At 62.1% G+C, this 57,671-nt stretch carries 50 protein-coding genes (1 of these 50 running past the window's edge); 31 read left to right on the top strand and 19 right to left on the bottom strand.

Features of this window, described 5'->3' with window-relative positions; genetic code table 11:
• From infC to AB0P14_RS00235, 4 genes are all read left to right on the top strand, one after another.
• Positions 1-879, top strand: partial view of a translation initiation factor IF-3 gene (infC, locus tag AB0P14_RS00250; RefSeq protein ID WP_363836425.1) — the 3' portion only. The gene continues 279 nt to the left of window position 1, outside the view; 879 of the gene's 1,158 nt are visible here — the last part of the coding sequence; its start codon lies off the left edge, out of view; its stop codon occupies positions 877-879.
• 103 nt (positions 880-982) lie between these two features.
• A complete protein-coding gene (gene rpmI / locus AB0P14_RS00245; protein ID WP_038467906.1) occupies positions 983-1,177 on the top strand; it encodes a 50S ribosomal protein L35 in 195 nt (64 codons plus the stop codon).
• A gap of 108 nt (positions 1,178-1,285) precedes the next feature.
• Entirely contained in the window at positions 1,286-1,669 is a 384-nt protein-coding gene (gene rplT / locus AB0P14_RS00240; protein ID WP_363836423.1) for a 50S ribosomal protein L20, read from the top strand.
• An 82-nt stretch (positions 1,670-1,751) separates the two neighbouring features.
• Positions 1,752-2,663, top strand: a complete 912-nt coding sequence (locus AB0P14_RS00235) for an RNA methyltransferase (protein WP_363836421.1) — start codon at positions 1,752-1,754, stop codon at positions 2,661-2,663.
• Positions 2,664-2,980: 317 nt separating this feature from the next.
• On the opposite strand, the gene AB0P14_RS00230 is transcribed toward AB0P14_RS00235, so the two are convergent.
• A complete protein-coding gene (locus tag AB0P14_RS00230) occupies positions 2,981-4,195 on the bottom strand; it encodes an MFS transporter (protein ID WP_363836419.1) in 1,215 nt (404 codons plus the stop codon).
• A gap of 123 nt (positions 4,196-4,318) precedes the next feature.
• Here AB0P14_RS00230 and AB0P14_RS00225 point away from each other — a divergent pair, with 123 nt between their 5' ends.
• The 3 genes from AB0P14_RS00225 (at position 4,319) to AB0P14_RS00215 (ending at position 5,745) form a co-directional block, all read left to right on the top strand.
• Positions 4,319-4,744: a (deoxy)nucleoside triphosphate pyrophosphohydrolase gene (locus tag AB0P14_RS00225; protein WP_363836417.1), complete on the top strand. Its 426-nt coding sequence runs from the start codon at positions 4,319-4,321 to the stop codon at positions 4,742-4,744.
• 72 nt (positions 4,745-4,816) lie between these two features.
• A complete protein-coding gene (locus tag AB0P14_RS00220) occupies positions 4,817-5,008 on the top strand; it encodes a DUF5302 domain-containing protein (protein ID WP_363836416.1) in 192 nt (63 codons plus the stop codon).
• Between the two features lie 158 nt (positions 5,009-5,166).
• Positions 5,167-5,745 (top strand): DUF4870 domain-containing protein, encoded by a 579-nt coding sequence (locus AB0P14_RS00215; RefSeq protein ID WP_363836414.1) that lies wholly within the window; start codon positions 5,167-5,169, stop codon positions 5,743-5,745.
• A 72-nt stretch (positions 5,746-5,817) separates the two neighbouring features.
• Here AB0P14_RS00215 and AB0P14_RS00210 read toward each other — a convergent pair whose 3' ends face one another.
• On the bottom strand, positions 5,818-7,059 hold the full coding sequence (locus AB0P14_RS00210) for an Rv2578c family radical SAM protein (protein WP_363836413.1): 1,242 nt from the start codon (positions 7,057-7,059) through the stop codon (positions 5,818-5,820).
• Positions 7,060-7,267: 208 nt separating this feature from the next.
• Between AB0P14_RS00210 and AB0P14_RS00205 the strand changes: the two genes are divergently transcribed.
• Positions 7,268-8,767, top strand: a complete 1,500-nt coding sequence (locus AB0P14_RS00205) for a long-chain fatty acid--CoA ligase (protein ID WP_363836411.1) — start codon at positions 7,268-7,270, stop codon at positions 8,765-8,767.
• A 146-nt stretch (positions 8,768-8,913) separates the two neighbouring features.
• Here the strand turns inward: AB0P14_RS00205 and AB0P14_RS00200 are convergent, their stop codons facing one another.
• The 4 genes from AB0P14_RS00200 to AB0P14_RS00185 are packed head-to-tail and all read right to left on the bottom strand — an operon-like array spanning position 8,914 to position 11,271.
• Positions 8,914-9,552 (bottom strand): SIMPL domain-containing protein, encoded by a 639-nt coding sequence (locus AB0P14_RS00200; RefSeq protein WP_363836409.1) that lies wholly within the window; start codon positions 9,550-9,552, stop codon positions 8,914-8,916.
• A gap of 2 nt (positions 9,553-9,554) precedes the next feature.
• Positions 9,555-10,097, bottom strand: a complete 543-nt coding sequence (locus AB0P14_RS00195) for a hypothetical protein (protein WP_363836407.1) — start codon at positions 10,095-10,097, stop codon at positions 9,555-9,557.
• Positions 10,094-10,663, bottom strand: a complete 570-nt coding sequence (locus AB0P14_RS00190; protein ID WP_363836406.1) for a hypothetical protein — start codon at positions 10,661-10,663, stop codon at positions 10,094-10,096. The genes AB0P14_RS00195 and AB0P14_RS00190 overlap by 4 nt, the downstream gene beginning before the upstream one ends.
• Positions 10,660-11,271, bottom strand: coding sequence for a hypothetical protein (locus tag AB0P14_RS00185; protein ID WP_363836404.1), 612 nt, complete (start codon positions 11,269-11,271; stop codon positions 10,660-10,662). The genes AB0P14_RS00190 and AB0P14_RS00185 overlap by 4 nt, the downstream gene beginning before the upstream one ends.
• Before the next feature lie 183 nt (positions 11,272-11,454).
• Between AB0P14_RS00185 and pheS the strand changes: the two genes are divergently transcribed.
• The 6 genes from pheS (at position 11,455) to AB0P14_RS00155 (ending at position 18,500) form a co-directional block, all read left to right on the top strand.
• Positions 11,455-12,519, top strand: coding sequence for a phenylalanine--tRNA ligase subunit alpha (pheS, locus tag AB0P14_RS00180; protein ID WP_363838076.1), 1,065 nt, complete (start codon positions 11,455-11,457; stop codon positions 12,517-12,519).
• 4 nt (positions 12,520-12,523) lie between these two features.
• On the top strand, positions 12,524-15,067 hold the full coding sequence (pheT, locus tag AB0P14_RS00175; RefSeq protein WP_363836403.1) for a phenylalanine--tRNA ligase subunit beta: 2,544 nt from the start codon (positions 12,524-12,526) through the stop codon (positions 15,065-15,067).
• Positions 15,068-15,452: 385 nt separating this feature from the next.
• Positions 15,453-16,016, top strand: a complete 564-nt coding sequence (locus tag AB0P14_RS00170; RefSeq protein ID WP_363836401.1) for a CGNR zinc finger domain-containing protein — start codon at positions 15,453-15,455, stop codon at positions 16,014-16,016.
• A gap of 9 nt (positions 16,017-16,025) precedes the next feature.
• Positions 16,026-16,994: an alpha/beta fold hydrolase gene (locus AB0P14_RS00165; protein WP_363836400.1), complete on the top strand. Its 969-nt coding sequence runs from the start codon at positions 16,026-16,028 to the stop codon at positions 16,992-16,994.
• A gap of 130 nt (positions 16,995-17,124) precedes the next feature.
• Positions 17,125-17,481, top strand: coding sequence for a GntR family transcriptional regulator (locus AB0P14_RS00160; RefSeq protein WP_363836398.1), 357 nt, complete (start codon positions 17,125-17,127; stop codon positions 17,479-17,481).
• Positions 17,478-18,500, top strand: a complete 1,023-nt coding sequence (locus AB0P14_RS00155) for a DUF1648 domain-containing protein (protein WP_363836396.1) — start codon at positions 17,478-17,480, stop codon at positions 18,498-18,500. Before AB0P14_RS00160 ends, AB0P14_RS00155 begins: the two co-directional genes overlap by 4 nt.
• Before the next feature lie 60 nt (positions 18,501-18,560).
• Here the strand turns inward: AB0P14_RS00155 and AB0P14_RS00150 are convergent, their stop codons facing one another.
• Positions 18,561-19,043 (bottom strand): hypothetical protein, encoded by a 483-nt coding sequence (locus AB0P14_RS00150; protein WP_363836395.1) that lies wholly within the window; start codon positions 19,041-19,043, stop codon positions 18,561-18,563.
• Between the two features lie 126 nt (positions 19,044-19,169).
• Entirely contained in the window at positions 19,170-20,054 is an 885-nt protein-coding gene (gene ppk2, locus AB0P14_RS00145; RefSeq protein ID WP_363836393.1) for a polyphosphate kinase 2, read from the bottom strand.
• 55 nt (positions 20,055-20,109) lie between these two features.
• Here ppk2 and AB0P14_RS00140 point away from each other — a divergent pair, with 55 nt between their 5' ends.
• Positions 20,110-20,817 (top strand): 4'-phosphopantetheinyl transferase superfamily protein, encoded by a 708-nt coding sequence (locus AB0P14_RS00140; RefSeq protein WP_363836392.1) that lies wholly within the window; start codon positions 20,110-20,112, stop codon positions 20,815-20,817.
• On the opposite strand, the gene AB0P14_RS00135 is transcribed toward AB0P14_RS00140, so the two are convergent.
• From AB0P14_RS00135 to AB0P14_RS00120, 4 genes are all read right to left on the bottom strand, one after another.
• A complete protein-coding gene (locus AB0P14_RS00135) occupies positions 20,814-22,229 on the bottom strand; it encodes a M1 family metallopeptidase (protein ID WP_363836390.1) in 1,416 nt (471 codons plus the stop codon). The two genes, AB0P14_RS00140 and AB0P14_RS00135, sit on opposite strands and share 4 nt — an antisense overlap.
• Positions 22,222-26,106 carry a Pls/PosA family non-ribosomal peptide synthetase gene (locus tag AB0P14_RS00130; RefSeq protein ID WP_363838074.1) on the bottom strand — a complete coding sequence of 1,295 codons (3,885 nt, stop codon included), beginning with the start codon at positions 26,104-26,106 and terminating at the stop codon, positions 22,222-22,224. The genes AB0P14_RS00135 and AB0P14_RS00130 overlap by 8 nt, the downstream gene beginning before the upstream one ends.
• A 184-nt stretch (positions 26,107-26,290) precedes the next feature.
• Positions 26,291-26,989: a hypothetical protein gene (locus tag AB0P14_RS00125; RefSeq protein WP_363836388.1), complete on the bottom strand. Its 699-nt coding sequence runs from the start codon at positions 26,987-26,989 to the stop codon at positions 26,291-26,293.
• A 36-nt stretch (positions 26,990-27,025) separates the two neighbouring features.
• Complete coding sequence (locus AB0P14_RS00120) at positions 27,026-27,256, bottom strand: hypothetical protein (RefSeq protein ID WP_363836387.1); 231 nt, start codon at positions 27,254-27,256, stop codon at positions 27,026-27,028.
• A gap of 87 nt (positions 27,257-27,343) precedes the next feature.
• Between AB0P14_RS00120 and soxR the strand changes: the two genes are divergently transcribed.
• The gene (gene soxR, locus AB0P14_RS00115) at positions 27,344-27,829 is read left to right on the top strand and encodes a redox-sensitive transcriptional activator SoxR (RefSeq protein WP_363836385.1); all 486 of its coding nucleotides are present in this window, start codon (positions 27,344-27,346) and stop codon (positions 27,827-27,829) included.
• 682 nt (positions 27,830-28,511) lie between these two features.
• Positions 28,512-34,568 carry a pullulanase-type alpha-1,6-glucosidase gene (pulA, locus tag AB0P14_RS00110; RefSeq protein WP_363836383.1) on the top strand — a complete coding sequence of 2,019 codons (6,057 nt, stop codon included), beginning with the start codon at positions 28,512-28,514 and terminating at the stop codon, positions 34,566-34,568.
• Between the two features lie 134 nt (positions 34,569-34,702).
• Here pulA and AB0P14_RS00105 read toward each other — a convergent pair whose 3' ends face one another.
• On the bottom strand, positions 34,703-35,677 hold the full coding sequence (locus AB0P14_RS00105; RefSeq protein WP_363836382.1) for a quinone oxidoreductase: 975 nt from the start codon (positions 35,675-35,677) through the stop codon (positions 34,703-34,705).
• A 137-nt stretch (positions 35,678-35,814) separates the two neighbouring features.
• On the opposite strand from AB0P14_RS00105, the gene argC reads away from it, so the two are divergent.
• The 9 genes from argC to AB0P14_RS00060 all read left to right on the top strand — a co-directional run bounded on the left by argC (position 35,815) and on the right by AB0P14_RS00060 (position 45,520).
• Positions 35,815-36,861, top strand: a complete 1,047-nt coding sequence (gene argC, locus AB0P14_RS00100) for an N-acetyl-gamma-glutamyl-phosphate reductase (protein ID WP_363836380.1) — start codon at positions 35,815-35,817, stop codon at positions 36,859-36,861.
• A complete protein-coding gene (gene argJ / locus AB0P14_RS00095; protein WP_363836378.1) occupies positions 36,858-38,027 on the top strand; it encodes a bifunctional glutamate N-acetyltransferase/amino-acid acetyltransferase ArgJ in 1,170 nt (389 codons plus the stop codon). Before argC ends, argJ begins: the two co-directional genes overlap by 4 nt.
• Before the next feature lie 186 nt (positions 38,028-38,213).
• Positions 38,214-39,110: an acetylglutamate kinase gene (gene argB, locus AB0P14_RS00090; RefSeq protein WP_363836376.1), complete on the top strand. Its 897-nt coding sequence runs from the start codon at positions 38,214-38,216 to the stop codon at positions 39,108-39,110.
• Entirely contained in the window at positions 39,111-40,397 is a 1,287-nt protein-coding gene (locus AB0P14_RS00085) for an acetylornithine transaminase (RefSeq protein ID WP_363836374.1), read from the top strand. It abuts the gene before it with no gap.
• Positions 40,397-41,389 carry an ornithine carbamoyltransferase gene (gene argF / locus AB0P14_RS00080; protein ID WP_363836372.1) on the top strand — a complete coding sequence of 331 codons (993 nt, stop codon included), beginning with the start codon at positions 40,397-40,399 and terminating at the stop codon, positions 41,387-41,389. The genes AB0P14_RS00085 and argF overlap by 1 nt, the downstream gene beginning before the upstream one ends.
• 2 nt (positions 41,390-41,391) lie before the next feature.
• Positions 41,392-41,925 carry an arginine repressor gene (locus AB0P14_RS00075; protein ID WP_363836371.1) on the top strand — a complete coding sequence of 178 codons (534 nt, stop codon included), beginning with the start codon at positions 41,392-41,394 and terminating at the stop codon, positions 41,923-41,925.
• A 143-nt stretch (positions 41,926-42,068) separates the two neighbouring features.
• Complete coding sequence (locus AB0P14_RS00070) at positions 42,069-43,274, top strand: argininosuccinate synthase (protein WP_363836369.1); 1,206 nt, start codon at positions 42,069-42,071, stop codon at positions 43,272-43,274.
• A 2-nt stretch (positions 43,275-43,276) separates the two neighbouring features.
• Complete coding sequence (gene argH, locus AB0P14_RS00065; protein ID WP_363836368.1) at positions 43,277-44,701, top strand: argininosuccinate lyase; 1,425 nt, start codon at positions 43,277-43,279, stop codon at positions 44,699-44,701.
• An 84-nt stretch (positions 44,702-44,785) separates the two neighbouring features.
• Complete coding sequence (locus AB0P14_RS00060; RefSeq protein ID WP_363836366.1) at positions 44,786-45,520, top strand: maleylpyruvate isomerase family mycothiol-dependent enzyme; 735 nt, start codon at positions 44,786-44,788, stop codon at positions 45,518-45,520.
• Positions 45,521-45,758: 238 nt separating this feature from the next.
• Here the strand turns inward: AB0P14_RS00060 and AB0P14_RS00055 are convergent, their stop codons facing one another.
• Positions 45,759-45,971, bottom strand: a complete 213-nt coding sequence (locus AB0P14_RS00055) for a GrpB family protein (protein WP_363836365.1) — start codon at positions 45,969-45,971, stop codon at positions 45,759-45,761.
• Positions 45,964-46,137: a hypothetical protein gene (locus AB0P14_RS00050; protein ID WP_363836364.1), complete on the bottom strand. Its 174-nt coding sequence runs from the start codon at positions 46,135-46,137 to the stop codon at positions 45,964-45,966. Before AB0P14_RS00050 ends, AB0P14_RS00055 begins: the two co-directional genes overlap by 8 nt.
• Positions 46,138-46,308: 171 nt before the next feature.
• Here AB0P14_RS00050 and AB0P14_RS00045 point away from each other — a divergent pair, with 171 nt between their 5' ends.
• Positions 46,309-48,900, top strand: coding sequence for an HNH endonuclease (locus AB0P14_RS00045; RefSeq protein ID WP_363836362.1), 2,592 nt, complete (start codon positions 46,309-46,311; stop codon positions 48,898-48,900).
• A gap of 77 nt (positions 48,901-48,977) precedes the next feature.
• Here the strand turns inward: AB0P14_RS00045 and AB0P14_RS00040 are convergent, their stop codons facing one another.
• The 3 genes from AB0P14_RS00040 to AB0P14_RS00030 all read right to left on the bottom strand — a co-directional run bounded on the left by AB0P14_RS00040 (position 48,978) and on the right by AB0P14_RS00030 (position 51,490).
• A complete protein-coding gene (locus AB0P14_RS00040) occupies positions 48,978-49,187 on the bottom strand; it encodes a hypothetical protein (protein ID WP_363836361.1) in 210 nt (69 codons plus the stop codon).
• A 283-nt stretch (positions 49,188-49,470) separates the two neighbouring features.
• The gene (locus AB0P14_RS00035; protein ID WP_363836360.1) at positions 49,471-50,403 is read right to left on the bottom strand and encodes an AlkA N-terminal domain-containing protein; all 933 of its coding nucleotides are present in this window, start codon (positions 50,401-50,403) and stop codon (positions 49,471-49,473) included.
• 82 nt (positions 50,404-50,485) lie between these two features.
• Positions 50,486-51,490, bottom strand: coding sequence for an NADPH:quinone reductase (locus tag AB0P14_RS00030; RefSeq protein WP_363836358.1), 1,005 nt, complete (start codon positions 51,488-51,490; stop codon positions 50,486-50,488).
• Positions 51,491-51,576: 86 nt separating this feature from the next.
• On the opposite strand from AB0P14_RS00030, the gene AB0P14_RS00025 reads away from it, so the two are divergent.
• Positions 51,577-52,242, top strand: coding sequence for a DNA-3-methyladenine glycosylase (locus AB0P14_RS00025; RefSeq protein ID WP_363836357.1), 666 nt, complete (start codon positions 51,577-51,579; stop codon positions 52,240-52,242).
• On the opposite strand, the gene AB0P14_RS00020 is transcribed toward AB0P14_RS00025, so the two are convergent.
• A complete protein-coding gene (locus tag AB0P14_RS00020; protein WP_363836355.1) occupies positions 52,181-52,840 on the bottom strand; it encodes a GNAT family protein in 660 nt (219 codons plus the stop codon). The two genes, AB0P14_RS00025 and AB0P14_RS00020, sit on opposite strands and share 62 nt — an antisense overlap.
• A gap of 126 nt (positions 52,841-52,966) precedes the next feature.
• On the opposite strand from AB0P14_RS00020, the gene AB0P14_RS00015 reads away from it, so the two are divergent.
• From AB0P14_RS00015 to tyrS, 3 genes are all read left to right on the top strand, one after another.
• Entirely contained in the window at positions 52,967-53,491 is a 525-nt protein-coding gene (locus AB0P14_RS00015) for an adenine phosphoribosyltransferase (RefSeq protein WP_363838071.1), read from the top strand.
• 119 nt (positions 53,492-53,610) lie between these two features.
• Positions 53,611-55,851 (top strand): UvrD-helicase domain-containing protein, encoded by a 2,241-nt coding sequence (locus AB0P14_RS00010; RefSeq protein ID WP_363836354.1) that lies wholly within the window; start codon positions 53,611-53,613, stop codon positions 55,849-55,851.
• A gap of 105 nt (positions 55,852-55,956) precedes the next feature.
• Positions 55,957-57,267 carry a tyrosine--tRNA ligase gene (gene tyrS / locus AB0P14_RS00005; RefSeq protein ID WP_363836352.1) on the top strand — a complete coding sequence of 437 codons (1,311 nt, stop codon included), beginning with the start codon at positions 55,957-55,959 and terminating at the stop codon, positions 57,265-57,267.
• Positions 57,268-57,671: the final 404 nt, after the last annotated feature.

Genomic DNA, 57,671 nt, shown 5'->3' with positions numbered 1-57,671 from the left:
ACCGTTTTGAAGGAAATCCGTTTCCGACTCAAAATCGATAAGCACGACTACGAGACCAAGCGCGGTCACGCACTGCGCTTCCTCGGCACCGGTGACAAGGTCAAGGCCATGATCCAGTTCCGCGGTCGTGAGCAGCAGCGTCCAGAGATGGGCATCCGTCTCCTGCAGAAGTTTGCAGAAGATGTTGCTGAAGTTGGCATCATCGAGTCCAGCCCTCGCATTGACGGGCGCAACATGGTCATGGTCATCGGTCCGTTGAAGAACAAGGCCGAAGCCAAGGCAGAGGTACGCCGCAACCAGCAGCGCGCCGAGGCGAAAGCGCACAACGAGGCAGTGGCCAATGGCACCGCTCGCGTTGACGTAGACCGTGACAACAAGGCCCCCATGACCCAGTCACTGGCTGATCTGTTGCCAGATGGTTTGCACCTTAACGAGGACCTGCCGGCTCCCGGCGCTAAAGCTGTTCAGGAAGTTGCCGCCCCGGTTGCGGAGGAAGTCGTTGAGACTGCCGCTGTAACCGAAGCCCCGGCGCCCGAAGCAGCCCCCGCGAAGGAAGCTCCGGCAGAAAAGCCGGCTCCCGCCGTCGTACCTGCCAAGGCTGCTGCCACTAAGGCTCCTGCAGCCAAGGCACCTGCTGCTAAGGCCGCTCCGGTGAAGGCCGTTGCAAAGGCTCCCGCAGCCAAGCCGGCCGCAGCACCCAAGCCGGCAGTTGCTCCCAAGCCCGTGGCTGCAAAGCCCATCCCCATGCCGAAGCCCATGGCCAAGCCCGTAGCAGCCAAGCCTGCCGCCAAGCCCGCCAAGGCAGCAGCAAAACCGACCGCCAAGCCCGCATCTGCAAAGAGCGAACCGGCAGTCGAAACCCCCAGCTCAGCTGAATAAGGTTCACACCTTTCAGCGGTGAATACACCCACACAGTGACCCAACCAGTCGCTGCAAGAGAACCACAGGCAGCGCCGGTGGATACGTAAGGAGATAGGTCCTCATGCCTAAAATGAAGACACATAGTGGTGCGAAGAAGCGATTCAAGCTGACCGGTTCCGGTAAGCTGCGTCGCCAGCAGGCTAACCGCCGCCACTACCTGGAGCACAAGCCCTCCAGCTTGAAGCGTCGTCTGAAGGGTGACCTGTTGGTCGCCAAGGCAGATGTGCGCAACATCAAGAAGATGCTCGGCATCTAATTTCGTAAGTCAATCGGTGTCATTCCCAGTTCAGGGTCTAACACCATTTCATCAAAGCCTTCCCTGGCATGATTGGCTTGGGATCTTTAAACTTGAAGGAGTACGCACGTGGCACGTGTGAAGAGGGCTGTAAACGCCCACAAAAAGCGTCGGGTTGTTCTTGAGCGCGCAAAGGGTTACCGCGGACAGCGTTCACGTCTGTACCGTAAGGCCAAAGAGCAGCTGCTGCACTCGTTTGTGTACAGCTACGGCGACCGCCGCAAGCGCAAGGGTGACTTCCGTCGCCTGTGGATCCAGCGTATCAACGCTGCATCACGCGCCAACGGCCTGACCTACAACCGCTTGATCCAGGGCCTGAAGGCTGCGCAGATCGAGGTTGACCGTCGCATGCTGGCCGATCTGGCCGTCAACGACGCCGGTGCTTTCACCGCACTGGTTGGCCTGGCCAAGGCTGCACTGCCTGCTGACACCTCAGCACCGGTTGCAAAGTAGTTTTTCGTTTTATTGTTTGACCGTTTCACCTTGGAGCCGTTGAGTTCTAAGTTCCTGTGGAGTGACTGCTAAAGTCCTAAGCATGAACGAAACCGGGCGCCCTCCAGCAGATGCAATGACCAATCCTCGAGCAGATCGAGTGAGGGATGTTGCCAAGCTGGTTGGGCGCTCGGGCCGTTTAAAGCGTCGCCAATTCTTGGCTGAAGGTCCCCAGGCTGTTCGTGAAGCGCTGCGTGCCCACCGCGACTGCCTGGACGCTGGCGGGACGCCGGTGGTGGAGGCGCTGTACGCCACCGTTGAATGCCTGAAGAAGTTTCCGGAGCTGCTGGAAACGGCCTCGGCCCCCGGCTCCCGCCTGCAAGTTCGAATCGCCAGTGACATGGTCCTCTCCGCCATGACAGATACTGTCTCGCCGCAGGGCGTGGTGGCTGTGTGCAATTTTGTGGACGTTCCCCTTGAGGCAGTCTTGGCTACCAAGCCGAAACTGATCGCCATGCTGTGCCGTGTGCAAGACCCGGGCAATGCTGGAACAGTTCTCCGTGCAGCCGATGCTGCTGGCGCAGACGCGGTGATCTTCTCCCAATCGAGCGTAGATATTTACAACCCCAAGGCGGTCCGTTCCACGGCCGGCTCACTGTTCCACTTGCCTGTCGTGCTTGGCGCCGACGTGGCTCAGGTTGTCGCCGCTGCCAAGGAAGCAGGTGTGGGCATCCTCGCCGCCGACGGCTACGGCCAACTGAATCTAGACCTGCTGCAGGACGAGAGCGCCGCACGCGCCTTTGACCAAGAGATCCCGGATTCTAGTTATGACTTGGCAGATCCCACCATGTGGCTCTTCGGCAATGAGGCTCAGGGCCTGGCTGGGGAAGAGAAAGCTTTGGCTGATTACCGTGTAGCCGTACCCGTCTATGGTGCTGCTGAATCCCTCAACCTCGGAACTGCAGCAACTGTCTGCCTGTACGCCAGTGCAAGGGCACAACGCCGAAGCCACTAGGGGACTTGAGTCTCGGCGGATTGGGTGCTTGTTCTACGCATCGGAGGCTCACGGCTTCCTGATGTCGGCTGTCTTCAACGGCTGAAAGCCCTGAGGCCCGCCGAAACCTGTCCTAGGTGCTTCACTGTGCCTCGAGTGCGCAGTTGTCGGACGTTTCGGGGCCAAAAACGTCCCAAAGTGCGCCGGACAGCGAGCACTAGCACCCAGGCACCATCGCAACGAAAAAAGATCCTCCCCGCGCCACCCATTCAGGGATTGTGCGGGGAGGATCTTTTGCAGGGCCGTCGAGTTCTACTGTTCCGAAATCGTCGGGGCGTTCAAGCCTTCAGGCCCTTATTGTCCTTCTTATCAAGCAGTCCGCTGAGCAGGGCAATGCCCAGCCCCAACACTGCCAGAACGGCTCCGACCAGTGCCGGAGCGGTGAAGCCCCAGCCCCACGTGATGACGAGCCCACCCACGAACGCACCGAGGGCGTTGGCCATGTTCAGCGCCGAGTGGTTCAGGGATGAGGCCAATGTTGGTGCCCCTGGGGAGACGTCCAAGAGCCGCGTCTGCAATGAAGGAATCAGCATGGCCCCTGAAGCGCCAATGACAAAGATCATCAGCAGCGCCATCCACTGAATGTGAACCGAGGCTGCGTACAACACCAACATGGCAGCGATGAAGGACATGACGGCGTAGATGCTGCCCATGACCGACCAGTCGGCGAGCCGTCCGCCAATGTAGTTTCCTACCACCATGCCCACTCCGTAGAGGCCAACGATCACGGGCAGGAATCCTGAATCGAAGCCGGCAACGTCAGTCATGGTGTTGGCAACGTAGGTGTAGACGGCAAAGAAGCCGCCGAAGCCAACCACGCCCACCAACAGGGTCAGCCAGACCTGGCCGCGACGCAAGGCGCCGAGTTCCTTGCGGAGGCTTGCTCCAGGCTGAGCCTTTTGGGCTGGAATGAAGATCCCGATGAATACCATGGTGATGACGCCGATGATGCCCACCAGTACGAACATCCAGCGCCACCCGAACTGCTGACCCACAAAGGTAGCGAGCGGAACACCGAGCACGTTGGCAATGGACAAGCCCATCATGACCATCGAAATGGCACGCCCGCGCTTGCTAGGGGCTACCAAGGAAGCTGCCAGGACTGCGGCTACGCCAAAGAAGGCGCCGTGGGGCAATCCCGCAATGAAACGTGTGACCAACAAGGTGTTGTAGTCCACGGCGAAGATCGAGAGCAAGTTGCCCACAGTAAACAGTGCCATCAAGCCCAGTGCCAACGTCTTGCGCGGCATTTTCGCGCCAATGGCGACCAGTAAGGGTGCGCCCACCACCACACCTAGGGCATAGGCGGAGATGACATGGCCCGCCGTCGGTACGCTGACACCCACGCCCTCGGCCACATTGGGCAGCAAGCCCATCATGGCGAACTCGGTGGTGCCGATGCCAAAGCCACCAATGGCCAAAGCGAAGATTGCCCAGGCAACGGCGTTGGGAGAGAGCGGGGTGGTAACGGGCCGGTTTTTAAGCAGGGGCATTGAAACGAACTTTCACAAGGCGGGGTTCCGGTTCCGCCAAGGGCGGCAGGTGCCGGCGCCACAGTGCGCAACGGCTCGACATGAAGATGTCCCTACCAGTCTAGTTCGACCTAGACTTACCTGGTGACGACAATGAAACAAATCGTAGGCGCAGCACTCGTTGACTCGCTTGGAAACCCGCAAAACCTTTTAGCTGCTCGACGCACGGCACCACCTGAGTTTGCCGGCATGTGGGAGTTCCCTGGCGGGAAGATAGAACCCGGAGAAGGTCCAGAAGAGGCACTGCATCGAGAAGTTCGTGAAGAGTTGGGTATCACTGTGTGCCTGGGTACCGAATTAGAAGGCACGACGCCGGATGGCTGGCCTCTGAACCGTGGCGCCGCCATGCGCGTGTGGTTGGCTGAAGCAACGGAGGGAACCCCGGAACCGCTGGAGGATCACGATTTGCTGCTGTGGGTTGACCTCGCCGGTCCGGAAATCTTGGAATTGCCCTGGATTCCTGCCGACCTGCCGATTGTGCACGCCCTGATCGCTTTCACCCAACATTGAACCCCCTCCCGGGTGTGGAAAAGTATTGTCCTGTGCGAGACTGGGTGCTGAAGACCCCAAGGAGGTTGTGCCATGACGAGTGATAACCACGACGAACAAGCACCCGCAGGCGCCAGCGAGGAAACGAAAGAAAAGTTTCGGCAGGCCCTGGAGAACAAGAAGAACCAGCAGCACGGCAGCGTTTCCGCCGCAGGTGGGCCCAAGATCAACGCTTCCCACGGAGCAGCAGCACACAAGCGTGAATTCCGCCGCAAGTCCGGATAACCCCCGGAATCGGATTCGCAAGTGCACAAGGTGGCAGGAACCTCCCAGGTCCTGCCGCCTTTGCTGCTTTAAGGCCATTGCCCGTGTGTCATTTGTGGGCGGGCCGCGCGGAAAGCGACTAGGTTGGTAAGCAAGAATCCAAACTGAGGAGAGATCACGTGAGCCAGAACAATTCCCCGACACCGCCGGTCGAGCCGACACCGCCGGGCTACAACGCACCCGAGACGCCTGGATCGGCCCCCTACCAGCAGCCCGGCTACGGTCAGCAGGCCAACTATGGTCAGCAAGCTCCGGCCCAGCAGCAGCCCTACCAGCAAGCGCCTCAGGCTCCGCAGCAGTACCAGCAGGCGCCCGACCCACAAGCTCCGGCCCAGCAGCAGTACCAGCAGGCGCCTCAGGCTCCGCAGTACCAGCAGGGTGCTGTTGACCCCGCAGGTACCGTGGTTCTGAACTATTGGCTCTCGGTGTTCTTCAACTGGATTCCGGCACTGATCTTCTTCCTCACGGAAAAGGGCAAGAACAGCTTCGCGGATGACTTCCACCGCCAGAACTTGAACTTCTCGATCCTGCGTGTCATCGCGATCGTGTTGACGTTCATTCCCTACTTGGGCTTCATCTTTGGCATTGCCGGAGTGGCGCTGTTCGTCATCCACATCATTGCCGCGCTGAACGCTCCTACTGCCTTCCGTAACGGGCAGCTGTACAAGTTCCCGTTCAACGTTCAGTTCATCAAGTAAGACGGCTCAATAACTATAAGTAGTAGCCGGACACGGCAGCGGTAGCGCACCCACTGGTCTCGGCTCGAAAGCCTAGAACAGAGTAGGTGCAAGCTCGGCAGAGGCGGGGGTCCCACTCGGGGTCCCCGCTTTTGTTCCGGCCTCGGTAGCTGTGGCCGCAGGGATGCCGCGGAATCGGCTGCCTGCTAACGGCTTTAGCCGGTCGGTGTGGTCTTTGTTTTCCCTGTTGTCGTTGTGGACGCTGGGCATGCTGCCAGCCGGATACTGGGCCTCCTCCTGCCGGGGATCATGAATGAAGCCTTGCTTCCCGAAACCGTGCCGGGCTTTTGCTTCATTGACCCGTGCCGCCAACCATTGCCGGTACTCCTTAGAGGCATAAGACCCAGAACCGTAGAGCCGCTGGTACCGGCCAACCAAGGACGGGTATTCGCGGGCCAGCCACTGCAGGAACCATTCCCGCGTGCCCGGACGCAGATACAAGGCCCCGGCACTCACCCCTGTTGCTCCCGCCTGGGCCAAAGCGGCAAAGAGCGTATCCAGAGCTTCCTCCGAGTCGGTGAGCCACGGCAGAATCGGCATGGCCATGACACCGCACGGCAGGCCAGCGTCGCGCAGCTTGCTGATCAGGGACAACCTAGCCTTGGGGGAGGGCGTGCCCGGCTCCAAAGTCTGGGCCAGGTCCTCATCCAACAAGGCCAGCGAGATTCCCATGCCCACACTAACGTCGCGACCAGCCGCACGGAGCAACGGAATGTCCCGTGCCAGCAGTGTCCCCTTGGTCAGGATAGAAAAGGGAGTCCCGGAATCTGCCAAAGCGCTGATGATGCCGGGCATAAGTTGGTAGCGACCTTCGGCACGTTGGTATGGATCGGTGTTGGTGCCCAGTGCAACGTGGTGATGTTGCCACGACGGCTTGAACAATTCCTTGCGTAGAACCTGAGCAACATTGACCTTCACCACAACCTGAGAATCAAAATCTACGCCTGGATCGAAGTCTAGGTAGGTGTGGCTCTTGCGGGCAAAGCAATACACGCAGGCGTGCGAACAACCGCGATACGGGTTCACTGTCCATTCAAAGGGCATGGTGGAGCTGGGTGGCACCTTGTTGAGTGCCGATTTGGACAACACCTCATGAAAGGTGATGCCAGAAAAATCGGGAGTCTGGACAGTTTTAACTAATCCAGCTAAGGGTAAAAGGGGTACTTGCAATCCGGGCGAACCCGTTTCTGTTGCACCCTCCGGTGCCGTGTCTGACTCGCCTACCCCTTGTTCGGGGAAGAGGGGCTGGTTGAGTTCCTGCTGTGTCCACCGCATATAGAAATTAGAACATATATTCTACTTCACCTCAAGGGTGTCGATCCGTGGAGATTTCATCACTACTCGCCAGTAATATATGAGCCAGATCACATTCTGAGGCGATAGGGTGGAACTAGGAGCGAGGATGCTTCTGCTGTCTGTTTCCGGTCCGGTCCACTGATGTGGTCTCCACCGCGGAAAGGCAGTTTCATCACGAAGGAGTACCATGACGAATCTGGCTTCGATGGTCCCCGCCTCCGCTGCAAGGAATCCGGGTGGGGTTGTCATCAAACTCGATGACATTGAAATTTCTTATGGCGCCCTCGAGGTGCTCAGCGCCAAGGTCGCGGCGCTACTGGCTGAACGGGGTGTCAAAGCGGGGGACAGGGTGGTGCTCATATCCCCTAACCTGCCGCAGATGCCACCGATCTACTACGGCATCTTGCGATATGGGGCCATTGTGGTCCCACTGAATCCACTCCTGAAAGCCCGCGAAGTGGCCTATCACCTACAGGATTCCGGTGCCACACTGGCCTTCGCGTGGGAAGGCGTCATGGCTGAGGTCGTTGCCGGAGCCAGCGAAACCGGGACTGACATCATTCCCATCGACGCGAACTTCATGGCCCTTGTGAGCCCTCTTGAGCCACGCCATGAAGTAGCTGAGGCTGCCAAGGATGACACAGCCGTCATCCTGTATACCTCGGGCACCACAGGTAAGCCCAAGGGAGCTGAGCTCACGCACGAGAACTTGCGCAGTAACGCCGAAGTGTCGGTCGCTCTCTTCGGCAGTCGGGACGGAGACGTAATTTTCGGCGGGCTGCCCTTCTTCCACATCTTTGGTCAGACGTGCGCGCTGAACTCGGCGGTCATGGCCGGGGCTACCGTGACCTTGCTGCCCCGCTTCGATCCCGTCAAGGCGCTGGAGATTATCGCCCGGGATAAGGTCACCATCTTTGAAGGGGTCCCCAGCATGTACATTGCGCTGCTACGTGCTCCCGGCCGGGAAAACTATGATCTGAGCAGTCTGCGGCTTGCGGCCTCCGGCGGCTCGGCTCTGCCAGTGGAAATCCTGCATGAATTCGAATCAACCTTCAAGGCCACCTTGCTCGAAGGCTATGGCTTGTCTGAGACATCGCCGGTGGTGAGCTTCAACCAGACCGACGGCATCCGCAAACCAGGTTCCGTGGGCACTGCGGTGACCGGGGCGCAACTGAGGGTCATTGATGAGTCGGGGGACGACGTCGAACCTGGCGCGGTGGGGGAAATCGCCGTGGCGGGCCCCTTCGTCATGAAGGGGTATTGGAACAATCCCGAGGCGACGGCGGCAGCCATCCCGGATGGCTGGTTCCGCACGGGTGATCTGGGGCGGCGGGATGAAGACGGCGTGTTCTTCATTGTGGACAGGAAGAAGGACATGATCCTGCGCGGTGGCTACAACATCTACCCGCGCGAGATCGAGGAAGTGCTGTACGAGCACCCGGCCGTGGCCGAGGCTGCCGTTCTTGGCAAGCCCGACGACGTCCATGGTGAGGAAGTGTGTGCCGTGGTCGCGTTGAAAGACGGTGCTGCTGATGCCGAGAATCCGGAGGCGCTGGCCGCGGAGATTCAAGAGTTCGTCAAGGCTCGAGTGGCCGCTTACAAGTATCCGCGCAAGGTCATAATTGTTGATGCACTGCCTAAGGGGCCAACAGGGAAGATCCTCAAGCGAGAGATCAACGTTTCTTGAGCCGCAGCTTGTGGGTGCGTCTGCGGCAAGTCCGGTGAAAAGGGCTAGACGCTAGGCGCTCGCAGAGGAGCGGCCCCGGTGAACCTCACCGGGGCCGCTCCTCTGACTGCTTTGAGGCCTTTTCTAGGTGGTTATGCTGCTGAGCTTTAGTTCAGCAACCAAGTGATCTGGACGGCGATGGTGACATCGCTTTGCCCCGGCTCAATCGCCATGGAGCTATCCATCGACATGGCCGCCCGGGCCATCATGGGGCGCGGGCCGCCTGAGGGGATATTCCCTTCGTGCACTTTTTCCACGGCGCCAAGAGTGCGGCCAGCCAGCTGTGCGTACACCTCGGCGGCACGGCGTGCATCAGCCCACGCCGCGGCGCGGGCCTTGTCTTGGGCTGCGGAGGGATCGGACACGACGGGGGACATGCCGTTGAGTCGAACATTGTTGTTGCCGACGTCAACGACAGCAGCAACGATGTCCTGGGCGCCCTGATCGTAGCGCAGGGAAACCGAGAGGGTGCTGGAGACCGTGTATCCGGTAACGACCGTGCCCACTCCCTCTTGCCAGCGACTGTCCACGCGAACATCCAAGGTGGAGGAGCTGATCGCTGTGCGGTCCACGCCCAACGTCTGCAATTTGGCGTTGACAGCATTAAGGGCCTCCCCAGCTTGTGAGTAGGCGTCACGCACAGTGGGCTGTGATGCCTCAATACCGATGTTGATGGTGAAGAAATCCGGAGCGGTTTGGACTGCGCCGTGCCCCGTGACGGTGATGGAGTTGTTACTCTCGCTCATAGTTATTTCTCTTCCTGGTTCTGTAGGGTCTGGTGCTGCCCGGCTTGGTTCTGCCCGGCGGTAATGGCTGGTGACATAACAAACGCAAGACGCTGCAATTGGTTCCGCAAACGGGGAAGCCTGGCGATGGTGGGTAGTTCCCGGTATCCGCCTAGAGCCAGCCCCGCGTTGCGTTCAAAGAAGTTTCGGCTGCCCGGATCTCCAGTGCGCCAGAGTGAATATGCGGCGCACGCCGCATAGAGGGGGAGGAACGGTAGACCAAGGCACCACGCGTACTGGGTTGCGTGCCCGGATTCGTGGGCCAGCAGATCAGGGCGTGCATCGATGTGAGCTCGGTCTGTTCGGTAGAAGATCACATTGCCCACCGTGAACGCGCCAGCTATCGGCAGCTTGGGCTGGTAGTTGGTCCCAAAGATCAGCCCGTGCGGGCCCTTCTCAACACGGGTGCGCGACAGACCTGCCAGCAGCAACCCGGCCGCCGTCGAAAGGTTCATGGCATTGGCTACGGCACGGACGAGCTCGGGCCGAGTGAGTGGAGAACTCATGGCGTGATACTGGTTCCTTCCTTGGGAACGGGGGCGCTGCTGACAACCGTGAGCATGGCCAAAGCACTGGCGGTATCGGGTTTGGAATGGTCACAGGAGTCCATAGGCCATTGGACGTTTACTGCCTGCCCAGCGGCATTGATCAGCCAGATGCCCGGCAGAATCTCCCCATAGTCCAGACAGCTCATGGGGCCTCCGCGCTCGCTGGGGACCGCCAAAGCTGCCAGGAGGGGAGTATAGTCGCCCGATAAGTGGTCCTCCGTCACGTCGGTGGTGGCAGAATCGATAGAGCAGCGCACAACATCTACCGGAATGAACCCGTCTGGAACACGCCCCTTGAGTAAAGCGGCCGGAGTCGTGGCTGCCGGTTCCCAGCCTGTGGATGTGGAACAGTCGACGGCGTCCTGAAGTGTGGCGGGTTCAGGCAGATAGGTCTGCGGTGGTGGCGATGTCTGCTGCGATGACGAGCTGCAACCCGATACCAGCAGTGCCGCAACCATGACAGCCGCGGCACGGAGCGCTAAGCAAGCGGCCTCCTGTTTTGCATGGCGCTGGCGGGTGTTCATGAGCCAGTTTGCTGATGCTCAATAACGCGGCCAACGCTCAGCTGCTCCAGGGCCTTGCCCGTATCCGGCTTGCCGCGGGTTTTGCCGCAGGCGTCCAGCGGCCACGCAACTTGAATGGCGCGGCCCTGCGCATCGACCATCCACAGCGGCGGGATGATCTCCATGTCCGCGGTACACGGGCCGCTTCCGCCTTTATCGCTGGGCTTAGCCAGCGCGGCGAGTAAATCGGAGTAGTCGCCCTCCAAAGGCTCTTCTTGGAGCACCTGGGTGAAATCACGGGTGGGATCCTTGACAACTATGGAGCAGCGGATGACCTGGACCGGCACAAATCCCTCGGGGACGGAACCGGCCAGCACCACCTCCTCGGATGGTGCACCCGAGGCGTCCGACGCCGGCGGGCTGGCCGGTTCTGGCAGCCACCCGAGGGTGGACCCCGGGCAGTCCACGTTCTCCTGGATCACGGCCGCCTCAGGCGTGTACGTTCCGGACCCGCCGGGAAACAGCCCGCAGCCACACAGAGTGAGCGTCAGCAACAACCCCAGCGCAAGGCTGGCTGACGGCGCATGGCGGAAGGCCGGCGTCGTGCTTCTGCGGCTAAGGGTTCCCATGGCCGCTAGCGTAGCAAGGGGGAGCGTACTTCGGGGCGTAAGTTGAGTAAAGACTTAGGGTTCAAAAACCGCGGGCCCCGTCAACTAGAATGGTTCAGGCGGGAGGAGCTACCCCGCCGCTTACTCGCACACGAGCTTAGGTAAAAACTGTAGATGTCTGAGATGCCCCACACGACGGCAGAAATGCCCGAACCAACCATTGAACCCGCAGCAGTCCCGGACCCGCTGGACGAAGCCGCCATTGGCGCAGCCGTCCAGAACGCGCTCGCAGCCATTGCCGCCGCAGCAACCCTGGATGAGCTGAAGACTGCGCGGCTGGCGCACACCGGTGAAAAATCGCCGCTGAGCCTTGCCAACCGTGAAATCGGCGGGCTCGCCAAGGAATTTAAGGCTGCCGCCGGAAAGCTCATGGGCGGCTCACGCGGCCGCGTTGCCAAAGCGCTCGCAGCCCGCACCGAAGTCCTGGAAGCCGAAGATGCCGCGCGTATTCTCGTGGAAGAGACCGTGGATGTTACGGCCGCCCCGCGCCGCCGTCGCGCCGGTGCCCGCCACCCGTTGTCCACCCTGCAAGACCGCGTAAGCGATATCTTCGTGGGCATGGGCTGGGAAATCGCCGAAGGCCCGGAGCTGGAATCGGAGTGGTTCAACTTTGATGCACTGAACTTTGCCCCGGATCACCCGGCACGCGAAATGCAGGACACGTTCTTCGTGGAACCGCCCGAAGCTCACCTGCTGCTACGCACCCACACCTCACCGGTGCAGGTCCGTTCCTTGCTGGAGCGCGAACTTCCCGTCTACGTTCTGTGCCCGGGCAAGGTTTTCCGCACCGATGAGCTGGACGCCACGCACACCCCGGTGTTCCACCAGTTCGAAGGCCTGGCCATCGATAAGGGTCTGTCCATGGCGGACCTCCGCGGCACACTGGAGCACTTTGCTCGTCAGATGTTTGGCGAGGAAGCCAGTATCCGGCTGCGCCCGAACTTCTTCCCGTTCACCGAACCGTCGGCCGAGCTGGACATCTGGCACCCCGGTGCCAAGGGTGGCCCGCGCTGGATCGAGTGGGGTGGCTGCGGCATGGTCAACCCGAACGTGCTCCGTGCTGCCGGCATTGACCCGGAAGAGTATTCCGGATTTGCCTTCGGCATGGGCATTGAACGCACTCTCATGTTCCGCAATGAAGTGGGCGACATGCACGACATGATCGAGGGCGACGTACGATTCAGCGAACACTTTGGGATGGAGATCTAAGTAAGTGCGTATTCCACTGACTTGGCTGCGCGAATACGCGCAGGTACCGGCTGGCGCAACAGCCGAAGACGTAATGACCGACCTCGTCAAGGTCGGTTTTGAAGAAGAAGATGTGCACCGTCCCCTCGATGAGATCAGCGGCCCCATTGTGGTGGGCCAGGTCCTGACGAAGGAGCCGGAGGCTCAGACGAACGGCAAAACCATCAACTGGTGCACCGTCCGCGTGGTGCCCGAAGGTAGCACCCAGGCGCTGGACATTGACGGCATTGACCCCTCCGGCGTGCAGGGCATTGTCTGTGGTGCGCACAACTTCGAGGTGGGGGACAAGGTTGTTGTCACCCTGCCCGGAGCCGTGCTGCCCGGAGACTTCCGCATCACCCCGCGGAAGACTTACGGTCACGTTTCAGCTGGCATGATCGCCTCCGTGCGTGAGCTCGGCATAGGCGAGGATCACGACGGCATCCTGGTGCTCTCCACCCTGGGCCTTGACCCGGAACTGGGCACCGACGCCCTCGCCCTGCTGGGCTTGGACGATGAAGCCGCCGAAATTAACGTCACCCCGGACCGTGGCTACGCGTTCAGTATCCGCGGCGTTGCCCGCGAATACGCGCATGCCACGGACAGTGTGTTCACGGATCCGGCGTCGCTGGTTTCGGTGACCGCTTCCACGGGCGAAGGCCACCCCGTCGTCATTGCCGACGAGGCACCCATCTACGGCAAGCCCGGCTGCGACCGCTTTGTGGCCCGCACCGTCAGCGGAATTAACGCGGCTGCGCCAACTCCGCCGTGGATGTCATCGCGTTTGCGCCTGGCCGGGATTCGCTCCATTTCCCTGCCCGTGGATATCTCCAACTACGTCATGTTGGAACTGGGTCAGCCGCTGCACTTCTACGACGCTGACAAGCTCGACGGCGCCATCACGGTTCGCCGGGCCGCCGCTGGCGAAACGCTGAAGACCCTCGATGGCAAGGTGCGCAAGCTCGACGCCGAGGACCTCCTGATCACCGATGCCTCCGGCGCCATTGGCGTTGCAGGCGTCATGGGCGGGGCCTCCACCGAGGTCACTTCCGGCACCAGCACGGTGCTGATTGAGGCTGCGCATTTCGAGGAGATATCCATTGCTCGCTCGCGCCGCCGGCACAAGCTGCCCTCCGAAGCGTCAAAGCGCTTCGAGCGCGGCGTTGACCCCTTGGTGGCTGACATTGCTGCCCAGCGCGCCGTCAACTTGTTGGTTGAGCTGGCCGGTGGCACAGAAGAAGCCACCGCCACCGACGTCAACACCGTGGAGGCTTCCGCTCCCGTGTTCCTGCCGTCGGGTTACACCTCGGCCCGCATTGGCATCGAGTTCACCCAGTCCCAGATCATGGGATCGTTGTCTGATCTTGGCGCGGACGTGGAAAAGGTCGACGGCGGATATTCCGTCACAGCCCCTTCTTGGCGCCACGACCTGGTCACCAAGGATGACCTGACGGAGGAAGTGGCCCGCTTGGTGGGTTACGAGCTGATTCCGTCCACGCTTCCCACGGCACCTCCGGGTCGCGGCTATTCGCGCGCGCAGCAGCAACGCCGCCGCGTGGTGCAGGCCCTGGCCGATTCCGGTTTGACCGAGATCCTGGCCTACCCGTTCGTGTCCAAGGCGTCCAACGACACCTTCGGTGTGGCCGAAGCCGGATCTGCCCGTCCTGCAGTAAAGCTGGCCAACCCGCTCAGCGAGGAGTTCGGATTCCTGCGGACATCCGTACTGCCGGGCCTGATTGAGATTGCCAAGCGCAACCACTCGCGCGGTTTCCACGACCTGGCGCTGTTCGAATCCGGGCTGGTGTTCCTGCCGTCCGATTCCATGGGTACGGCATCGATCCCGCCGCTCGGTGTGAAACCATCGGAGGAGGTTTTGGATGCCCTGTATGAGGGCATTCCGGACCAGCCCCTCACCATGGCGGCCATCTTTACTGGCAAGGATTCCCCGGCTGCACCTGCGCACGCCCCGCGTGCGTGGGACTGGGCCGACGCTATTGACGCCGCCCGCTTGGTGGCCGATGTGGTGGGTGTGGAACTGCTCGTTTCGCAGGGCTCCCACCAGGCCTTCCACCCGGGCCGTGCTGCCAAGCTTTCGCTGCGCACTGGCGAGGTTGTTGGCTACGCCGGCGAACTGCACCCGAAGCTGCTGAGCGAGTTGAACATGCCAGCTCGCTCAGTCGCCATGGAAATCAACGCCCAGAAGGTCTTTGCCGCTGCGGCTGACGTCATCGTGGCCAAACCGATCTCCACCTTCCCGGTGGCCACGCAGGACGTTGCGTTGGTTGTTCCTACAGAGATTGCTGCCGCCACCGTGCTGGAGACCCTGCGCGAAGGCGCCGGCGAACTGCTCGAAGACGTGACGCTGTTTGATGAGTACCAGGGCACCGGGATTCCCGAAGGCCGCAAGTCATTAGCCTTCGGCCTGCGCTTCCGTGCCGCAGATCGCACCCTGACCTCCGATGAGGCATCGGCAGCGAGGGCATCCGCCGTCGAGCTTGCAGCGGAAAGGTTTGGCGCCACCCAGCGCTAAGCCCTACCTGCTCACCAGCGTCGTCCCACCGCCGGCTCACCATAAATGCGCCCGTCCCCCATAAATGCGCCCCGTAGAACGGGCGCATTTATGGGGGACGGGCGCATTTTTCAATCCGGATGGCGTTCGCAGCACGTGCGGGTGCTTCAGCGTTTGCTTGTGGTGGTATGTACGAGTAAAGACTGCTGCGGATGAAGGGCAACAAGCTCGATCTGGCGGGTTCCGCAGCCGGCAGCGCATTTCATATAGTTCACCTGTCCCTGAGAGGTCGAGTGGCTCGATTCAAGCTCCCACACGTGGTGGTGCTGGGACGAGTTGGTGGTGGACGTGGGGTCATTGAGTGCAGTAGATAGGGTCATGCATTCCACTACGTTGTAATGGTCTTATGCATCTCAACCCTTACGGCGAGTATGCGGTTCTGCTCGCTGGATCGCTCGCCAATGACTTCCCCGCGGATCGTACTGGCATTTTCGAGCGGACACGTGATTTCGGCATGACCATGAGTTTCACGCAAAGGCATGATGACCATGCATTGGTCCGCAAGGTGATTGATGACTGGCTGAACGTGGTTGATGCCCCTGATGATTCGGCACGGGCAGCATTACTCAACGCTCACATGGCCGCCGCGAGCGCCTATCCCCGCCTGACCGACCACGATGGTGAAGGCTGGCACCTGCATTACCGGGATGAGAGTCAGACCTTGCCTCATGTTTTGCATGCGGTCATCAGTGTGGGGACGGCCCTGCATCTGAGTACCCGGGGCATGAATCGCCTGTCGCGCTGCGCGGCCGGGCAGGCGCCGGGGGACCCGTGTACCGCTGTGGTTGTTGATGTAACTCGAAACGGGCGTCAGCAATATTGTTCAGTGCGCTGCAATAACCGCGCTGCAGTGCGTCGGCACCGGGCCCGCTCCGGGTCTTCCGCAGCACGTTGGGCTCCTGGAGCATAGTGTGGGGAGATGGCTGAAGAGAACCTGCCCAGCGAGTACGGCTGGCTGCCCCGCGACAACGCCAAGATCTACTGGGAATCCAGCGGAAACCCCGAGGGTGTGCCCGTCCTCTATCTGCACGGCGGGCCCGGTGGATCCCTAGGCAAGGGCGGGTACCGCAGGCGCCACGATGCGGCAAAGTTCCGTACCATCGGCGTCGACCAGCGTGGTTGCGGAAAAAGCACGCCCACCGTTCAGGACGATCTGCTTCATTTGGTGGACAACACTACGGCGACGCTGATCCAAGACATCGAAGCGGTGCGTGCGCATCTGGACATCGAACAGTGGATTGTGACAGGTATTTCTTGGGGAAGTACCCTAGCCTTGGCCTATGCGCTGGAACATCCTGACCGCGTCCTGGGCATTGCTCTCATGGCCGTCACCACTACGAACCGTGATGAGGTTGATTGGATTACCGAAGGTGTGGGCCGGATTTTCCCGGAGGCCTGGCATGAGTTCGCCGCGGCTTCAGGAGCGCTGCCGGGGGAGCGCGTGGTGGAAGCTTACGCGCGCAGGCTAGCCGGCAAGGACCGGGAGGACGCTCGGGTGGCCGCGATGGATTGGGATCGCTGGGAGGCGTGGCACATTTCATTTAGCTCCTACTGGCAGCCGGGGCCCATGTTCAACGACGAACGTTTGCGCATGACCTTCGCGCTCCTGGTCACGCACTATTGGTCGAGCGATGCATTTCTTACTGGCGAAAAGGAGATCATTCCTCGAATCCATCAGCTCAACGGGATTCCGGGTCATCTCATTCATGGCCGACGCGACGTCAGCGGACCCGCCATCACGCCGTGGAAACTTCACCAACAGTGGAGCACCAGCAAGCTAACAATTGTGGAGGAGGAGGGCCACGGTGGCCCGCAATCTGTCGCTGCACTCATCGCCGCCGTCGAAGAGATCAAGGCCGGACTCGAAGAAGCGGCATCGCAAAGGTGACGTCCAGTGGTGGCTCACGTTGCTGACAGGGCTCGTGAAATTGGCCTCGTGAGAAAAATGGCCAAGACACCGCCGCAGACAACCCCCAGCCAGTTTGAAGCGTTCGCATTGTTCTACTAGTATTGCAAACATGTTATTTCGTGTTGACGCGGCCTCGACACTCTCGCTGGCCGATCAGATAGCTGTTCAGGTGCGTACCGGCGTGGTCGATGGAAGCCTAGTGCCGGGTGAGCGCCTGCCACCGGCCCGTGACCTGGCCACTGCCTTGCACATCAATATGCACACAGTGCTGCGCGCCTACAAGCAGTTGCGCGACGAAGGCATCATTGAGATGCGCCAAGGGCGCGGCGCGTTTGTGTCCCTGGACGCCGGTCCCGGATTGCTTCGTCTCACGGAAATGGCACAACAATTATTGGCTGAAGCACGGAAACTGGGGATGACCCAGCAGGACCTTGTGCGCATTATTGGGGGAGTTGCAAAAGCATGACCGAAGTACAGCAAAGGACCAGCGCCACCCGGCGCATCGCCGCTGGATTGGTGGGACTGATACCGCTGGGCGCCGTGGGTGCAACGTGGCTAGCATGGCACGACAGGCTGCCGGCGGAACTGGCCTCGCACTGGTCGGGCACCGGCGAACCCGATGGCTTCATGTCCACGGGGGCGGCCCTCACTCTTGGTTTGCTCTTGACAGGAATCCCGGCAGTGATCGGCCTCATCGCGGCAGTCATTTCCAGCCTGCGCCCGGCCCTATTGCGGGGCATCCTGGGATTCGCCGGCATGGTCTCCGGAATGGGTGCCGGCACATGGCTCATCTCAGCCGGCCTCACACTGCAAGCCGGCAGCGCCGAGAAGGCAGTGCTCGGTTGGTGGCTCGCGGCACTCATCGTCTCATTCCTCTTCGGAGCCTTGCCTTACTTCATCGCCCCGAAACCGAAATTCACTACCACAATGCACGAAACGCGACTCCAGCTTGGCGCCAACGAATCTGGCGCCTGGTCAAGAACCATCACCTCAAAAGTGCTGCTGTGGTTGCCGGTTGCGCTGCTCGCCGTCACCGCAATCATGTTCATCCCCGCCTTCACCGAAGGCGATCTGTCCGCCGTCTGGATGGGCGGCGGCACCATGCTCGCCAGCATTGTGGTCCTCGCACTCATCGCCCACATGCAAGTGACTGTCGACTGGCGTGGCCTGCGCATCGTTTCCACCCTGGGCCGCATCCCGCTCAAGCGCATCCGCCTCGAGGACATTGCTGCCGTCGAGGTCACCGAGATCCGTCCCTCCGAGTGGGGTGGCTGGGGATACCGGGTCATGGCCGGCCGCTCAGCCGTCGTCATGGGTGCCGGTCCCGGACTCATCGTCACTACCGCGGCCGACAAGCAATTCGCCGTCACCGTTGCCGATCCGGCCACCGCGGCTAGCCTTTTGCTCGCCTTGCGTGACCGGATGGACGACGGCGGCACTCACCACGCCGGATCCGCCCAGACCGTTGAGGCACAGCTTGGGTGACGGGCCGGCCGGGAGCGGACATGGTTCGCAGCCGGCTCGAGAGTTCTGCCCTAAGAAGGGCTAGCCGCGGTTTTCCCGTCGCGCCTGGCGCTGCAGGCCACGCAACGTTGTTGGGGGTGCTGCATACTCCACACGCCACACCTTGACGGCACAACTCGTGACAGTCACTAGGGCAATCGTCGACAGCAACCACATCCCAAAGCCGCCAATGTCACCAGCTGCTCCTTGGGCGCTCCCGTAGGACATCAACAATCCACTGGTCACAACAGCACATGCTGCGAAGAACACGCTGGCAATGGATAGCCAACGAAAGGCCCGGTTTCGCTTCAGCAAGCCTTTGGGTGCCGCCGCGATGAGGGCCAAGGGAGCAGCTACGGCGAACGTAGCTGCTGCGATGAAGGCGGGCACATACGTAGCATCTGTGAGAGGCAAATAGATGCCGCAGACACCACACAGCACGGCCAAGACAACCAAGACAACCAAGACAATCGGGATCGCTTGGCGTCCGGACTTCTGTGACTTGTCGACCCAATCCAATTCCATGTGAACCCCCAGGTTTCGATGTGCATCACCGTAGGCACTTTTTCAAGTGTCGGATGAATGCACAGCATAACCCGTGGGCGGAGTCGGCCTCGAGCCGGGCCGGCGTGAGAACCGGAGAGTCGGAGGCTAGAACTCCTCGCCCTCGCCCACCACATCTGAGGCCGGGCCTACGATGTGTGGATCCGGCACACCCACCAGTTCATGGTCCTTGCCCGTGTAGTCAAACAAGTTCAGCACATGACGCATGGCCTCGAGCCGTGCCCGCTTCTTGTCATTAGATTTCACTACGGTCCAAGGCGCATGGCGGGTGTCCGTCCGCTTGAACATGCGCTCCTTGGCCGCAGTGTAGCCGTCCCATTTATCCAGCGAGGCCAGGTCCATGGGGGAGAGCTTCCACTGCCGCACAGGGTCCACCTGACGGATGATGAAACGCGTGCGTTGCTCGGCCTGCGTGACCGAGAACCAGAACTTAATGACCGTCATGCCGTCATTGACCAGCATGCGTTCAAACTGCGGTGCTTGGCGGATGAACTCGTCATATTGTTCCTTGGTGCAAAAGCCCATGACGCGCTCCACGCCCGTGCGGTTGTACCAAGAGCGATCAAACAACACCATCTCCCCGGCACTGGGCAGATGGGCCACATACCGCTGGAAGTACCACTGGGTTGACTCGCGCGCACTGGGCTTCTCCAGTGCCACCACACGGGTTCCGCGAGGGTTCAAATGTTCGGTGAAGCGCTTAATGGTCCCACCCTTGCCGGCGGCATCGCGTCCTTCGAACAGAATCACCACCCTGCGCCCGGTAGCCTTGATCCATTGCTGCAACTTCAATAGTTCAATTTGTAGCAACCGTTTTTGAGCATCGTAGACGTCCCGTTCCATCCGGGAGTCATAGGGGTAACCGTCGCGCCACGTATCCACGGGAGATCCGTCAGGGGCTAACAAGACGGGATCGTCGTCGTCGTTGTCTATAACGGTAAAACCAGTGAAGTTCGGAGCAGGTTCAGTCATGACTCGAGCCTAAAGTGACAGGAAATACCCAAGGTGAACAGAGGATGGAATTAGGGTGAACGCACACAGTGGCGCCGGTCTCATGCGTAGCCAGATTAGGGTGCGAGGCTTCGAGCTGGCAGCCGTGGATTCGGGCTTGTTCGGGTTGCTGGATGAGGCTGAACTGGCTCGCGCCGAAGCCATCGTGCAACCGACCACGCGCCGTGACTTTCTGGCCGGGCGTGTGGTGCAGCGGCTCATGGCCGCCGAGGTGTTGGCCGTCGCTCCGCACGACCTCATGATCGCTTATGCCTGCCCCGAATGTGGACCGAATCCTGTGCCCAGCCATGGCCGGCCTGGCTACTTGCTGCGCGGTAAAGCAGCAGCGGCGCTGTCGATCAGTTTGTCGCGCAGCCATGGCTGGGCGTTGGTGGCCACGTTGCCTGCCGCAGGCGTGTCTCTAGGAGTTGATGTCCAGCACATTGCCCAGGTGGGCTTTGCCGGGTTCGACGACGTAGCGCTCAGTCCTGCGGAAAAGTCCACGTTGGCCCGGGTCGCCCCTGCAGCGCGGGAGGCGTGGCGGGCCAGTGTCTGGGCGCGCAAGGAAGCCTTGGCCAAATGTTCCGGTCTGGGATTGCGCACTGAGCCGGCCCACATCCCCGCCTTCCCGGAACCTGAGCTCGGGGAAGGCGGGGTGAACACCGAGGTGTGGGAGCTGGTGCCCGAGGATGTCGGCTTGCCGGAAGGGTTCGCTGCTGCCGTGGCAGTGCGCAGCAGTCTTTAGTGCCCGGGCATCGGCGGCAGTGGCTTTGTGAAAAGCCACGGGGTGAGAATGTCCGCTGCCGAGAATCCCGAAACATTGGCGCAGACCTCATCGGCTAGGGCCACAAATGCGGCCGTGGACACGGAACTGTGGCGGTTCTCGGCTACCCAGCGCTGCAGTAGGGCGAAGAAGTTGGCATCCCCGGCCCTCAGCCGGATGGCCGCCAAGGCGAGGGCCCCGCGCTTGTACACCGCGTCATCAAACATCATCTCAGGACCCGGGTCACAGACTGTCAAAGCGACCGGATCGGTAGTGAGCTTGGCGTGAGCCTGTGTTGCACGTTCGGCCACTGTCATCGATCCGCTCTCTTCAGACCAGAGCCATTCCGCGTAGCAGGCGAAGCCTTCGTGGAGCCAAATGTCGCGCCACGATGCCAAGGTCAGCGAGTTGCCGAACCACTGGTGTGAGAGCTCATGGGCAATGAGTCTCTGTGCTTCCCATGTCCTATTCATGTGATTGCTGCCCAGAATGGACAACGACTGTGCCTCGAGCGGGATCTCAAGCGCATCCTCAGTGACCACTACGGTGTAGGCGTCAAAGGGATAAGGGCCGAAGGCTTGGATGAAAACATCCACCATTTCCCGCTGCCGGGATAGTGCGGTGGCCGCCTTGGATTGGAGCTTTTTGGGCACGGCTACCGTGATGGGCAGCTGTGTTTGGCTAGGAGTCGCCGGCAGTGCCAGCAGCTGGTACGCGCCGATCTGCACGGTGGCCAGATAGGTGGCCATGGGGGCCGTTTGTTCATAAACCCAGGTTTCGCGGCTGGATTTTCGGGTGTGAGAAACGAGCGACCCATTGCACACGGCCGTGTAATCGGCATCGGTGGTGACGCTAAAGCGGTAACTGGCCTTGTCATCGGGCCGGTCGTTGCATGGGAACCACGTCGGTGCGCCGGTGGGCTGGCCGGCGACCAATACGCCGTCGTCCAATTCTTCCCACCCCACCTCGCCCCACTCACCGTCGTCAGGGGCGGGAAAACCGCTGTAGCGGATGTCCATGGTGAACTTGGCACCGGCGTCGAGGGGTTCAGGCAACTGCAGCACCAGTTTGCCCTGCGGCTGGGAATACTTGAGTATCCGGGTACCGTTCACGGAAGCCTTGTCCATGCCTAAGCCGGTCAGGTCAAGCTCCACCTGGGTCAGCGGTACCAAGGCGTGGGCCGTGATGGTGGCCCGGCCCTGCAACTGGTTCCCCGCCAGCCGGACTTGAAGCTGCAGATCGTAGTGTTCCACCGCGTAGTGGGTGCTGCCGTGCAGAGGGATGTACGGGTCCGGAGCTGCAGCGGTATTCGCATCTGCAATATCAAGGGTGCGGGTGCGGTGGAGAAATCTCATGCTGTGCTGGGTGTCCACATCGATTGAAGGCTTAGGCACGGTCCGAGAACTCCGGTCCCTTCCAGGGGCTGATGGGGTTGCCCATCCAGTAGCTGCTGGCAGGAACGGATTCACCGCGCATGACAAGGGAAGCCGGGCCCACGGTGCCGCTGGTGCCGATACTTGCGGCTGGCAGGATCACACCGTGCGGACCCATGGTGGCTCCCGCTTCTAGCGTAACGGTATCGATGGCCATGACCCGGTCATGGAAGAGGTGGGTTTGGATGACACAGCCGCGGTTGATCGTGGAGCTTTCGCCGAGAGTGACCAGATCAGCCTCGGGCAACCAGTAACTTTCACACCAGGTGCCGTGCCCAATTTTGGCGCCGAGTGCACGCAACCACCACACCATGGCGGGGGTGCCTACGGCAGCGCGACCAAACCACGGCGCACTGACCATTTCAATGAAGGTGTCCACTACTTCATTGCGCCAGATGAAGGAGCTCCATAGCGGGTGCTCGCCGGCCTTGATGCGGCCCACCATGAGCCATTTTGCTGTCACCGAACTGCCGGCTGCGACGGCGCCGGCCACCATGAGCACCATGCCACTGACTGCGGCGGGCACCCAGTAGCTGCTGGCCTGAGCGAGCGCATCGAGGGCCACAAGCACTGCCGCTGCGATGGCTACGGAAAGAATCATGGGCACAATCCGGCAGCATTCCCACAGGGCGCGGGCAATTTTGAGCCGCAGTGGTGGGTTGAACGTCAGGGACTTGTCGGTCTGCACATTGGTGCGGCGCAGGCGAACCGGAGGGCTGCCCAGCCATGAGGTTCCGGCCTTGGCCTTGGACGGGGCTGCCGAAAGCACTGCCACCAGCGAGTTGCGGGGCAAGGTGCGCCCGGCAGCGGCCATGCCCGAGTTGCCCAGGAAGGAACGCTTGCCCACCTTGGCTGGGGCAATGTGAATGTAGCCGCCACCCAACTCGTAGGAGGCAATCATGGTGTCATCGGCCAGGAATGCGCCGGCACCAATGGTGGTCATCTTCGGCAGCAGAAGCACTGTCGAGGCCTCCACGTTCTTACCCACCTTGGCACCCAATAGCCGGAGCCACACGGGTGTGAACAGGCTCGAATAAATCGGGAACAGGAGATCCCGAGCCATATCCAGGACACGCTCGGTGGCCCAGACCTGCCAGCCGATCCGGCTGCGGACGGGGTAGTGCCCTTCGCGCAGGCCGATCCCCAAGAGGCGCACAGTGGCCAGGATCAGCACCAGCAGGGTCAGGAACCAGGCAAGGGCCGCCACCGGCACCGACCAGAGCAGCGTGGGGACCGCCGATGAAAGTGACTGCTGTCCGTTGACGGCCACCAGCACAATCCAAACGGCGACGGCAGCTGCAGCAAACGGAATTAAGGACAGGAATGCTGAAGCGCCGGCAAACGGCAGTTCGCGCCGCCAGGTGGCTGGTGTGGGCAGCTCGGGCCACGAGTACTTGGCCTTACCTGTCCGCTCGGCCGGGGAGCCGGAGACCGTGACGCCGGGCTTGACCTTGCCGCGGACGGCGGATCCCGGTGCAACGTGCGCGCCTGCGCCGATGCGGGCACCCGGCATGAGCGTGCTGCGGGCGCCAACCACGGCGCCAGCTCCGATGGAGATCTCACCAATGTGGACCCAGTCACCGTCGATCCACCAGCCGGACAGATCCACTTCGGGTTCAACCGAGCAGCCCTCCGCCAGGCGCAGCAACCCGGTGACCGGCGGCACTGAATGCAGGTCCACGTTCCGGCCCATCTTAACGCCGAGGGCACGGGCGTAATACGGCACCCACGGGGCACTGGCCAGCGTAACGGCGCCAGTCATGTCGGCAATTTGTTCGGCCAGCCACAGCCGCAGGTGCACCTTGCCGGCTCTGGGGTAGCTGCCCGGCCCTACTCCACGGAGCAGGATGCGGGCGGCCGCCACCGAGATCCCCATGCGCCCCCAGGGTGAAACAAAGACCACCCAGGAGGCCGCCACCCACCACCAGGAAACCGTGGGAGCCCCAGGCAGCAGGCCCTGCCAGGCCGCGAAGTTGTTTAATGCCATCAGGTAGGTGAGCCAGCGCATACCCACCAAAACATGCAGCGGAACACCCATGAGTGTTTGGAACACCTGGGATTTTCGCTGGGTACGGCCCACGGTGCGGTTCACGAGTTCGATCGGGCCCCCGCTCGGCACGGAGCCCAGTGCTAATTCCAGCAGGGCGCCGATCCGTGGGTGTGAATACACGTCGGCCACGGTAATGCGCGGGTAGCGCTGCCGCAGCGCCGAGACCAGCTGGGCGGCGGCGAGGCTGCCGCCGCCGCTGGCAAAGAAGTCGGTATCGAGGGAGGCAGGGGCTCCGCCCAACACAGCCTGCCATTGATCCAGCACCCACTGGGCCTCCGGGCCGAGCGTATCGGTGAGGGATTCGCCGTCGTCCGTGGCTTGTTCCAGCGGCCAGGGCAGGGCCTTGCGGTCCACTTTTCCACTGATTTTTGTGGGCAGGGAATCGGTGAAGGTGAGCAGCGGAATCAGGGCTGCCGGGAGTGACTCGGCAAGGACGGCACGCAGCGCGGCGGCATCGGGTGCGATCGTTGCTGCTGCCGGGACCAGATAACCCACCAGCAGCTGGCTGCCGCCTGCCGTGTCCTGTACCGCGGCTGCTGCGCCAGAAATGCCGGGCAACGCCTGCAGAGCTGCATCGATCTCGCCCAGCTCAATGCGCCGTCCGCCCAGCTTGACCTGGTCGTCGGCGCGGCCCATGAAGATCAGGCCCTCGCTTTCCAACCGCACCAAGTCGCCGCTACGGTAGGCACGGTCCCAGCCAAAGGCGGGCATGGGCGCATATTTCTCGGCATCCTTGGCAGGGTCGAGATAACGTGCCAGCCCTACTCCGGCAATGATCAATTCGCCCACTTCGCCCTCGGCGACGGGCTCGCCGGCGGCATTCACCACGGCCAGGTCCCAGCCGTTGAGCGGCAAACCAATGCGGACCGGGCCTTCTCCGCCCAAGGGGGCGGCGCAGGCAACAACAGTCGCCTCGGTGGGGCCGTACGTGTTCCAGACCTCGCGGCCCTTGACAGCCAGGCGGGTGGCGAGTTCCGGCGGGCAGGCTTCGCCGCCAAAAATGAGCAGGCGGACGGACTCCAAGGCTTCCGCAGGCCAAAGGGCGGCCAGCGTGGGCACGGTGGAGACGACGGTGATGCCATGGGAGATCAACCACGGTCCCAGGTCCATGCCGGAACGGACCAACGATCGCGGCGCAGGAACCAAGGCGGCGCCGTAGCGCCAGGCCAGCCACATCTCTTCACAGGAGGCATCGAAGGCCACGGATAGGCCGGCAAGGACCCGGTCATCGGGGCCAATAGGCTCGGACTGTAGGAAGATGCTGGCCTCGGCATCGACGAAGGCGGCCGCGGAGCGGTTGCTGACGGCCACGCCCTTCGGAGTGCCGGTGGAACCGGAGGTGAAGATGATCCAGGCGTCGTCCGTGGGAAGTGGTTCGCGAGGATGTGGGAACGGTGCAGGGCGTTCGCCGAAGAGCTGCAGTTCCTTGCCGGTCAACGGATCGCCCAGAACTGCAGCTACCTGGGCTTCGCCAAAGACCAGGGCGGCGCGTTCCTCCGGATCGTCGGCATCGACGGGCACGTAGGCGGCCCCGATCGAGATGATGGCCAAAATGGCCAGGTAGAGCGTGGAGGTGCCCGAGGGGATGCGCACGCCAATTCGGTCGCCGCTGCCCAGACCTGCCCGGGTCAATTCGGCGGCCCGCAGGTGCACCGCCTTCACGAGCTCGTCGTAACTGAGGGCTTTGACGCCGTCGTCCAAGGCTGTGGCATCGGGGTGGAGCCGCGCCGACTCCTGCACTATGTTCCACAGCGTCCGGGGATCTGGAGCCAACTCACTGCCGGGCATTTGGGCGGCGAATTCGGCTGCCGGTTGTACGGAAGGTTCAACGGAGGCTTCAATGGCGGGAGTTGCGGGGATATTCAATGAGGCAGGGTTCACTGCCTTACCGTGCACCATCAAGATGAACAACAGTTGAATAGAAGGCGAAAAGTTACGCCATGTCGCTCCTGCCAGGACCCCGCGTCAACGTCTATGCGCTGACGATCGAGATGCTGGAGCTGAGATTCACCCGAGATTTCCTCGCCGGTGATTCGATCTGATCACTTGATTCGGTCTGAACGGTGAGGGGCCCGCGGGCCGGCTTGGATACTTTGTTGGGGAACCAGAACCGGTCCTGCTGCACAACGATCAGGAGACCATCGTGGCTTCCCATTGAGGCGAAGGTGCTGGAGAGATCGTAAAAGTTGGGGATGGCCATCTCTTCGGACAGCGTCGCCACGGTGTCCAGCACGTTTTCCACGCCAATTCCAACCTCACTAATGGATAACATGCGTGGGTTTTTGCCCTTGCTGGAGATCGTGGACGCATCAGCGTCGCGGGCGATGAACTCCAAGATGATGTCTTCCGGGCCCAAAAAATACAGGGATCGGGACTTCCACTCATCCGAACCGAGGATGATCTCCGAACCGTCGGCCTGGAGGAGGGGGACGCGACAGGCCAGCCATTCGTGGGCCATGTCAAACTCTGACGGCAGGATTCCGAAGGCGAGGTGATGGGCGCCGTCAAATCCATCCCCGGTGGTAAGTGTCAGTCGGCTTGAGCCAATGGTGACCTCCGCGCTGGCCGGAGTCGCTTTGACCGGCAGCAGCAGGATGTCGCGGTAGAACTGTACCGCTTTGGTGAGGTCGCGGACGGTGATGGCTACGTCGATGATTTTCATTCTTGACATGCTTTCTCTTGGAAGTGGGTTCGATGTCTTTGTCGCTCAGATGATTCTGGAGCCAAAACTTCCGGCCAACAGGTACTGGGGTGATTCGTGTGGACGGGGGATGCCCGCTGTGCGGCTCGGGTCCCTTTCCTTGCGGAGCTGTTTCCTCAGGAGTCGCAGTCGTTGGCGACGTTCTCGGGCGGGGTTTGGAAGGTGCGCTGCAGTTTGGCCTGGATCCCCACTATCGGGGGCTTCACGTTGTTCGGTGTAGAAGAGTGCAGCGGTCATGGTGTTCCTTGGGTTCGACGGCGTATGCACCATGGAACTAGCTAAAGCTAGCTTGAGGTCAAGCTGGCCGTATGCAAGCATGGGCACATGACAGCCACCGCATCCAAGAGCCTGCTGCCCATCGGTGAAATTGCCAGCAGGTCAGGGCTGTCGGTACCCACCGTGAGGTATTACGAATCCCGCAACCTCATCACCTCCGAACGAACCGCCGGCAACAAGCGCCTCTTTCGCCGCTACACCTTGCGTCGCTTGGCAGTCATTGCCGCCGGACAACGAGTGGGCCTCACCCTGGCCGAGATTGCAGAGGCACTGGCCGAACTCCCTGCCGACAAGGCCCCGACCCAGGATGATTGGCATCAGCTCAGCACCCATTGGGCGCAACTGGTCGCACGACGAATCCGCCAGCTGGAAAAACTTCAAGGATCCCTCGATGACTGCATCGGCTGCGGCTGCCTCTCCCTCAAGAAGTGCCACCTCTTCAATCCGCAGGACGAGGCCGCATCCGAAGGCCCGGGTTCGCGCTGGATTCGAAAGAGCTTGAAAGACAACGACGGAGAGGCTTCGGGCGGCTGAACGCCGACCCCGGCCGATATTGAAGTGGTGAGTCTGCACGGGAGGATGTCCCGTGCAAGGTTTTCGTTGCTCGGCCAAGCGTTGTGCAGACATTCGCCGGAGTCGTCGTTGCGGCCAATCACCTCAGAGCTGGGTCCCCACTAACCGAAATCAATGGAGCGATCAGTGGAGCGGCCGAGAAAAGTGGTCACCCTGGGTTCAGGTGCCAGGTGACCATTCCACGCGCCTTTGTTTTTGCGCGCCTATCCTGTTGAACTCACCTTTGTTGAATGTGTTGAAGAGGTGCGCCGGGTTGAGGCGCTGCACCCCGCGCGTACCTGCGGATTGAGCAGGAAGCCGTCGCGGACCAAGCGTTTTACAGCCCCAGGACGACCTTGTCTGTGGTGAGGGTCCCCGAGGTCAGGCGTACCAGCAGTGATACTGGTGACCCTGGCCAGTGGGAAGCCCCCGCCGAGCCGGGCCAACATCCCCGGGTGCGCAGCGTCGCAAGGGAACCGTCGAAGTATTCCTATCTCAATGCCACTATTTTGTAAACGCTTCCAGTATGAATTAACATAATTGTCCGATTGGTTAGGCAATTTCAGGTGATTTAATGGAAACGCTTGCAATTGCGGTTCCAGCGCTGCTAGTGTCACAGGCATTGCCTTGCGCCCTGTGCGCCACATCACCATTGGAGTCAAAGATGACAGAATATTTGCGCGCCCGACGATCGCTTGCCCTGGCGATCTCGGGCGCTTTGGCGGCGGCAGCCTTGCTGGCGCCTGCATTTACCATTGCCACAGCCACTGGAGCCGATGCGGCGGACGGCCGCGTGTTCACCTTGGTGGGTGACTTGCAGGACGAACTTGGTTGCGCTGCTGACTGGGCAGTGGATTGCCCGGAGACTTTACTGACAGAGACCGGCACCGCCGGCGTTTATGCAGCGGACTTCACGCTGCCGGGAGGTTCCTTCAACTACAAGGTCGCCGTGAACAAGTCATGGGATGAGGCCTACGGGCACGGCGGGGAGAACATTCCGCTGGCGCTTGCGGGGGAGAGTCGGATCCGGGTCACTTTTGATGACACCACCAAACGAATTGGTGTGCAGCCGCTTGAGCTGCGCGGAGACTACAGTGACGCGGACGATGCGCTTATCGAGGCTCCCGTCCGCCAAGCCGGTTCCGACGAAAATTTCTACTTTGTGATGACAGACCGTTTCGATAATGGCGACACCTCAAACGACGAGGCAGGCATCGCTGGCGGCCGCCTGGAAAGTGGTTACGATCCGAGCGACAAGGGCTTCTACAACGGCGGCGACATCGCCGGCCTGCGCAACAGGCTCGACTACATCGAAGGTCTGGGCACCACCGCCATCTGGCTGACGCCGAGCTTCAAGAACCAGCCCGTGCAGGGCGAAGGGGCGGACGCCTCGGCCGGCTACCACGGCTACTGGGTGACTGACTTTACCCAAATCGACCCACACCTTGGCACGAACGACGAACTCTCCGCACTCATCGACGAGGCGCACGCCAAGGGCATCAAGGTCTACTTCGACATCATCACCAACCACACGGCCGATGTCATCGCCAACGAACAAAACCAGTACACCTACCAGGAAAAGAAAGATGCGCCCTACAAGGACGCGGCCGGAGTGCCCTTCGACCCCGCAGACTTCGCCGGCACTGACACCTTCCCCGATCTCGACGCGGCCACCAGCTTCCCGTACACGCCGAAAGTCCAGGACGCGGACAAAAACCTCAAGGTTCCGGCGTGGCTGAACGACACGACGCTGTACCACAACCGAGGCGACTCCATCTGGTCGGGTGAGTCTGAAACGTACGGCGATTTCAGCGGTCTCGACGACCTCATGACCGAACACCCGAAGGTGGTCGACGGTTTTGTCGAGGTGTTCCAGGACTGGGTTGATTTCGGCATCGACGGTTTCCGCATCGACACCGTCAAGCACGTCAACCTTGAATTCTGGCAGAAGTGGACTACCGGCGTGCTCGACTACGCCCACGAACAGGGCAAGGAGGACTTCTTCATGTTTGGCGAGGTTTACAGCGCCGACCAGAAGATCCTGTCCCCGTACGTGCGCAAGACTGACATGAACTCGGTTCTCGACTTTGCCTTCCAGGACGGAGCGGTAGGCTATGCCACCGGCAACTCCGCGCGCGGACTGCAAACGCTGTTTGCCGGGGACGACTATTTCACGACGACGACGAGCTCACCGAGTGCGCTGCCGACCTTCCTCGGCAACCACGACATGGGCCGGATCGGCTACTTCGCGAACAACACCGCCAACCCCCTGGAACGTGACGAACTCGCCCACGAGCTGCTCTACCTCACCCGCGGCCAACCGGTCATCTACTACGGCGACGAGCAGGGCTTCGCCGGCGAGGGCGACGGAAAAGACAAGAACTCGCGCCAGAGCCTCTTCGGCACGCAGGTGGCCGAATATGCAGAGCAGAAGCTCGTCACAGGCGCAACCATTGGCACCGCCGACCGCTTCGACACGGAGGCGCCCCTCTACAAACACATTGCGGCATTGGCCAAGCTGCGTGCCGACCACCCCGCCTTGGCACAGGGCGCACAGATCCAGCGTTATGCAGAGGACGGCGCAGGCATTTATGCGTTCTCCCGCGTTGATCGTGAAGAAAAGGTCGAATACCTCGTTGCCTTGAACAACGCCACCGAGGAAAAGTCCGTTGAGCTGGCCACGCTGACCCAGGGCGCCGACTTCGCCCCGCTCTACGGAACGACGTCGGCCGTCTCCAGCGATGCCGCAGGTGCCACCACCATCACCGTGCCCGCCATGAGTGCTGTTGTGTACCGCGCCGAGAAGGGCGTCACGGCACCCGCAGCCGCCACCGAGATCACACTGACGCTCCCGGCCGCGGGTGCTGCACTCACCGGAAGCACCGCAGTGAGCGCAAGCATCGAGCCGGACTCCTGGGCCGAGACGAGCTTTGCCTACCGCGTTGTGGGTGGAGCGGAATGGCAGCCGCTCGGCACCGCGGAAAGCACTTCGCCGCGGGTGTTCCACGACAGCGAATCACTTCCGGCCGGCACGCTGGTTGAGTACCGCGCGGTGACGACGGATGCCGCAGGCAACCACAGCGCCGCCTCAACGTATGGCTCCGCAGGATTCGCCGTGACCACAGAGGAGGTCGAGGCCCCTGAGCCCGAGATCAATATGGTCTCAGTGCCCGGCAGTCACAACGTTGCCATGGGCTGTGCCGCCGATTGGCAGCCGGCCTGTGAAACGGCAAAGCTCACCAAGAACGAGGACGGCATATACACCGGCGCCTTCGAGCTGCCGGCAGGGACCTACGAGTACAAGGTCGCCATCAACGGCAGCTGGGATCTCGCCTACGGCTCCGGCGGCGACTCCAGCGGTGAGGCGAAAAACCTGAGCTACACGCACGACGGCGGACCGGTCACCTTCTATTGGAATCCCGTCACGAAGGTCGCCCAAAACAGTTCGCAGGCACCAATCGTCACGCTTGCCGGTGATTTTCAGGCGCAGCTCGGCTGCAGCGAAGACTGGAAGCCGGCCTGCTTTGCAACCTCCATGCACGACAGCGACGGCGACGGCGTGTACGAGTTCTCGACCGACAGGCTCGCAGCTGGCAACTACTCCGTCAAAACCACGCACGGCCTTGGCTGGGACGAAAACTACGGCGTTGGCGGCACTCCCGGCGGCGAGAACCTTGCGTTCTCTGCCAGCACCGGCAAGCAAATCAACTTCCGCTACACCCTAGCAACGCACATCCTCGAGATCGACGTTGCCGATCCGCCGCTCGCTGGTCTCGGCACGCTGCAGGCCAAGTGGGTCGATGAAAACACCCTCGCCTGGCCGGCAGCACTGCTCGGCTCGGCCAATCCTACGGATGCGTCCTGGCAGCTGTTCCACTCGGCATCTGCCGCACTGAAAGTTGCAGATGGAGCCGTCTCCGGTGGCGACGCCGTTGACCTCAAACACGATTCCGCAGGATTCACGGCTGAGCAGCTGGCAACATTTCCGGCACTGAAGACCGGTTACATCGTGCTGCGCCCTGCAGCCTTGGATCGGGTGAAAACGGCAGGACTCCTGAAGGGACAGCTGCAAATCGCCCAGACAACTGACGGTGCACTGAGCGCCTACACCGGCGTGCAGCTCCCAGGAGTCCTGGACAGTCTGTACGCCGGGTCCCTAGCCGGGCGCACACTTGGAATCAAGTGGAATGCAGATAGCCCCAGCTTTACCTTGTGGGCGCCCACCGCCCAGCAGGCAACACTGCTGACATGGCCCACGGACGGCTCGGGAGAGCCGGTACGCACAGCCGCAACTTGGGATGCCGCCGCCGGGACATGGACGGCCGCACCCACAGGGATCGCGGAGAACGCCCCTTATCTTTGGGAGGTCAACGTCTACGCCCATTCGACGGGCAAGATCGAAACAAACCAGGTAACGGACCCATACTCGATCGCCCTGACGACGAACTCGTCCCGTTCGATCGCCGTCGACCTCGATTCGCCTGCCTGGGCGCCCGAACAGTGGGCCACGACGGCCGCGCCGGTCATCGAAAAGCAAGTTGACCGGTCCATCTACGAGCTACACGTGCGTGACTTCTCGATTGGCGACACCACCGTGCCGGAAGAGGAGCGCGGCACCTACCGCGCCTTCACCCGCGACAGCGCCGGAACTGCCCAGCTCCGGGAACTTGCAGCAGCAGGCATCAACACTGTGCACCTCCTGCCCACCTTTGACCTTGCCACGATTGAGGAGAACCGCGCAGCCCAGAAGACTCCGGACTGCGACCTCGCCTCGTTCGGTGCCGGATCCGAAGAACAGCAGGCCTGCACCGGTGCCGTCGCCGATCAAGACGGCTACAACTGGGGCTACGACCCGTTCCATTTCCAGGCTCCTGAAGGTTCCTACGCCGTTGACCCGGAGGGCGGGGCCCGCGTCGCCGAATTCCGTGAAATGGTCGGTGCCCTGCACGCAACCGGCCTGCAGGTTGTGCTTGACCAGGTGTACAACCACACTGCGGCATCCGGACAGGCCGGCACCTCGGTGCTGGACAAGCTGGTTCCCGGCTACTACCAGCGGCTCAACGCCGAGGGCAAGGTTGAAACCTCCACCTGTTGCGAGAACGTGGCAACTGAGCACAAGGCCGCCGAAAAGCTCATGGTCGATTCGGTGGTTCTCTGGGCCCGTGAATACAAGGTCGACGGTTTCCGCTTCGACCTCATGGGGCACCACTCCAAGGCGAACATGCTGGCAGTGCGTGCGGCCCTCGACGAGCTGACCCTCGAGAAAGACGGGGTCGATGGCAAATCCGTCCTGCTGTACGGCGAAGGCTGGAACTTCGGAGAGGTAGCCGACAATGCACTCTTCGAGCAGGCCAGCCAGGGCCAATTGGCTGGAACATCGATTGGCACGTTCAGTGACCGGCTGCGCGATGCCGTTCATGGTGGCAGCCCGGTGGCAGGTGAGACCAAGTTCCAACAAGGATTCGGAACCGGCCTTGCCACGGATCCCAACGGTTCCGAGATCAACGGAACACAGGAACAGGCACTTGCCGAACTCAAGCACCAGAGCGACCTGGTCAAGCTTGGCCTGGCCGGAAATCTCGCCGAGTACAGTCTGACCACATCCGACGGCACCGTGGCGAAGGGGTCCGAACTCGATTACCGGGGTTCGCCGGCCGGCTACGCCAGCCAGCCCGATGAAATCATCAGCTACGTTGACGCCCACGACAACGAGACCCTCTTCGACATCGGTATGCTCAAGCTGCCCGCCGATACGACGATGGCCGACCGTGTGCGTATGAATACCCTGTCGCTCGCGACCGCAACATTGTCCCAGACGCCGTCGTTCTGGCATGCCGGAACGGAGCTGTTGCGTTCCAAGTCATTGGACCGCAACAGCTACAACTCCGGTGACTGGTTCAACCGCATCGACTGGACAGGCCAGGAGTCAACCTTTGGCTCGGGCTTGCCGCCGAAGGCAGACAACGGAGATCATTGGGCAGCGATGAAGCCCTTGTTGGAGAATTCTGCCAACAAGCCCCAACCAGCCGACATCTCGGCTGCGGAAGCAGGCGCGCTCGATTTGTTGCGGCTGCGTTCCTCGATCGAGCTGCTGCGATTGGGCTCGGCCGAACTCATCTCGCAAAAGGTGTCGTTCCCGGGCAGCGGAACACAGGCAACACCCGGAGTCATCGTGATGAGCATTGACGACCTTGTCGGTGCGGACGCGGATCCCGCACTTGATGGCGCACTCGTAGTATTCAATGCCAGCACTGAAACCGTCAGCCAGACAGTTGGCAACCTCGCGGGCCGGGACTACGCACTCTCGTCGGTGCAGTTGAACGGGCTCGACCCCGTCGTCAAGCAGACGGGTTGGGATGCCACGAGCGGAACCGTGAGCGTCCCCGCACGCACCGTCGCCGTTCTTGTGAACCCGGCGGACGTGGAGCCATCCGAACCCGGGAACCCCGACCCTGGCACCGACCCGAGTGCCCCGGCGACTGACACGCCCCCAACAGGCACACCGCCAACGGGCACGCCCGCAACGGACACTCCCACGACAGTCCCTCCGTCGGTGACGCCCGCCAGCCCTGTAGCGACTGGCAGCTCAACCGCGGCGGCCAAAGACGATCTCGCCAGCACCGGTGCCAGAAACACGATGCTGGCTGGAATCGCCGTCCTGATGCTGCTGGCCGGGATGACGGTGTTCACTGTGGCTCGTAGACGGAAGGCGGGCCACTAACCGCAGAAAAATAGCGCTGCAACGGCAGCAACAAAAGCCTTCGGGCGGGCACGGAAACCATTCCGTGCCCGCCCGAAGGCTTTAATTATTGTGCGGCCTTGTTATCGGGCCCCGCACCACGGCCCGCCATTCGGTTACGGCTCCAGGATGACCTTGCCCGTGGTCTGACGACCCTGCAATGCGGTGTGCGCGGCACCGGCCTCGGACAGTGGGAAACGGGCGCCGATCCGGGCCGCCAATTTACCGTGCGCAGCGGCGTCGAACACCTCGGTGGAACGCCACAGTCGCTCCTTGGCGTTGAGCAGGTAGTCGCGCAGCGTGGGGCGGACAAGGCTCAGCGAGCCGCCAGCATTCAGGCGCTGGATGTCAAAGGGTGGCACCTGGCCCGAGGCCCCGCCGAACAAGACGAGCGTCCCTCGGGTGCGCAGCGACGCAAGGGAACCGTCGAAGGTGTCCTTCCCAACGCCGTCGTACACCACATCCACACCCACACCATCGGTGAGCTCGCGCACGGCGGCGGCGAAACCTTCGTAGCGCAGCACCTCGTCGGCGCCGGCAACGCGGGCGAGCTCCTCCTTCTCCTCCGTGGAAACCGTGGTGATGACGCGGGCGCCGCGCTCCTTCAGCATTTGCGTCAGCAGTAAGCCCACACCACCGGCGCCGGCGTGCAGCAGCACAGTCTGGCCGGGCTCAACATGGTAGGTGGAATTCATCAGGTAATGCGCCGTCATGCCCTGCAGGGGGAGGGCTGCGGCCACATCGAGCGGCACGCTGGACGGCACCGGCAATGCCTTATCGACCGGGAAAATTGCGTACTCGGCGTAACAGCCGATGCCCTCGGCGGTGGCAACGCGGTCGCCCACGGCAAAGGCGCTCACGCCGGGTCCCACGGCAACCACCTTGCCGGCAGCCTCGGCACCGGGCGTGAAGGGGAACTGCACGGGGTAGGTGCCGTCGCGCTGGTAGGTTTCGATGAAGTTCACGCCCACGGCGGCAATTTTGACCAACAATTCGCCCGGACCGGCCACGGGCATGGCTACCTGTGTCAGTTGTAGAACCTCGGGACCGCCCTTGGCGGCGGCGACAATTGCATTGCACTGCTCGGTCATGGTGAACTCCAAATCGCGTGGCTTGTGAACAGGTGAGGGGCAAGCCCCAAGATCATCATAGGACGGAATGCCGCATAAAATTCGCCCTAATGCATAAATATCGGTGACACTGCATAATTCTGCTGTATAGTCGACTTATGACAATTTCAGTAGCCGTCTCAGGTGCCAGCGGATATGCCGGGGGAGAGGTGCTGCGCCTCCTGGCCGGCCACCCGAACGTAACCATCGGTGCCATCACCGCCCACAGCAACGCCGGCGAGAGGCTGGGTTCGCTCGCCCCGCACCTGCATGCCTTCGCGGACCTCGTCCTGGTTGACACCACCGTGGAAAATCTCTCCGGGCACGACGTCGTGTTCCTGGCACTACCGCACGGCGCATCCGCGGCCATCGCCGCACAGCTGCCGCCGGAAACCCTCGTCATCGACGCCGGGGCGGACCACCGCCTGGAAGATTCCGCCGCGTGGGAAAAGTTCTACGGCTCCGAGCACGCCGGCACCTGGCCCTACGGCCTGCCCGAGCTACCCGGCCACCGCGAACGCCTCAAGGGTGCCAAGCGCATCGCCGTCCCCGGCTGCTACCCCACCAGCTCACTGCTGGCCCTCATGCCCGGCTTCGCCGCCCACGCACTGCTGCCGGACGACGTCGTCATCGTTGCAGCCTCCGGAACCTCCGGTGCAGGCAAGGCGGCCAAGGTCAACCTGATCGGCTCCGAGGTCATTGGCTCCATGAGCCCGTACGGCGTGGGCGGCGGCCACCGCCACACCCCCGAAATTGAGCAGGGCCTCTCCAACGCCTCCGGCCAGGACGTACGGGTTTCCTTCACGCCCACCCTCGCCCCCATGAGCCGCGGCATCCTCACCACGGCCACGGCCAAGGTCTCCGCAAAATTCGCCGCCATGGACAACCCGGAAACCGCACTGCGGGAAATCTGGGAGGAAGCCTACGCCGAGGAACCCTTCGTGCATGTGCTCCCGGAAGGCCAATGGCCCTCCACCAAGTCCGTGCAGGGCTCCAACTATGCGGCCATCCAAATCGCCTACGACGCCCACGTGAACCGCGTGATCGTGTGCGCCGCCATCGACAACCTCACCAAGGGCACCGCTGGCGGAGCTGTACAGTCAATGAACTTAGCCCTCGGCCTACCCGAAACAACAGGCCTTTCCTTCCAAGGAGTAGCACCATGAGCGTGACCACCCCACAAGGCTTCCGTGCCGCAGGCATTACCGCGGGCCTGAAGACCTCCGGCAACCCCGATTTTGCCCTCGTCGTCAACGACGGTCCGGAGCACGCCGCCGCCGCCGTCTTCACCAGCAACCGTGTGGCCGCGGCCCCCATCCACTGGTCCCGCCAGGTCCTCAGCGACGGTCGGGTCGACGCCGTCGTGCTCAACTCCGGCGGCGCCAACGCCTGCACCGGCCCCGAGGGCTTCCAGAACACGCACGCCACCGCCGAAAAGGTTGCCGCCGTCCTGGGCCTGTCAGCCACCGACATTGCCGTCTGCTCCACCGGCCTGATCGGCGAACAGCTCCCCATGGACAAGATCCTCCCCGGTGTTGAGGCCGCAGCCGCTGCCTTGACGGACGACGGCGGAGCTGCCGCCGCCACTGCGATCATGACCACCGACACCGTCTCCAAGGAATTCTCCTGGACCTCGGCCCCCAACGCCGACGGCTTCAGCTACAGCATTGGCGGGATGGCCAAGGGTGCCGGCATGCTGGCACCCGGTCTGGCCACCATGCTGGTCGTCATCACCACCGACGCCGTCGTGGAGCCCGAGGGCCTCGACGCTGCCCTGCGCGACGCCGTCCGCGTCACCTTCAACCGTGCAGACTCCGACGGTTGCATGTCCACCAACGACACCGTCCTGCTCATGTCATCCGGGGCCTCCACCGCGTTCCCCGACATGGACGAATTCACCGCCGGACTCACCGAGGTCTGCGCCAAACTGGCCCGCGCCTTGATCGCCGACGCCGAAGGCGCCAGCCACGACATCGCCATCACCACCATGAACGCAGACAGCGAACGCGACGCCGAAGTGGTCTCCCGCTCCGTGGCCCGCTCCAACCTGTTCAAGGCCGCCATCTTTGGCAACGACCCCAACTGGGGCCGCGTCCTGGCCTCCGTCGGCACCACCGACGCCGTCTTCGATCCCGACAAGATCAACGTGCGCATCAACGGCGTCCAGATCTGCCGCAACGGCTGCATCGGGGACTCCCGCGACCTCGTGGACCTGAAACCCCGCGAAGTCACCGTCGAAATCGACCTAGCCGCAGGCGACGCGTCGGCCACGATCTGGACGAACGATCTGACCCACGCGTACGTCGAAGAAAACAGCGCCTACTCGTCGTAACGCCGTCGGGTGGCCGGCTCCGCCGGTCCCCAATCCCTCGCGGGCAGTAAGATTTTCCGCTCGTGACCTCGCTGGAAAATCCATCCCCGCTCCGGGATTGGTGACCGACTGCGCCGTCGCCAGCGCCCGTCGTTGCGAGAGTTGGGACGCTGCGGCGCCATTTAACAGGACTTTAAGGAACACATGATGACTTCGGTGGAAACCGCCCAGGACAAAGCTGGCACGCTGATTGAGGCGTTGCCGTGGATTCAGCAGTTTGCGGGCACGGTAGTGGTGGTCAAGTACGGCGGCAACGCCATGATTAACGACGAGCTGCGACGAGCCTTTGCCGAAGACATCGTGTTCATGCACCATGTGGGCATCAAGCCCGTGGTGGTCCATGGTGGCGGGCCGCAGATCAACGCCATGCTCAAGCGCCTCGACATCAAGAGCGAGTTCAAGGGCGGGCTGCGCGTCACCACGCCCGAGGCCATGGACGTTGTCCGGATGGTCCTCACGGGCCAGGTGGGCCGCGAACTGGTGGGCCTGATCAACGAACACGGCCCCTACGCCGTCGGACTTTCCGGGGAGGATGGCGCCCTGCTGCAGGCCGAGCGAACCGGCACCGTCGTGGACGGTCTGCCCGTGGATCTAGGCCTGGTCGGCGAGGTGGTTGGGGTGAATCCTGGCGCCATCTTGGACCTGTTGGAGGCTGGTCGGATCCCTGTCATTTCCACCGTGGCTCCCGAGGTGGGGGACGCCTCCACCGTGCTCAACGTCAACGCCGACACCGCCGCAGCCGCTCTGGCGGTGGCGTTGGAAGCATCGCGCTTGGTGGTCTTGACCGACGTCGAAGGTCTCTACGCGAATTGGCCGGACAAGTCCTCGCTGCTCAGCGAACTCGGCGCCAGCGCCTTGCGCGAGATGCTGCCGAGTTTGGAAGCGGGCATGATTCCCAAGATGGGTGCCTGCCTAGCCGCGGTCGACGGCGGTGTGGCCCGTGCCGCCGTTGTCGACGGCCGCACTGCCCACTCTGTACTACTGGAACTGATGACATTTGAGGGTATTGGAACCCAGATTTTCCCCGATGAGGATGAGAAGTAAATGACCGAAAACAACGATTCAATCGAGCTGACTAACGTCAACGCGACTGCCGTGGCTGGAACCGGCACCAGCGAGCAGTGGCTGGCCCGCTACAAGGATTCGCTGATGGGCGTCTTCGGTAGCCCGCAGCGCGTTTTGGTCCGTGGCGCTGGAGCTCTGGTGTGGGACGCCGATGGCAAGGAATACCTTGACCTGCTCGGTGGCATTGCCGTAAATGCGCTGGGCCACGCCCACCCCTTCGTCACCTCGGTGGTGGCCAGCCAGCTCTCCACTTTGGGCCACGTGTCAAACTTTTTCACGAGCCCCACCCAGATTGCTCTGGCCGAGAAATTGTTGGAACTCAGTCAGGCCCCGGCCGGCTCGAAGGTGTTCTTCGCCAACTCCGGCACGGAAGCCAACGAGGCCGCGTTCAAGCTGGCTCGCTCCCACGGTGGCAAGGAACGCCCCACCATTTTGGCTCTCGAAGGCGCCTTCCACGGCCGCACCATGGGTGCCCTCGCCATGACGGCCAAGGCCGCTTACCGCGAGCCGTTCGAGCCTATGCCTGCCGGCGTCCGCCACATCGCCTTCAATGACATCGACGCCCTGCGCGAAGCCATGGACAGCAGCGTTGCGGCCCTGATCATCGAACCCATTCAGGGTGAAGCCGGCGTCCGTCCGCTCTCGCCCGAGTACCTGCGGGCCGCCCGCGAGCTGACCCGCGAACACGGCGCCTTGCTGATCCTCGACGAAGTCCAGACAGGCATTGGCCGCACCGGCAGCTGGTTCGCCGGGATCGACACCGGCATCACACCTGACGCCATGACCCTGGCCAAGGGCTTGGGCGGTGGCTTCCCGATCGGTGCCATCATCACCTTCGGCGACGAGCCGTCCCATCTACTCAGTGCCGGCCAGCACGGGACCACCTTTGGCGGGAACCCGGTGGCCACGGCTGCCGCATTGGCAACGCTGCATGTACTCGAATCCAAGGATGTGCTGGCGAATGTGCGCGCCGTCAGTGAGATCTTCGCCGCCGGGCTGGCCACGATCGACGGCGTCACTGACGTCCGCGCCTTTGGCCTCCTGATCGGCTTTGACCTGGCTGAGCCTGTGGCCGCTGGCGTTGTCAGCGCGGCGTTGGAGGCAGGCTTCATTGTCAACGCTCCCCGCCCCAACACCATCCGCCTCGCGCCGCCCTTGAATCTGACGGCCGCACAAGCACAATCCTTCCTGGCGGCACTGCCCGGATTACTAGCCACCGCAACGGCCGCCCACACAGCCGCAACCACCACGGAAAAGAGCTCCTGATGACCCGCCACTTTCTCGTAGATACCGATCTGAGCCCCGCCGAGCAGGCCGAGGTTCTGGACCTTGCCGCACAGCTGAAGAAGCAGCCCTACTCCAAGAGCACTTTCGCCGGTGATGGCCAGGGCGCCCAAACCGTAGCGGTCATTTTCGATAAAACCTCCACCCGAACCCGTGTCTCCTTCGCCGCTGGCGTGGCTGCCTTGGGTGGCAACCCGCTGATCATCAACCCGGGCGAAGCGCAGATCGGCCATAAGGAATCGGTCTCCGACACCGCCAAGGTCCTGGAGCGTATGGTTTCGACCATTGTGTGGCGCACCTACACCCAGGCTGGTCTGGAGGAAATGGCCGCCAATTCCAAGGTGCCCGTCATCAACGCCCTCTCCGATGACTACCACCCGTGCCAGCTGCTCGCGGACCTGCTCACCATCAAAGAACACAAGGGCGAACTCGCCGGACTGACCATGACCTATATGGGGGACAGCGCCAACAATATGGCCAACTCCTACCTGCTGGCCGGGGTCACGGCCGGCATGCACGTGCGCATCACCGGACCTGCCGGGTATCTGCCAGCCGACGCCGTGGTCCTCGCCGCCCAGGAACGTGCCGCCCAGACCGGCGGTTCGGTGCTCATCACCACCGATGTTGCGCAGGCTGTCGCCGGCGCCGACGTTCTGGTCACCGACACCTGGGTATCCATGGGGCAAGAAGATGAGAAGGCTGCGCGCATGGAGCTCTTCACCGACTACGCGCTCGACGACGCAGCCCTCGCCCAGGCTGCTCCTGACGCGATCGTGCTGCATTGCTTGCCTGCCTACCGCGGCTACGAGATCTCAGCCTCCGTCATTGATGGTCCGCAGTCCGTGGTGTGGGATGAAGCCGAGAACCGTCTGCACGCCCAGAAGGCGCTGATGGTGTGGCTGGTGGAGCAAACTGCTGCCGAGAATGCCGTTATCAGCGCCGCCTTGGCCGACGCCACAGGGACCGGCGCTTAGCCATGAGCAAGAACTCCATTCCGGCGGCAATGCCGGCCACCAAGACGGCACGGCAGGCACGGGTTGCGGCCCTGTTGACCAGCCGCGCCGTCCGCTCCCAGGCGGAGCTGGCCACGCTGCTGGCTGCCGACGGGTTGGTGGTTGGCCAAGCGACGCTGTCACGGGACCTGGTGGAATTGCGGGCAGTACGAGTGCGCGGCAATGACGGCGGATTGATTTACGCCCTGCCCAAAGAGGGTGGGGACCGCAGTGTTCATGCGGCCTCGTCCCAGGAGCTGTTGGACACCCGCCTGATCCGCCTGTGCGGTGAATTGTTGGTCACGGCCGAAGGCTCAGCCAACATCGCCGTACTCCGCACACCGCCCGGAGCGGCAAACTTCTTGGCATTGGCCATTGACCACTCGGTCATGCCCGCCATCCTTGGCACCATTGCCGGAGACGACACCGTCATGGTCATCAGCAGGGATGCCCAAGGTGGGGCCGACGTGGCCGAACGCTTCTTGCAATTTGCTGCTGAATCAAGCGCCGGGGCGTAGCCTGAGCTGGTAGGGGCGGTGTCCGACGTCGTACTTTTTGGACATGATGAATATCTTTTAGTAAGAATGCATAATCATGCATTATGCTGGATAGCAACGTGAAAAATACTCTGCACGAGTATGGACAATAGGGAGAGAAACAAGTGACTGAACGCATTGTATTGGCCTACTCCGGTGGCCTTGACACCTCGGTTGCCATCGGCTGGATCGGTGAAGCAACCGGCGCAGAAGTTATCGCTGTGGCCGTTGATGTAGGACAGGGCGGAGAGTCCTTGGAGGACATCCGCCAGCGCGCACTGGGTTGCGGTGCCGTCGAAGCGTACGTTGCCGATGCTCGTGACGAATTTGCCAACGAATACGCCATGCCGACTTTGAAGGCCAACGCCCTCTACCAGGGTCACTACCCCTTGGTTTCGGCCATCTCCCGCCCCGTGATCGTCAAGCACCTGGTCAAGGCCGCCCGCGAATTCGGCGCCACCACCGTTGCCCACGGCTGCACCGGCAAGGGCAACGACCAGGTTCGCTTCGAAGTCGGTATCCAGACCCTCGGCCCGGACCTGAAGTGCATTGCACCTGTTCGCGACCTCGCCCTGACTCGCGATAAGGCCATTGTTTACGCCGAGCAGAACAACCTGCCGATCGAGACCACCAAGAAGAACCCGTACTCGATCGACCAGAACGTGTGGGGCCGCGCCGTCGAAACCGGTTACCTGGAAGACATCTGGAACGCTCCCACCAAGGACATCTACGACTACACGGCCACCCCGGAATTCCCGCCGGCACCGGATGAGGTCATCATCTCCTTCCGTCAGGGTGTCCCCGTTGCCATTGACGGCGTCAAGGTCTCCCCGCTGCAGGCTATCCAGGAACTGAACCGCCGTGCAGGCGCCCAGGGCGTTGGCCGCATCGACGTTGTTGAGGACCGCTTGGTGGGCATCAAGAGCCGCGAGATCTACGAAGCACCCGGCGCCATGGCGCTGATGACCGCCCACAAGCACCTCGAGGACATCACGATCGAGCGCGAGCAGGCCCGCTTCAAGGCAACCATCAGCCAGCGTTGGGCCGAGCTGGTCTACGACGGCCAGTGGTTCTCCCCGCTGAAGCGTTCACTGGATGCTTTCATCGAGGACACTCAGCAGCACGTCAACGGCGACATCCGCATGACCTTGCACGGTGGCCAGGCCATCGTCAACGGTCGCCGCTCAGAGACCTCCCTGTACGACTTCGATCTGGCCACCTACGACACCGGCGACACGTTCGACCAGTCGCAGGCCAAGGGCTTCATCGAGCTGTGGGGCATGTCCTCCAAGGTTGCTTCACAGCGCGACCAGCGCGTACTGGGACTGTAGTCGTGGCTGAAGTCAGCCACGGGACCAACGAGGGCGCGCTGTGGGGTGGCCGTTTTCAGGGCGGCCCCGCAGATGCCCTCGCTGCGCTGAGCAAGTCAACGCACTTTGACTGGCGCCTGGCACTGTATGACATTGCCGGTTCCAAGGCGCACGCCCGTGTTTTGAATACGGCGGGCCTCTTGGATGCTGCCGAGCTCGAAGGCATGTTGGCTGCTCTGGACCAGCTCGAAGCTGATGTGAAGTCAGGTGCCTACGGCCCGTCCGAGTCCGACGAGGACGTGCACGGCTCCCTTGAGCGCGGCTTGATTGAGCGTGCGGGAACGGCTTTGGGCGGCAAGCTCCGAGCCGGCCGGTCACGCAACGATCAGGTGGCCACGCTGGGACGCATGTACCTGCGCGAGCATGCCCGGATCATCGCCGCCGGAGTGCTCTCCGTTATTGATGCTCTGGTGGAGCAGGCAAAGGCGCACCACGGTGTGGCCATGCCTGGGCGTACACACTTGCAGCACGCTCAGCCGATCCTGCTCAGCCATCACCTGCTGGCTCACGCTTGGGCGTTGCTGCGTGATGTGCAGCGCCTGGTCGACTGGGACAAGCGCGCGGCTGTGTCCCCTTACGGCTCCGGCGCCCTTGCCGGCTCGTCGCTGGGCCTGGACCCGAACGCCGTCGCAGCCGATCTCGGCTTCGACTCCGCGGCCTGGAACTCGATCGACGGCACCGCATCACGGGATGTCTTCGCCGAATTCGCGTGGGTTGCCGCCATGATCGGCGTTGACCTCTCCCGCGTTTCCGAGGAAGTTATTCTGTGGGCCACGAAGGAGTTCTCCTTTGTGACCTTGCATGATTCCTACTCCACGGGATCCTCGATCATGCCGCAGAAGAAGAACCCCGATGTGGCGGAGCTGGCCCGCGGCAAGGCCGGGCGCCTGATTGGCGATCTGACCGGTCTGTTGGCTACGCTCAAGGGTTTGCCGTTGGCGTACAACAGGGATCTGCAGGAGGACAAGGAGCCCGTCTTTGACGCGGCCGACACCCTTGAACTGCTGCTGCCCGCCGTCTCCGGCATGATGGCGACACTGGTGTTCAACACCGAACGCATGGAAGCACTGGCTCCGCAGGGCTTCGCGCTGGCTACCGACATTGCCGAATGGCTGGTCCGCCAGGGCGTGCCGTTCCGCGATGCCCACGAGCTCTCGGGTGCAGCCGTCAAGGTGGCCGAGGCCCGCGGCGTGGAACTGTGGGATCTGACGGACGAGGAGTACGCCGGCATTTCGGCGCACCTCACTCCCGAGGTTCGTACGGTTCTGAGCACGGAAGGTTCACTCAACAGCCGCAACGCGCAGGGCGGCACCGCACCGTCCGCCGTACTGGCGCAGCTGGCTGCCCTTGAGGGGCAGCTGGGCGAGGTTCGCACCTTCCTGGCCTGACCGGCGTCGTACTTCTTTGAGCCACAACGGCAAATGCCCGCATCCTTCGAAAGATGCGGGCATTTGCCGTCTATGCTGGGGTGCATGACTGATATTTCGAATGCGCAGCTTATGGAGCGCCTCGCAACTGCGGCGGGCAATGTGAGCGGAAAATTGGCGACTCTCACGGACGCCGACGTCCTGGTCGCCACTGATTTGCCCGGCTGGACCCGGGGGCATGTTTTGGCCCATATTGCGCACGTTTCCAATGCTGTCGCGCGGCAGATTGAGTACGCCCTGCGCGGGGAGCTTGTGGAATTTTACGACGGCGGGACCGGCGGGCGCACGCAGGCCATCGAGATGAACGCGGGCCACACGGCCGCTGAGCACCGGGAGTACATTTCCAGTGCGTTCACGCGGGCACTGGCCGTTCTGGGCGGGCTGGACGAGTCGCAGTGGACGTTGCCTGTCAGCTACCGCAGCGGGGATGTCCGCGGCGTGGCGTTGGCCTATTGGCGTGAGCTCGTCATCCACCTGGCCGACCTACAGTTGGGTCGCGGGCCGGAGACCTGGTCCAAGGAATTCTGCCTGTACCTGATTGAATTCCTCACCGCCCGCGTGCCGGCGGACATCCACCTGAAGCTTTTGCCGCTGGCGCTGCCGCCGATGACCATGGGGTCCGGCGAAACTGCCGTCTCGATCCAGGGCATGCTGACGGACATCGCCGCCTGGCTGTCCGGGCGCACGCCCACCATGGGCTCCCTGCGCGCCGAGGCCGCCGCCGATTCCGTCGAGTTGCCAGTGCTGCTGCCGTGGCCATCGGCGTTCGCCGCGAAATAGCCTGCCCGTTTTTGTTGGTTTTCCCTCCTTGCCCGTGCGGCCGGGCCCAGTGCCGCCGTTGTCCTTGATGGACGACGGCGGTTCTTGCGTTAAGCGCCCGCCTCGCTTCGCGTGCTCTCTCCTTTGCGTTCACTGAAATTCTCGGTTTCCTGTCGCTTTCTGACCGGTGCGCCACATGCGGGCCCGGGTACGAATCTCGGCGGTGACAGCTGTCTTCGCTTCCGCGTAGTAATTCATGTCAGTCCACTCTTGCTGAGCAAGACTCTTTTTCGTCCTCGCTTATAGGACGCGGGGTCCTCATCATGCGGTGGCCGAGCTCCCGGACACGGACCACGAAACCCACCGACTCGAGTTTGCTCACGTACGAATCTTCATTTGCGACGTCATCGACCGTCACCCGAATGTCGATAATCGGCTTCGCTGCCAACCCGGGGGACCGCCGTTCATCCACTGTGTGCGACCGACAGCACAACGTCCCCTATGGCCTCCTTGATAACCATCCCGAGTGCCTCAAAGCGGGAGGGCCAGGCGGAGTCGTATTCAATGCTGACGATGGGGTGTACTTCACCCCCACCGATCAAGACGGCGTCCAAGTGCTCATCTGATTCACGATTCATGGGCCTATCCGGCCATCACCCCGACAGGTGGGTTTGCGGCCCCGGCAATCATTCGAGACTCTAAAGCGGAACGGAGCAGAACTCCACTTAGGCCTTCACGCTGGAATCAAAAATCGAAGATTATTTCTAGAATACATTGCGGTTATATAACGGTGGGAGTAGTCTTGATGTATGAGCAATTGGGAGTCGTTCCCCGGTGATCCGGGTGGTTCCGCCGCACAGGATGTGGCGGGGTTGCTGGCTGGGATTGCTCTTCCTCTCATTGAACGCTTTGGGTCTGACAATGAAGCCTTGGCCGGATTGGATGATCATGCGTTGTATCCACTGTCTGGTCCGGAGCCTGTGACGCGGGCATCGGTCGCACGATCCGTGGTGGCGGAGGGGGTGTTGGCGCTGGAAGTCGTGCGGGTGTTGGAGAACTCGTTGGCGGCGTGCAAGGCGGGGCTGGTGGACCGGGTTCTGGGTGCTGTGGCGGTGGAGTCCGCGGCGACAGAATTGAGCCGGTACCAGGCCGGGGTGGCTGAGACGGGGTGTGTGGCGGAGATCGCGTTGGCGTTGGGCATTCCGGAACGTACGGCGGCGGCGTTGGGTGCGCATGCGGTGGAGCTGCAGTCTCATCCGCGGACGCGGGCGGCATTGGGGGCAGGTGTGCTTTCCTGGCGGCATGCGGTCACGATCCTGAACGAATTGGGCACCTTGGGCGAAACACCGGGTGTCACCGCGGATGATGCGGTGGTGTTGGAGGGGCGCTTGTTGGTGTTGGCGGAGGGTGCCACAGCGTCGCGGTTTGCTTCGAAGGCGCGGCGGGCGCGGGAGTTGATGTTTCCGGATTCGTTGGAGGCGCGGACGAAGCAGGCGTTTCGGGGCCGGAAGATCACCAACGATCCTGGCAAGGATGGGATGAATTGGTTGGAGTTGCATATTCCTACGATTGCGGCGAACGCGATTATGGTGCATTGCACGCGGGCGGCGCGGGCTATCAAGGCTGATGCGTTGGAGCGGCAGCGGGATGCTGTTGCGCGGGGGACCGGTGAGGATTGTCGTGAGTACCGGACGTTGGATCAACTTCGGGCTGATGTTGCTGCGATTCTTTTGATGGGTCAGGAGCTGCCGGACAATGCCCGGTACACCACCTCGAACAGCACCCACAACAACTCCAGCGGCAGCAACGCCAGCGGCAGCGGTGCGAAGAGCGGCGGCAGCAACGGCACTAGCGGCGGCGGTTGTGGCTGGGGTGCCGAGAGTAGCGGGACGGCGTGGTGGGGCAGTGCCGGATGCAGTGACAGCGATCAGGGTATTCCGTCAGGTGATGCGTTCAACGACCCGACCGGGAATGTCGGGGATGCCGGTTCTAGTGGCGGAGCCAGCCGGAAAGACGGCAGGAAAGCAGGACAGGCTGCGGGCCATGATGCTGGCCAGTATGCCCCTCAGGGTGACGATACAGGTGTCGGTGACAGTGCTGGTGACGGTGAGGGTGCTGGTGCTGGTGTGGATGGTTTGGGTGTCCCGGGGCAGGGTATGGGGTTTGCGCCGTTTGGGGAGAATTCCGCGTTTGGGGTGTCTTTGATTGATGTTGAGCCGCCATGGGCGCATGCTCAGCCGTTCACTCAGGTCCAGCATGGAGTCGGTGAGGGCCAGCTTGCAGCCGGTGGGGGCCTGGCTGCGACCAGGGGTACCACTGCTGGTAGCGATACGGGATGTGGTGACGGTGTAGGGGATGGTGCTGCCTCCGGTGTCGTGACCGGGGGAGGTGTTGTGCCTGGGTGTGGGGGCACTGGGGTCGTTGCTGCTGCGGATGACGGAGATGTGCTGTTGGAGGGGACGGTTGTGCCCGGCGGCCCCGGTGGTCCTGGTAGCGGTGGCCCTGAGGCTGGAGACCCGGGCTGCAGCGGCCCCGCCGGCCCCGGTGGCTCTGGCGTCGGCGGGTTCCGTGGCCGTGGTGGGTCGTTTGTTGGTGGGGATGTGCCGGTAGAGGGGTTTGTGCTAGGGGATGGGTCTGGTTTTGTGAATGGTGTGGTTGACGGGGTGACGGAGAAGCCGGCGTGGGAGTTGTTGGAGCAGGAAGCGTATTTGGAGCAATTGACTCGTCTGGGTGAGCATCCGGTGTTGGCGGATCCGCCGATGCCCAAGGTGTTGGGGTTGCTGAAGGTTTCATTCTTGGGGTTGCTGGGCATTACGGATGAACCCGCGGAGCTTGACGATAGTACTGCCGGGCCGGTGCCGTTGAGTATTGCCCGGAGGTTGTTGGCCGGATCGAGTACGTTTTTGCGGGTGCTGACGGATCCGATCACCGGTGAGGGATTGCCGTTGGAGCCGGAGCGGTACACGTTGCGGAACTCGGAGCGTTCGGTGTTGCAAGCGTTGGCCGGTGGCTGTTATTTCCCGAATTGCACGGAGCCGGTGATGGATACCGACCTTGATCATGTGAAAAGTTTTGAATCCGGCGGAAGGTCGACTCTGGTTAACCTTCGTCCGGCCTGCAAACGTCATCATCGGTTGAAGCACTTCAAGGATGACAAAGACCGGCGGGGGAAGTATCGGCGTTGGGCGGAGCCGTGGCGGGACGGGATCCGGTTGCGTGGTTGGACGCCCAGGTTGTGCAGTGATGGGCGTGTGGGGTGGGTGTCACCGAGCGGGACGTATCGGGCTCCTGAATGTACTGGGCCCCAGCGCCCGGCCTACCCGAAGTGGTTGAAGAAGCGTCTGGCCAAGGCACTCGCCACACCAGAGGTCCCCGACGCCCCGGTCCCACCCAGCGCCTAAGCGCTGGTCGGCTCAAGCTCACAGTCCTCGGACTCCTGGACAGCCTCCACCTCCGGAACCCACGATTGAATGCGGCACTACAAGGTGAACTCGTTCCAATCGAGGGTTGTGGTGGACCCGAATTCCCAGTTGGAACGCAGGATGGCGTAGGCGACTGCGGCCAGCGGATCGCCGCCCGCATCCGGCCACGCCTGTCGATAATGGGCTTCCTTAATGAACCCCGCACGGAGGAAGGGTGAACCCGCATGGAGGAAGGGTGAACCCGCATGGAGGAAGATCTTGCGCACGGCAAAGTTGTCCCCCTGGTTTGGCCCTCAAAGGTTGGCCCGCATAGCGCAGGATGCCTGGCATCGTCGTGGAAATCTTCCAAAACGACCAGGCCCCGCCGACTGTCGCCGTCATTAATCCAGAAAGCCTGTGACTCATCGTTCCGAAACCGGCCCGAGCGCACTCTGCGGCGCATGGATTCCACATGGCTGGCGGAGCCGGGGTGTTATGGAAAGGTGTTGATCTGCAGAAAGGACACCAGATCGTCATGGTCTGCGCCATTCATGGCCGTCAACGTGAGCGTCATGGTTTGAGCTTAGAAGAGGCTTTTGAACGGACGCCGTGTCCGGCAGTGGGCAGTGGTTTTTCCCCTGCAACACGCCATAGATGCAAGGTGGCGTATGACCGCCAGGGGCTCAAGGTTTCCGCCATGCGGCCTAACTCCGGTGCCTTGATGGCCCGGGCCTGGGCCAAGGTGTCGCCGCGGAGCAGCCCGTAGCCATTTCGGACGGCGGCATCGCCCGGCAAGAAGATGTCGCGGTCACCCAGTACCCGCATGGCAACATAGCCCACTGTCCAGGGGCCGATGCCGGGAATGGGCAGCAGCTTCTCGGCCAGCGATTGGTACGTATCCGCAGCACTGATGTGCAGGGAACCATCGGCCAGCATGCCAGCGACGGACACGATGGCATCAATGCGCCGCTGCGGCCCGCGCAGGATGTCCCGTCCACCGGCGGCGATTTCGGCAGGTTGGGGAAAGAGGTGGGCCATGGAACCGTGCGGCAGCCGTGAGGGGGTGCACAGCACCAGAAGCTGGGTCAGTGCCGTGCGGGCGGCGGCCACGGTTATTTGTTGTCCCACCATGGCCCGGATCAGGATCTCCGCCGGATCGACGGAGCCCGGCAGCCGGATGCCCGGCAGCTCGGCAACACGATCCGATAGCAGCGGCAGCGCGCCCAGTGCAGCATCGGCTGGGCTGGGGTCATGGTCCAGATTGAACAGATGGCGCACCTTGGCGACGAGTTCGCCGGTGTCTGCAGCGTCCTCTACGCGGTGCGTGAGTGCGAGAGAGCCGCCATCCCCCTCAAGGCTGAACCAGCCGTGCCCGGCGGAAAGTTGCAGCGTCCGCGCATAACTGGTGGCAGTGGCTTCTTCAACACCGGGCACCGCACGAGCCGCCAAAAAATCGAAGATGCCGGGCTCAAAGGGGGGATGGAATTCAAGGTCTACGGCCATGCCTGCATTCTTCCACGGGGCCTGCGCTCCGCGCAGCACAGCCAAGCGTGCTGACCGCAGCCGGAAGCTGGCAGCACCAGAGTCAGGGCAGCAACACAATCTTGCCGTGGACGGTGCCTGCCTCCATCGCGGAGTGTGCACGGGCCGCATCCTGCAGGGGCAGGGTGGTGATGCTGCGTGCCGCGAGTGCCCCGTCAGCGAGGAGCTTGTTCACCGTTTCCGCGGCCTCCGCAAGGTCGGTTTCCGTTGCGTTGCTGATCGCGAATCCACGGATGCTGATGTCGTGCGGGTACAGTCTGCCCAGCCGGATGGTTGCTGTCGCCGACATACCCGACATGAGGACGATTCGTCCGCGCAGCCCCAACACGTCCACGGCGAGATCAAGCTGGTGCCGTCCGGACGTCTCCAGGTGGACGTCCACGCCACGACCGCCGGAGACCCGGCCCACGGTGTCACGTAGTTCATCTGCGAAGTCCGGAGAGCGGAAGTCAAGCACGGCGCTGGCGCCCAGCCCGCGGCAGTAGTCGAGATCGGCTGCGCTGGAGGAGGCGACGACCAAGGCACCTGCACTGACTGCTTGGCTGACGGCGGCAGAGCCGACACCTCCGCCCGCACCGCCGATGAACACGGTTTCCCCCGGCTGCACTTGGCCGTGCCGGTGCAACGCCAAATAGGCGGTGGCGCCGGAGTGCAGCACGGCCGCCGCCTGAACAGGGTCCACGCCGGCCGGCAAAACGTAGAGCCGCTCGGCCGGAACGGCAATGGATTGTGCAGCAGCACCCGGCCGCCCGTCGAAGCCCATCGAATTCGACCACACTGCGTCGCCGGGGGAGAAACGCCCGGCCGCGCCAGGGCCAATGAGTTCCGCGGTCCCCACCAGGTCCCGGCCAACGACTTGCGGGAAGTGCAGTTCCGTGGCGTACGCCCCGCTGCGGACAAAAGTGTCGACATGGTTGACCGCGGAGGCGGCCACCCGGACCAGGACGGTGCCGGGCGTAGGCCCGGGCAGCGGCCGGTCGCCATAGTGGATGACGCCGGGGCCGCCCAATTCGGTGAAATACGCGGCCTTCATGAATGGTGGCCTCATGGGTGGAGTCTACTCCCAACGGATCCCAACGGAGGCCCGCAGGGCTGGGTAAGGGGGCGGAACAGGCGCACTGCTAAATTGGGAAGATGAACGCGCCCACAAACGTCCTGGAGCTGTTGGAGAACCCTGCCCCCGAGGTTGCGCCCTACTTGTTGGGCGCCTTGGTGAGGCACGAGAGTCCGGAAGGTGCCGTCGTCGTACGTCTGACAGAGGTGGAAGCCTACTTGGGGCCGCGATTGTCAGAGGATCCGGACCCGGGATCGCACAGTTATGGCGGACGGACCGAGCGCAATGCCACCATGTTTGGTCCGCCGGGGCACCTCTACGTGTACTTCAGTTACGGAATGCATTTCAGTGCGAATCTGGTGTGCCGCCCGGAAGGGATCTCCTCTGGGTGCCTGCTGCGCGCCGGGGAGATTGTGGAAGGGCTGGAGCTGGCCCGTTCGCGCCGTCCCACTGCTAAGCGCGACGCCGAGCTGGCGCAAGGTCCTGCTCGACTGGCCAAAGCCATGGGGTTCAAGGGGGAGCACAACGGCCTATTCGCCCTCGCCGGACCCGTCACCGTGACGCTGCCTGAGACCCCGGCCAACAACATCAAGTCGGGGCCGCGGGTCGGCATCAGCGGACCCGGCGGCACGGCGGCGTACCCGTGGCGTTTCTGGCTGGACGGTGAGCCCACCGTGTCGAAGTTCAGGCCGGGAGTGGTGCGTGCTCCGCGTCGGCTCGGGTCAGCTGCTCCGAGAATTCAATAAGCTCTGCCACCTCCGGCTGCAGATCCGCGGGGGTCAGGCGGTGCACCAGACCGGAGCGTGATTGCGGCCATTCATGGGCCAGTAGCGAGTAGACGCTGCTGTCAACGCGCAAGCCGTCGTGTCCGCGGCGGTAGCTGCGCAGCACCCCTTCCAAGGTGGCGCCGAGCTTGACAATGGCGGCGGCGCTGCGGGTGTTGCGGACATCGCAGCGCAGAGTCACTCGCTGCACGGCAAGGACCTCAAAGGCGAAGGTCAGCAGCGCCAGCTTCGAAGAGGCATTGACGTTGCGGCCCCAATAGTTGCGGCCAAAAAACGTCATGCCAAGCTCTACCCGCGACTGCTCCGGCACGTAGTCGTACAAGCTGGTGGTCCCGGCGACGGTGCCGGTGTCCTCGTCGATAACGGCGAAGGCGATGACAGAGGGATCGGCGATTCGGGTCGCCAAAAGCCGCTCCAACGCACGCTTGGAGGTGGGCATTTCGGAGGCCATGCCCGCCCACATATCTGCATCGATGTAGGGGAACAAATCTGCCGCATGACGACGCCTGAGCGGCACAAGCCGGACGCCATGTCCGGGAAGTGAAATGTTGTGTTGCACGGGAATATATAAGCACCTTTTTGGCCATCCGAAAAGCCCACTCATGAGAGCCTGTACCGTTGAAGGGTGAACGAGACATTAAGTGCCCCCGAAGTGCCCCATTTCAGCCTCCCCGAAGTCAGCCAAATTCCGCACGTTTCCGCGGTCATTGAGCAGTTGTGTGCCACGGTTCCCAACTACCCCTCGCCGGGTATTGTTTTCAAAGATTTAACCCCGGTATTTGCTGACGGGCCCGCCCTGAAACAGGTGGTCGATGCGATCGTGACTTCCTTCGCTGGAAAGTTCGACGCCGTTGCCGGAGTTGAGGCGCGCGGCTTCCTCTTGGCTGCGGCTGCTGCATACGCCACGGGGACCGGTGTGATCACCATCCGCAAGGCCGGAAAACTGCCCCGCGAGGTGTACGCCGAAAGCTACGCGCTGGAGTATGGCGAGGCGACTCTGGAACTGCACCAAGAAGACGTCCCAGTTGGCACGCGTGTGTTAATTCTTGATGATGTGCTTGCCACGGGAGGGACGCTGGGTGCCGCAGCGGCACTGTTGGAGCGCACGGGAGCCGTGGTGGCCGGCGTCGGAGTTGTCCTTGAAATTGATGCTTTGCCGGGCCGGGCCAATCTGGCTCCCTACGACGTGGTGTCACTGCTCCACGTTTAGGGCTGAAATATAAGGCTGAATATCTGGCCGAGATTCAGCCTGGAAGCGCCCGCCCCGCAGGCGGGATAGAATAGACGGTCCGCCTTTTGGCGGGATGCCTTAGTTATCAGGAGCCTTGCATGTATGACGACGAGTTGGCCCACGAACGCAACTATGTTGATGGGCTTTACGGACGCCTAGATGAACTCCGCGCCGAAAAGGTTGAGCAGCTAGCGCAGGTGCGCCGGGCGAAGTCCATGGGTACGCACCAGAACCGGTCCGAACGTGACGCCTTTGCCACGCTCTACGAGAACCGACTGGCGCAGCTGAACGCGGTCGACGACAGGTTGGTGTTTGGTCGGCTCGACCTCGACGACGGCCAGGCCCGGTACATTGGCCGGATCGGCCTGCTCTCTGAAGACCTGCGCCAGCTGCTGATCGATTGGCGTGCCCCCGAGGCGGGCACGTTCTATCAGGCCACCGCCTTTGAGCGTATGGGGGTGCGCCGCCGTCGTCATTTGCTGTTGAACGGGCGCAACGTCAAAGCCATCGAGGACGACGTTCTGGACCACACCATGCTGGTGCACGGCGAACACGTCCAGGGTGAAGGAGCCCTTTTGGCAGCGCTGAATTCCAAGCGCACCGGCCGTATGAATGACATTGTCGGCACCATCCAGGCCGAGCAGGACAGGATTATCCGCTCACCTCTCAGCGGTGCGCTGGTGGTCCAGGGTGGGCCCGGCACGGGCAAGACCGCCGTTGCGCTGCACCGCGCCGCATACCTGCTCTACACACATCGCGAACGCCTGCAGTCCTCCGGCGTGCTGTTGGTGGGCCCCTCCAACGCCTTCATGAAATACATTGAGCGCGTGCTGCCTTCCCTCGGCGAGACCGGTGTGGTCATGGCCAGCGTGGGAAACTTGTTCCCGGGCGTACAGGCCATGGCTCCGGAATCGGCTGAAGCAGCTGAACTCAAAGGCCGGATCGACATGGCCCGCGTGGTGGCGAACGCTGTAGCCAACCGGCAGCGCCTCCCGCAAGGAGATGTCAGGCTCGACGTCGAAGGCACCCGTTTGATTCTTACCGTCCGCCAGGTTCGTCGCGCCAGGGAACGGGCACAGGCCACCGGGCTGCCGCACAATGAGGGGCGCGTTGGCTTCGTCAAAACTCTGCTGCGTGAGCTCACCGAGCAGTTGCGCGAGCACATTGAGTCCGCTGGTGCTGGCAACAACGCCGACCGGTCCTACCTGGCCGAGGACGTCCGTTCATCACGCGATGTGCGCGTCATGCTCAACCTGTGCTGGATGCCCATGACAGCCGAACAACTCATTGATGACATGTTCAGCAAGCCGGAAATCTTGCGCGCTGTCACGCCCAACCTCAGCGAGGCTGAGCGCAGCCTGCTCCTGCGCAGCCCCGGCTCGCCTTGGAGCGAATCGGATGTGCCGCTCCTGGATGAAGCCGCCGAGCTCTTGGGTGAAATGGACGCCACCGGCGGCCGTGCCCAGGCCACAGCCGAATCCCAGCGGAAACGGAATTTGGTCAATGCTGAGAAGGCCATCTCCAACGTGAACCAGCTGCTGGAGGACTCCGGCGTTGATGGCATGTTGACGGCTGAGCAACTTGCGGACTATAACGAAGTTCAGGCCGCATCCCAGACCAGCGCCGAGCGCGCTCTGACGGACCGCACTTGGGCCTACGGGCACGTGGTGATCGACGAGGCGCAGGAGCTGTCCCCGATGCAGTGGCGCGTGCTGATCCGCCGCTGCCCGGTGAAATCTTTCACGATCGTGGGTGATATTGCCCAGACCAGCTCCGTCTCCGGTGCCACGTCCTGGCAGCAGGCACTGACCCCGTTCTTGGGGGAACGCTGGAATGTTGAGGAGCTGACGGTCAATTACCGCACGCCCATGCAAATCGCTGAGGCTGCCGTGCGCATGGCCAATGCTGCCGGTCAGGTGGTCTCTGCTCCCAAGGCAGTGCGCGACGGCGAATGGGAACCCCTTGTTGACCACGTCGCCGCTGCCGAGGTGGTAGCCCAAGTGGTCGCCGTCATGCCCGAGGAGACTGCCGCTGTGGGCGGGGGACTGGTGGCCGTTATTGCTCCGCCGTCCATGGTGGCCGAAACCACTGCCGCCTTACGTGCCGTCTACGGTTCAAGGATCGGCCACGGGGCTGGTTCGCTGGAACAGGACATTGTGGTGATTGACCCACACGAGGCCAAGGGCCTGGAGTTCGATGGCGTCATCATCGTTGAACCGGCGGCGCTTCTGGCAGGTGCCCATGGCCGTGTCGGTGACCTGTACGTGGCCATGACCCGCCCCACCCAGCGGCTGCGCCTGATCACCTCGGAACCGCTTCCCGCGGGAATCGAAAAGTAAAAGATACCGGAACTTTCCGCTGTAGCCGTCCCAGAGACGGCTACAGCGCACGGCACCGAGGGGCACGATGGCGCAAAAACGCCGTCGTGCTGGTAATTTTGTGGTGTGTCTTTGCAAACTGAACTCCGCGCCCCCGAGAACGATCCCAGCTTCGCCAATGTTTGGCAGGAGCTCAAGTGGCGAGGCCTGGTGCAGGTCTCCACCGATGAAGCAGCCCTTGAGGAACTGCTCGCCGGCGAACCGATCACGTACTATTGCGGCTTCGACCCCACCGCTCCCAGCCTGCACTTGGGTAACCTCGTCCAGCTGCTGACCATGCGCCGTATGCAGCTCGCTGGCCATAAGCCACTGGGCTTGGTAGGCGGCTCAACCGGCCTTGTGGGGGACCCGCGTCCGACAGCGGAGCGCACCATGAACTCCAAGGAAACAGTTACCGAGTGGGTGGGTTACCTGCAGGGGCAAGTCCAGCGTTTCCTGTCCTTCGAGGGTGAGAATGCTGCGCGCATGGTCAACAACCTGGATTGGACGGCGCCCATGAGCGCCATCGATTTCCTGCGCGACATTGGCAAGTACTTCCGGGTCGGCACCATGATCAAGAAGGATATTGTTGCCTCACGTCTGAACTCGGATGAAGGCATCAGCTACGCCGAATTCAGCTACCAAATCCTGCAGGGCATGGACTTCTTGGAACTGTACCGCCAGTACGGTTGTGTGCTGCAGCAGGGTGGTTCCGATCAGTGGGGCAACCTGACCAGCGGCACCGATCTGATCCGTAAGGTTGAAGGTACCTCGGTGCACGCCTTGGGCACCCCGTTGATCACCAACTCCGACGGCACCAAGTTCGGTAAGAGCGAGGGTAATGCCATTTGGCTGGATCCTTCCATGTGCAGCCCCTTTGACATGTACCAGTTCTGGCTCAACACCGCTGATGCTGATGTGGTGGACCGCTTGAAGGTGTTTACCTTCCTATCTCGTGAAGAGATTGCCGCCATCGGGGCGTCGGTTGCCGAAAAGCCGCAGGCACGCGAAGGCCAACGGACTTTGGCATTCCAGGTAACTTCACTGGTCCACGGTGTGGATGCAACGCTCAAGGTCATTGCCGCCTCAGCTGCACTCTTTGGTCAGGGCGATCTTGCCGAACTGGACCAGCGCACCTTGGAATCAGCAACCCGCGAACTGCCTCGCTCGTCAGCACCTGCCGCTGGCTTGAGCATTGTGGAACTGCTGGTCGCTTCAGGATTGTCCAAGACAAATTCAGAAGCTCGCCGCACAGTAGGGGAGGGTGGCGCGTATGTGAACAACCAGAAGGTCACCGATCTCGACGCGGTTCTCGGCGCAGACCAGGCATTGCACGGCAAGTACCTCTTGGTGCGCCGCGGCAAGCGAACACTGTCGATGGTTGAACTGAACGGCTGATCACAGCTGCCCGCCAAGCTGAGAGTTTGCCTAGAAGCCCGCCCCCGATTTGCGTGGGGGCGGGCTTCTGTGTATTGTTCTATCTGTTGCTTGCACAAGGTTGAGCCGCTTCGAAAGAAGCACCGACTCCCAACTTGCAGTCAACCAAATCTAATAGTTCTGAAAATGAAATATTGATTTGAGTAATTCATGGAGTGACCAGCCGCACATGCTGCGGAGTGGACAAAATGAATGCAAATGAAATAAAGTATGAACATCGCGTCGATGAAAACTAATGATGAAATATTGATTAGTAATTACTCGAATGCAGTTGTTGTTTGAGAACTCAATAGTGTGCCAAGTTTTATTGATACCAATTTATTTATATTGAATTGGTTATTTGGTTGTGTGTTGCCGCCCCTGTG

The organism is Specibacter sp. NPDC078709 (genome assembly GCF_040686795.1).
Lineage (GTDB): Bacteria > Actinomycetota > Actinomycetes > Actinomycetales > Micrococcaceae > Specibacter.
This window is presented reverse-complemented; position numbering and strand designations above follow the sequence as displayed.

Coding starts and splice junctions, on each gene's coding strand:
- pheS (WP_363838076.1), top strand. CDS start 11,455: ATGCCCGAACCAACCATTGAACCCGCAGCAGTCCCGGACCCGCTGGAC.
- AB0P14_RS00190 (WP_363836406.1), bottom strand. CDS start 10,663: ATGAACACCCGCCAGCGCCATGCAAAACAGGAGGCCGCTTGCTTAGCG.
- AB0P14_RS00165 (WP_363836400.1), top strand. CDS start 16,026: ATGGCTGAAGAGAACCTGCCCAGCGAGTACGGCTGGCTGCCCCGCGAC.
- AB0P14_RS00030 (WP_363836358.1), bottom strand. CDS start 51,490: ATGAGGCCACCATTCATGAAGGCCGCGTATTTCACCGAATTGGGCGGC.
- AB0P14_RS00120 (WP_363836387.1), bottom strand. CDS start 27,256: ATGACCGCTGCACTCTTCTACACCGAACAACGTGAAGCCCCCGATAGT.
- AB0P14_RS00035 (WP_363836360.1), bottom strand. CDS start 50,403: ATGGCCGTAGACCTTGAATTCCATCCCCCCTTTGAGCCCGGCATCTTC.
- AB0P14_RS00025 (WP_363836357.1), top strand. CDS start 51,577: ATGAACGCGCCCACAAACGTCCTGGAGCTGTTGGAGAACCCTGCCCCC.
- AB0P14_RS00125 (WP_363836388.1), bottom strand. CDS start 26,989: ATGTCAAGAATGAAAATCATCGACGTAGCCATCACCGTCCGCGACCTC.
- AB0P14_RS00195 (WP_363836407.1), bottom strand. CDS start 10,097: ATGAGTTCTCCACTCACTCGGCCCGAGCTCGTCCGTGCCGTAGCCAAT.
- AB0P14_RS00105 (WP_363836382.1), bottom strand. CDS start 35,677: ATGACCGAGCAGTGCAATGCAATTGTCGCCGCCGCCAAGGGCGGTCCC.
- argC (WP_363836380.1), top strand. CDS start 35,815: ATGACAATTTCAGTAGCCGTCTCAGGTGCCAGCGGATATGCCGGGGGA.
- rpmI (WP_038467906.1), top strand. CDS start 983: ATGCCTAAAATGAAGACACATAGTGGTGCGAAGAAGCGATTCAAGCTG.
- AB0P14_RS00130 (WP_363838074.1), bottom strand. CDS start 26,106: ATGCCCGGCAGTGAGTTGGCTCCAGATCCCCGGACGCTGTGGAACATA.
- AB0P14_RS00170 (WP_363836401.1), top strand. CDS start 15,453: ATGCATCTCAACCCTTACGGCGAGTATGCGGTTCTGCTCGCTGGATCG.
- AB0P14_RS00205 (WP_363836411.1), top strand. CDS start 7,268: ATGACGAATCTGGCTTCGATGGTCCCCGCCTCCGCTGCAAGGAATCCG.
- AB0P14_RS00010 (WP_363836354.1), top strand. CDS start 53,611: ATGTATGACGACGAGTTGGCCCACGAACGCAACTATGTTGATGGGCTT.
- AB0P14_RS00075 (WP_363836371.1), top strand. CDS start 41,392: ATGAGCAAGAACTCCATTCCGGCGGCAATGCCGGCCACCAAGACGGCA.
- AB0P14_RS00210 (WP_363836413.1), bottom strand. CDS start 7,059: ATGCGGTGGACACAGCAGGAACTCAACCAGCCCCTCTTCCCCGAACAA.
- AB0P14_RS00155 (WP_363836396.1), top strand. CDS start 17,478: ATGACCGAAGTACAGCAAAGGACCAGCGCCACCCGGCGCATCGCCGCT.
- AB0P14_RS00150 (WP_363836395.1), bottom strand. CDS start 19,043: ATGGAATTGGATTGGGTCGACAAGTCACAGAAGTCCGGACGCCAAGCG.
- AB0P14_RS00160 (WP_363836398.1), top strand. CDS start 17,125: ATGTTATTTCGTGTTGACGCGGCCTCGACACTCTCGCTGGCCGATCAG.
- AB0P14_RS00085 (WP_363836374.1), top strand. CDS start 39,111: ATGACCGAAAACAACGATTCAATCGAGCTGACTAACGTCAACGCGACT.
- argB (WP_363836376.1), top strand. CDS start 38,214: ATGACTTCGGTGGAAACCGCCCAGGACAAAGCTGGCACGCTGATTGAG.
- soxR (WP_363836385.1), top strand. CDS start 27,344: ATGACAGCCACCGCATCCAAGAGCCTGCTGCCCATCGGTGAAATTGCC.
- argJ (WP_363836378.1), top strand. CDS start 36,858: ATGAGCGTGACCACCCCACAAGGCTTCCGTGCCGCAGGCATTACCGCG.
- pulA (WP_363836383.1), top strand. CDS start 28,512: ATGACAGAATATTTGCGCGCCCGACGATCGCTTGCCCTGGCGATCTCG.
- AB0P14_RS00230 (WP_363836419.1), bottom strand. CDS start 4,195: ATGCCCCTGCTTAAAAACCGGCCCGTTACCACCCCGCTCTCTCCCAAC.
- ppk2 (WP_363836393.1), bottom strand. CDS start 20,054: ATGACTGAACCTGCTCCGAACTTCACTGGTTTTACCGTTATAGACAAC.
- AB0P14_RS00050 (WP_363836364.1), bottom strand. CDS start 46,137: ATGAATCGTGAATCAGATGAGCACTTGGACGCCGTCTTGATCGGTGGG.
- AB0P14_RS00060 (WP_363836366.1), top strand. CDS start 44,786: ATGACTGATATTTCGAATGCGCAGCTTATGGAGCGCCTCGCAACTGCG.
- AB0P14_RS00235 (WP_363836421.1), top strand. CDS start 1,752: ATGAACGAAACCGGGCGCCCTCCAGCAGATGCAATGACCAATCCTCGA.
- argF (WP_363836372.1), top strand. CDS start 40,397: ATGACCCGCCACTTTCTCGTAGATACCGATCTGAGCCCCGCCGAGCAG.
- AB0P14_RS00200 (WP_363836409.1), bottom strand. CDS start 9,552: ATGAGCGAGAGTAACAACTCCATCACCGTCACGGGGCACGGCGCAGTC.
- AB0P14_RS00220 (WP_363836416.1), top strand. CDS start 4,817: ATGACGAGTGATAACCACGACGAACAAGCACCCGCAGGCGCCAGCGAG.
- AB0P14_RS00045 (WP_363836362.1), top strand. CDS start 46,309: ATGAGCAATTGGGAGTCGTTCCCCGGTGATCCGGGTGGTTCCGCCGCA.
- AB0P14_RS00185 (WP_363836404.1), bottom strand. CDS start 11,271: ATGGGAACCCTTAGCCGCAGAAGCACGACGCCGGCCTTCCGCCATGCG.